The 55,434-nt window shown below is 64.8% G+C and carries 56 protein-coding genes and 1 tRNA gene (1 of these 57 only partly in view); 14 read left to right on the top strand and 43 right to left on the bottom strand.

Features of this window, described 5'->3' with window-relative positions:
• Positions 1-1,135, top strand: partial view of a membrane-bound lytic murein transglycosylase MltF gene (mltF, locus tag ACNFIA_RS22550; protein WP_416788817.1) — the 3' portion only. Its footprint begins 341 nt before the window's first position; only the last 1,135 of its 1,476 coding nucleotides appear in the window; the start codon falls outside the window, past its left edge; its stop codon occupies positions 1,133-1,135.
• A gap of 463 nt (positions 1,136-1,598) precedes the next feature.
• On the opposite strand, the gene tadA is transcribed toward mltF, so the two are convergent.
• The 4 genes from tadA to guaB form a co-directional block, all read right to left on the bottom strand.
• Positions 1,599-2,117 (bottom strand): tRNA adenosine(34) deaminase TadA, encoded by a 519-nt coding sequence (tadA, locus tag ACNFIA_RS22545; RefSeq protein ID WP_416788813.1) that lies wholly within the window; start codon positions 2,115-2,117, stop codon positions 1,599-1,601.
• Positions 2,105-3,508 carry a multicopper oxidase family protein gene (locus tag ACNFIA_RS22540; RefSeq protein WP_416788810.1) on the bottom strand — a complete coding sequence of 468 codons (1,404 nt, stop codon included), beginning with the start codon at positions 3,506-3,508 and terminating at the stop codon, positions 2,105-2,107. Before ACNFIA_RS22540 ends, tadA begins: the two co-directional genes overlap by 13 nt.
• A gap of 239 nt (positions 3,509-3,747) precedes the next feature.
• Positions 3,748-5,325, bottom strand: a complete 1,578-nt coding sequence (guaA, locus tag ACNFIA_RS22535) for a glutamine-hydrolyzing GMP synthase (protein ID WP_259756897.1) — start codon at positions 5,323-5,325, stop codon at positions 3,748-3,750.
• Between the two features lie 82 nt (positions 5,326-5,407).
• Positions 5,408-6,877 (bottom strand): IMP dehydrogenase, encoded by a 1,470-nt coding sequence (gene guaB / locus ACNFIA_RS22530; RefSeq protein WP_259756898.1) that lies wholly within the window; start codon positions 6,875-6,877, stop codon positions 5,408-5,410.
• Positions 6,878-7,025: 148 nt separating this feature from the next.
• Between guaB and xseA the strand changes: the two genes are divergently transcribed.
• The 4 genes from xseA (at position 7,026) to ACNFIA_RS22510 (ending at position 10,915) form a co-directional block, all read left to right on the top strand.
• The gene (xseA, locus tag ACNFIA_RS22525) at positions 7,026-8,405 is read left to right on the top strand and encodes an exodeoxyribonuclease VII large subunit (protein WP_416788806.1); all 1,380 of its coding nucleotides are present in this window, start codon (positions 7,026-7,028) and stop codon (positions 8,403-8,405) included.
• 6 nt (positions 8,406-8,411) lie between these two features.
• Positions 8,412-9,167, top strand: a complete 756-nt coding sequence (locus ACNFIA_RS22520) for a M15 family metallopeptidase (protein WP_416788803.1) — start codon at positions 8,412-8,414, stop codon at positions 9,165-9,167.
• Positions 9,168-9,680: 513 nt separating this feature from the next.
• Positions 9,681-10,517: a peptidoglycan DD-metalloendopeptidase family protein gene (locus ACNFIA_RS22515; protein ID WP_416788800.1), complete on the top strand. Its 837-nt coding sequence runs from the start codon at positions 9,681-9,683 to the stop codon at positions 10,515-10,517.
• Entirely contained in the window at positions 10,517-10,915 is a 399-nt protein-coding gene (locus ACNFIA_RS22510) for a DUF2809 domain-containing protein (protein WP_416788796.1), read from the top strand. The genes ACNFIA_RS22515 and ACNFIA_RS22510 overlap by 1 nt, the downstream gene beginning before the upstream one ends.
• A 104-nt stretch (positions 10,916-11,019) precedes the next feature.
• Here the strand turns inward: ACNFIA_RS22510 and ACNFIA_RS22505 are convergent, their stop codons facing one another.
• From ACNFIA_RS22505 to ACNFIA_RS22485, 5 genes are all read right to left on the bottom strand, one after another.
• Positions 11,020-11,562, bottom strand: a complete 543-nt coding sequence (locus ACNFIA_RS22505) for a GNAT family N-acetyltransferase (RefSeq protein ID WP_416788793.1) — start codon at positions 11,560-11,562, stop codon at positions 11,020-11,022.
• Positions 11,562-12,068: a copper chaperone PCu(A)C gene (locus tag ACNFIA_RS22500; protein ID WP_416788790.1), complete on the bottom strand. Its 507-nt coding sequence runs from the start codon at positions 12,066-12,068 to the stop codon at positions 11,562-11,564. Before ACNFIA_RS22500 ends, ACNFIA_RS22505 begins: the two co-directional genes overlap by 1 nt.
• A 129-nt stretch (positions 12,069-12,197) precedes the next feature.
• The gene (locus tag ACNFIA_RS22495; RefSeq protein ID WP_416788787.1) at positions 12,198-13,568 is read right to left on the bottom strand and encodes a PepSY-associated TM helix domain-containing protein; all 1,371 of its coding nucleotides are present in this window, start codon (positions 13,566-13,568) and stop codon (positions 12,198-12,200) included.
• Positions 13,569-13,888: 320 nt separating this feature from the next.
• Complete coding sequence (locus ACNFIA_RS22490) at positions 13,889-15,997, bottom strand: TonB-dependent copper receptor (protein WP_416788784.1); 2,109 nt, start codon at positions 15,995-15,997, stop codon at positions 13,889-13,891.
• A 105-nt stretch (positions 15,998-16,102) separates the two neighbouring features.
• Entirely contained in the window at positions 16,103-16,573 is a 471-nt protein-coding gene (locus ACNFIA_RS22485) for a DUF2946 domain-containing protein (protein ID WP_416788781.1), read from the bottom strand.
• A gap of 397 nt (positions 16,574-16,970) precedes the next feature.
• Between ACNFIA_RS22485 and leuA the strand changes: the two genes are divergently transcribed.
• The 4 genes from leuA to ACNFIA_RS22465 all read left to right on the top strand — a co-directional run bounded on the left by leuA (position 16,971) and on the right by ACNFIA_RS22465 (position 22,150).
• Positions 16,971-18,641 carry a 2-isopropylmalate synthase gene (leuA, locus tag ACNFIA_RS22480; protein WP_416788778.1) on the top strand — a complete coding sequence of 557 codons (1,671 nt, stop codon included), beginning with the start codon at positions 16,971-16,973 and terminating at the stop codon, positions 18,639-18,641.
• 72 nt (positions 18,642-18,713) lie between these two features.
• Positions 18,714-19,211: a hypothetical protein gene (locus tag ACNFIA_RS22475; RefSeq protein ID WP_416788776.1), complete on the top strand. Its 498-nt coding sequence runs from the start codon at positions 18,714-18,716 to the stop codon at positions 19,209-19,211.
• A gap of 249 nt (positions 19,212-19,460) precedes the next feature.
• Positions 19,461-20,831: a spinster family MFS transporter gene (locus ACNFIA_RS22470; RefSeq protein ID WP_416788773.1), complete on the top strand. Its 1,371-nt coding sequence runs from the start codon at positions 19,461-19,463 to the stop codon at positions 20,829-20,831.
• A gap of 80 nt (positions 20,832-20,911) precedes the next feature.
• A complete protein-coding gene (locus tag ACNFIA_RS22465) occupies positions 20,912-22,150 on the top strand; it encodes an OprD family porin (protein ID WP_416788770.1) in 1,239 nt (412 codons plus the stop codon).
• Positions 22,151-22,185: 35 nt separating this feature from the next.
• Here the strand turns inward: ACNFIA_RS22465 and ACNFIA_RS22460 are convergent, their stop codons facing one another.
• Positions 22,186-22,518, bottom strand: a complete 333-nt coding sequence (locus ACNFIA_RS22460; protein ID WP_259756918.1) for a DUF5629 family protein — start codon at positions 22,516-22,518, stop codon at positions 22,186-22,188.
• A gap of 130 nt (positions 22,519-22,648) precedes the next feature.
• Between ACNFIA_RS22460 and ACNFIA_RS22455 the strand changes: the two genes are divergently transcribed.
• A complete protein-coding gene (locus ACNFIA_RS22455) occupies positions 22,649-23,602 on the top strand; it encodes an aldo/keto reductase (RefSeq protein WP_416788767.1) in 954 nt (317 codons plus the stop codon).
• 170 nt (positions 23,603-23,772) lie between these two features.
• Here ACNFIA_RS22455 and ACNFIA_RS22450 read toward each other — a convergent pair whose 3' ends face one another.
• The 21 genes from ACNFIA_RS22450 to trmJ all read right to left on the bottom strand — a co-directional run bounded on the left by ACNFIA_RS22450 (position 23,773) and on the right by trmJ (position 42,426).
• The gene (locus tag ACNFIA_RS22450) at positions 23,773-24,567 is read right to left on the bottom strand and encodes an amidohydrolase (protein WP_416788765.1); all 795 of its coding nucleotides are present in this window, start codon (positions 24,565-24,567) and stop codon (positions 23,773-23,775) included.
• A complete protein-coding gene (locus ACNFIA_RS22445; RefSeq protein WP_416788762.1) occupies positions 24,555-25,703 on the bottom strand; it encodes a pyridoxal phosphate-dependent aminotransferase in 1,149 nt (382 codons plus the stop codon). The genes ACNFIA_RS22450 and ACNFIA_RS22445 overlap by 13 nt, the downstream gene beginning before the upstream one ends.
• A gap of 82 nt (positions 25,704-25,785) precedes the next feature.
• A complete protein-coding gene (gene der / locus ACNFIA_RS22440) occupies positions 25,786-27,273 on the bottom strand; it encodes a ribosome biogenesis GTPase Der (protein WP_017522279.1) in 1,488 nt (495 codons plus the stop codon).
• Positions 27,274-27,358: 85 nt separating this feature from the next.
• Positions 27,359-28,501, bottom strand: coding sequence for an outer membrane protein assembly factor BamB (bamB, locus tag ACNFIA_RS22435; RefSeq protein WP_259756925.1), 1,143 nt, complete (start codon positions 28,499-28,501; stop codon positions 27,359-27,361).
• A 1-nt stretch (position 28,502) separates the two neighbouring features.
• Positions 28,503-29,147: a YfgM family protein gene (locus tag ACNFIA_RS22430; RefSeq protein WP_416788758.1), complete on the bottom strand. Its 645-nt coding sequence runs from the start codon at positions 29,145-29,147 to the stop codon at positions 28,503-28,505.
• A gap of 23 nt (positions 29,148-29,170) precedes the next feature.
• Entirely contained in the window at positions 29,171-30,460 is a 1,290-nt protein-coding gene (gene hisS, locus ACNFIA_RS22425; protein ID WP_259756927.1) for a histidine--tRNA ligase, read from the bottom strand.
• 18 nt (positions 30,461-30,478) lie between these two features.
• Entirely contained in the window at positions 30,479-31,591 is a 1,113-nt protein-coding gene (gene ispG / locus ACNFIA_RS22420; protein ID WP_259756928.1) for a flavodoxin-dependent (E)-4-hydroxy-3-methylbut-2-enyl-diphosphate synthase, read from the bottom strand.
• Between the two features lies 1 nt (position 31,592).
• A complete protein-coding gene (locus ACNFIA_RS22415) occupies positions 31,593-32,609 on the bottom strand; it encodes a helix-turn-helix domain-containing protein (RefSeq protein ID WP_416788756.1) in 1,017 nt (338 codons plus the stop codon).
• On the bottom strand, positions 32,606-33,364 hold the full coding sequence (gene pilW / locus ACNFIA_RS22410) for a type IV pilus biogenesis/stability protein PilW (protein WP_259756931.1): 759 nt from the start codon (positions 33,362-33,364) through the stop codon (positions 32,606-32,608). Before pilW ends, ACNFIA_RS22415 begins: the two co-directional genes overlap by 4 nt.
• A gap of 16 nt (positions 33,365-33,380) precedes the next feature.
• Complete coding sequence (gene rlmN / locus ACNFIA_RS22405; protein WP_259756933.1) at positions 33,381-34,529, bottom strand: 23S rRNA (adenine(2503)-C(2))-methyltransferase RlmN; 1,149 nt, start codon at positions 34,527-34,529, stop codon at positions 33,381-33,383.
• Between the two features lie 27 nt (positions 34,530-34,556).
• Positions 34,557-34,988, bottom strand: coding sequence for a nucleoside-diphosphate kinase (ndk, locus tag ACNFIA_RS22400; protein ID WP_017522287.1), 432 nt, complete (start codon positions 34,986-34,988; stop codon positions 34,557-34,559).
• Positions 34,989-35,238: 250 nt separating this feature from the next.
• Positions 35,239-35,439: a Fe-S cluster assembly protein IscX gene (gene iscX, locus ACNFIA_RS22395; protein WP_416788753.1), complete on the bottom strand. Its 201-nt coding sequence runs from the start codon at positions 35,437-35,439 to the stop codon at positions 35,239-35,241.
• 15 nt (positions 35,440-35,454) lie between these two features.
• Complete coding sequence (gene fdx, locus ACNFIA_RS22390; protein WP_017522289.1) at positions 35,455-35,793, bottom strand: ISC system 2Fe-2S type ferredoxin; 339 nt, start codon at positions 35,791-35,793, stop codon at positions 35,455-35,457.
• A gap of 6 nt (positions 35,794-35,799) precedes the next feature.
• The gene (gene hscA / locus ACNFIA_RS22385; RefSeq protein ID WP_416788751.1) at positions 35,800-37,659 is read right to left on the bottom strand and encodes a Fe-S protein assembly chaperone HscA; all 1,860 of its coding nucleotides are present in this window, start codon (positions 37,657-37,659) and stop codon (positions 35,800-35,802) included.
• 44 nt (positions 37,660-37,703) lie between these two features.
• Positions 37,704-38,225 (bottom strand): co-chaperone HscB, encoded by a 522-nt coding sequence (gene hscB, locus ACNFIA_RS22380; RefSeq protein ID WP_259756935.1) that lies wholly within the window; start codon positions 38,223-38,225, stop codon positions 37,704-37,706.
• Between the two features lie 8 nt (positions 38,226-38,233).
• Entirely contained in the window at positions 38,234-38,557 is a 324-nt protein-coding gene (gene iscA, locus ACNFIA_RS22375) for an iron-sulfur cluster assembly protein IscA (protein WP_207887490.1), read from the bottom strand.
• A 26-nt stretch (positions 38,558-38,583) separates the two neighbouring features.
• A complete protein-coding gene (gene iscU / locus ACNFIA_RS22370; RefSeq protein ID WP_015478505.1) occupies positions 38,584-38,970 on the bottom strand; it encodes a Fe-S cluster assembly scaffold IscU in 387 nt (128 codons plus the stop codon).
• 27 nt (positions 38,971-38,997) lie between these two features.
• Entirely contained in the window at positions 38,998-40,212 is a 1,215-nt protein-coding gene (locus ACNFIA_RS22365) for an IscS subfamily cysteine desulfurase (RefSeq protein ID WP_259756937.1), read from the bottom strand.
• Between the two features lie 28 nt (positions 40,213-40,240).
• Entirely contained in the window at positions 40,241-40,735 is a 495-nt protein-coding gene (gene iscR, locus ACNFIA_RS22360; RefSeq protein WP_259756938.1) for a Fe-S cluster assembly transcriptional regulator IscR, read from the bottom strand.
• Positions 40,736-40,874: 139 nt separating this feature from the next.
• Positions 40,875-41,654 carry a serine O-acetyltransferase gene (gene cysE, locus ACNFIA_RS22355; RefSeq protein WP_259756939.1) on the bottom strand — a complete coding sequence of 260 codons (780 nt, stop codon included), beginning with the start codon at positions 41,652-41,654 and terminating at the stop codon, positions 40,875-40,877.
• Positions 41,647-42,426 (bottom strand): tRNA (cytosine(32)/uridine(32)-2'-O)-methyltransferase TrmJ, encoded by a 780-nt coding sequence (gene trmJ, locus ACNFIA_RS22350; RefSeq protein ID WP_416788747.1) that lies wholly within the window; start codon positions 42,424-42,426, stop codon positions 41,647-41,649. Before trmJ ends, cysE begins: the two co-directional genes overlap by 8 nt.
• A 146-nt stretch (positions 42,427-42,572) precedes the next feature.
• Here trmJ and suhB point away from each other — a divergent pair, with 146 nt between their 5' ends.
• Positions 42,573-43,388, top strand: a complete 816-nt coding sequence (suhB, locus tag ACNFIA_RS22345) for an inositol-phosphate phosphatase (protein ID WP_024762950.1) — start codon at positions 42,573-42,575, stop codon at positions 43,386-43,388.
• Between the two features lie 202 nt (positions 43,389-43,590).
• Here suhB and ACNFIA_RS22340 read toward each other — a convergent pair whose 3' ends face one another.
• The 6 genes from ACNFIA_RS22340 to queA all read right to left on the bottom strand — a co-directional run bounded on the left by ACNFIA_RS22340 (position 43,591) and on the right by queA (position 49,687).
• Positions 43,591-44,127: a glycine zipper 2TM domain-containing protein gene (locus tag ACNFIA_RS22340; protein WP_416788745.1), complete on the bottom strand. Its 537-nt coding sequence runs from the start codon at positions 44,125-44,127 to the stop codon at positions 43,591-43,593.
• 158 nt (positions 44,128-44,285) lie between these two features.
• On the bottom strand, positions 44,286-45,203 hold the full coding sequence (gene secF, locus ACNFIA_RS22335) for a protein translocase subunit SecF (RefSeq protein ID WP_259756945.1): 918 nt from the start codon (positions 45,201-45,203) through the stop codon (positions 44,286-44,288).
• 10 nt (positions 45,204-45,213) lie between these two features.
• The gene (secD, locus tag ACNFIA_RS22330) at positions 45,214-47,076 is read right to left on the bottom strand and encodes a protein translocase subunit SecD (protein WP_259756946.1); all 1,863 of its coding nucleotides are present in this window, start codon (positions 47,074-47,076) and stop codon (positions 45,214-45,216) included.
• Between the two features lie 64 nt (positions 47,077-47,140).
• A complete protein-coding gene (yajC, locus tag ACNFIA_RS22325) occupies positions 47,141-47,482 on the bottom strand; it encodes a preprotein translocase subunit YajC (protein ID WP_259756948.1) in 342 nt (113 codons plus the stop codon).
• Between the two features lie 30 nt (positions 47,483-47,512).
• Positions 47,513-48,631 carry a tRNA guanosine(34) transglycosylase Tgt gene (tgt, locus tag ACNFIA_RS22320; protein ID WP_259759715.1) on the bottom strand — a complete coding sequence of 373 codons (1,119 nt, stop codon included), beginning with the start codon at positions 48,629-48,631 and terminating at the stop codon, positions 47,513-47,515.
• A gap of 12 nt (positions 48,632-48,643) precedes the next feature.
• Complete coding sequence (gene queA / locus ACNFIA_RS22315; protein WP_416788742.1) at positions 48,644-49,687, bottom strand: tRNA preQ1(34) S-adenosylmethionine ribosyltransferase-isomerase QueA; 1,044 nt, start codon at positions 49,685-49,687, stop codon at positions 48,644-48,646.
• Between the two features lie 106 nt (positions 49,688-49,793).
• Between queA and ACNFIA_RS22310 the strand changes: the two genes are divergently transcribed.
• A tRNA-Leu gene (locus ACNFIA_RS22310) sits at positions 49,794-49,879 on the top strand.
• Positions 49,880-50,832: 953 nt separating this feature from the next.
• Here ACNFIA_RS22310 and ACNFIA_RS22305 read toward each other — a convergent pair.
• The 4 genes from ACNFIA_RS22305 to ACNFIA_RS22290 all read right to left on the bottom strand — a co-directional run bounded on the left by ACNFIA_RS22305 (position 50,833) and on the right by ACNFIA_RS22290 (position 52,669).
• On the bottom strand, positions 50,833-51,390 hold the full coding sequence (locus ACNFIA_RS22305) for a DUF4124 domain-containing protein (RefSeq protein WP_416788740.1): 558 nt from the start codon (positions 51,388-51,390) through the stop codon (positions 50,833-50,835).
• A gap of 141 nt (positions 51,391-51,531) precedes the next feature.
• Positions 51,532-51,789, bottom strand: a complete 258-nt coding sequence (locus ACNFIA_RS22300; protein ID WP_416788738.1) for a hypothetical protein — start codon at positions 51,787-51,789, stop codon at positions 51,532-51,534.
• Entirely contained in the window at positions 51,786-52,157 is a 372-nt protein-coding gene (locus ACNFIA_RS22295) for a hypothetical protein (protein ID WP_416788736.1), read from the bottom strand. The genes ACNFIA_RS22300 and ACNFIA_RS22295 overlap by 4 nt, the downstream gene beginning before the upstream one ends.
• Entirely contained in the window at positions 52,154-52,669 is a 516-nt protein-coding gene (locus ACNFIA_RS22290) for a hypothetical protein (protein WP_416788734.1), read from the bottom strand. The genes ACNFIA_RS22295 and ACNFIA_RS22290 overlap by 4 nt, the downstream gene beginning before the upstream one ends.
• Before the next feature lie 79 nt (positions 52,670-52,748).
• Here ACNFIA_RS22290 and ACNFIA_RS22285 point away from each other — a divergent pair, with 79 nt between their 5' ends.
• Positions 52,749-52,898, top strand: a complete 150-nt coding sequence (locus ACNFIA_RS22285; protein WP_416788732.1) for a hypothetical protein — start codon at positions 52,749-52,751, stop codon at positions 52,896-52,898.
• Between the two features lie 228 nt (positions 52,899-53,126).
• Positions 53,127-53,426: an Arc family DNA-binding protein gene (locus ACNFIA_RS22280; RefSeq protein ID WP_416788730.1), complete on the top strand. Its 300-nt coding sequence runs from the start codon at positions 53,127-53,129 to the stop codon at positions 53,424-53,426.
• A gap of 471 nt (positions 53,427-53,897) precedes the next feature.
• On the opposite strand, the gene ACNFIA_RS22275 is transcribed toward ACNFIA_RS22280, so the two are convergent.
• Positions 53,898-54,149, bottom strand: coding sequence for a helix-turn-helix transcriptional regulator (locus ACNFIA_RS22275; protein ID WP_416788727.1), 252 nt, complete (start codon positions 54,147-54,149; stop codon positions 53,898-53,900).
• 189 nt (positions 54,150-54,338) lie between these two features.
• On the bottom strand, positions 54,339-54,587 hold the full coding sequence (locus tag ACNFIA_RS22270; RefSeq protein ID WP_416788724.1) for a hypothetical protein: 249 nt from the start codon (positions 54,585-54,587) through the stop codon (positions 54,339-54,341).
• Between the last annotated feature and the right edge of the window lie 847 nt (positions 54,588-55,434).

Genomic DNA, 55,434 nt, shown 5'->3' with positions numbered 1-55,434 from the left:
CGATCGCGATGCCCAGGTGCGCTACTCGCACTCCTACCTCGACGTCACCCCGCAGGTCGTCTACCGCAACGGCGCCCAGCGCCCTACCCGCCCCGAAGACCTGGTCGGCAAGCGCATCGTCGTGCTGAAAGGCAGCAGCCACGCCTCGCAACTGGCGGAGCTGAAGAAGCAATTCCCCGCGCTGGAATACCGCGAGTCCGACGCCGACGAGATGGTCGACCTGCTGCGCATGGTGGACGTGGGCGAAATCGACCTGACCCTGGTCGATTCCAACGAACTGGCGATGAACCAGGTGTACTTCCCCAACGTGCGCGTCGCCTTCGATCTGGGCGATGCCAAGGGCCTGGCCTGGGCGCTGCCGGCGGGAGACGACAACAGCCTGCTGGAGAAGGTCAACGCCTTCCTCGACAAGGCCAAGCAGGACGGCCTGCTGCAACGCCTGAAGGACCGTTACTACGGCCACGTGGATGTACTGGGCTACGTCGGTGCCTACACCTTCGCCCAGCACCTGCAGCAGCGTCTGCCCAAGTACGAGCAGCATTTCCGTCAGAGCGGCACCAAGCTCGAGGCAGACTGGCGCCTGCTGGCCGCCATCGGCTACCAGGAATCCATGTGGCAGCCCGACGCGACCTCCAAGACCGGCGTGCGTGGCCTGATGATGCTGACCAACCGCACCGCCCAGGCCATGGGCGTGGCCAACCGCCTGGACCCGAAGCAGAGCATCCAGGGTGGCAGCAAGTATTACGTGCAGATCAAGGACGAGTTGCCCGACAGCATCAAGGACCCGGACCGCATGTGGTTCGCCCTGGCCGCCTACAACATCGGCGGCGCGCACCTGGACGACGCGCGCAAGATGGCCGAGCAGGAAGGCCTGAACCCGAACAAGTGGCTCGACGTAAAGAAGATGCTGCCGCGCCTGGCGCAGAAGCAGTACTACCGCAAGACGCGCTACGGCTACGCGCGCGGCGGCGAGACCGTGCACTTCGTGCAGAACGTGCGCCGCTACTACGACATCCTCACCTGGGTGACCCAGCCGCAGATGGAAGGCGGCCAGCTCGCCGAAAGCGGCCTGCACCTGCCGGGCGTGAACAAGACCAAGCCCGATGACGACGACGAGCGCGACCAGAAGCTCTGAGGCCCAGCGCGGATCGAAATCGGTGATCCCCTTGTAGGAGCGGACTTCGTCCGCGATAGGCCTGGCGCTGCGCCGTTCGCGAGCAAGCTCGCTCCTACGAAAGGCCCCAATCCCGACCGTTTCCAGCCTTGGTTTTTAAAGACTTCCAGAGAAATATCCAGGCGCTCCGAATGCCCCGTTCAGGAGGCCGAGTGGAAGCGGAGTTTCAGGGGTTGAGCGACATGGATGTCGCGAGAGCGCTGTCGGGCCAGGGATGGCCCGTCAGCGCGGGCCCCTGAAACTTCGCTTCCACGAGGGAATTTTTCGCCTAAGCGAAAAACCGGATGTCCGGGGCAAGCCTTTTGGTTACTTTTCGGCGTTTGGAAAAGTAACTCGCCCGAGGGGGCGAAACCAGAGGCCCGCGCGCACACCGAAGCGACGCAGCACCCCCATCAAGACGCCCAGTATCACAACGGGAAAATGCTCAGCCCTTGCGCCGCGCCTTGAAGAAGGCAGAAAGCATCGCGCTGCACTCCTCCCCCAGCACTCCGCCCTCCACCAGCACCCGGTGGTTGAGGAAGTCCTGTTCGAAGAAGTTGCCCCGGCTGACCACCACGCCGGATTTCGGCTCCGTGGCGCCGAACACCACACGCTGGATGCGCGAATGCACCAGCAGGCCGGCGCACATGCTGCAGGGTTCGAGGGTGACGTAGAGGGTGCTGCCAGGCAGGCGGTAGTTCTGCGCCGCGGCGGCGGCTTCGCGGATGGCGACCATCTCCGCGTGGGCACTGGGATCGTGGGAGGTGATCGGCCGGTTGAAACCACGGCCGATGACCTGGCCGTCCAGCACCAGCACGGCGCCCACCGGCACTTCGCCCAGCGCCGCGCCCTGCTCGGCCAGCGACAGGGCCTCGCGCATGAAGGGGATGTCCAGGCTGCGGTCGATGACCGGCACCAGCCCCTTCACCGTCGGGTGCCCCTTGCTGTTGGTCAGCCGCACCATGCCTCACCCACTGCGATGGTTCCCATCAAGCCGGTCTCCATGTGATCGATCACGTGGCAGTGGAACATCCACAGGCCGGGGTTATCCGCCACCAGCGCCACGCGTGCCGTCTCATTCTTGCCCAGCAGGTAGGTATCGGTGAAATACGGAATGATCTCCCGACGATCGGAGTCCAGCACCTTGAACGTCATGCCGTGCAGGTGGATCGGGTGCTGGTACTGCGTCATGTTGCGCAGCACGAAGATGTAGCTGTTGCCTTCCTTGAGTTTGGCCAGCGGAGGCGCGTTGTGCTTGTGCTCCTCGCCACCCTGCCAGGCCACGCCGTTGATCTGCCACAGCGAGGGGGCCGACTGGCCCTTGGAATAGTCGGACATGGCGCCGACCCATTCGAACTTGAAGTTGATGGTCTCGGCGTTCTTCAGGTCCGGCTCGGCCACCGGGTTATGCGGCAGCGCAGCCGGCCACCGGGCGGTCGGGGCCTTGGAGTTGGCCACGCCACGAATGGTCGCCAGGCGCACCGGGCCATTGCGCAGCGACAGCTCGGTGCCTTCCGCCGGGCCACGGATGCCCAGCTCCAGGCGCATGCCGGGGCCGATCCAGTATTGGTCGTTGGGGCCCTTGCCGAAGTCGCGCGGCGCCACCGGGTGGCCATCGATGGCGTAGATCTTCGCCTCGGCGTCCGGCAGGTTGAGGCGGTAGGTCACGGTGTTGTCGACGTTGAGCAGACGCACCCGGACGATCTCGCCGGCCGGCAGCTCGATCACCGGCGCGCGTTCGCCGTTGATGGTCGACAGGCGCCCGCGGGTGCCTTCGCGCGCGGCCTCGCGGGGCACGCTGAAGGCGGTGAAATTGCCCTCCTCGTCCACGTGCCAGGTTTTCAGGCAGAGGATCTTCTCGCTGCTGAACTCGCTCGGCTCGCGCTCGTCGATGATCAGCGGCCCGACCAGGCCACGGCCCAGCTGCTCGCTGCTCATCAGGTGCGGGTGGTACCAGTAGCTGCCGGCATCCGGCGTCTTGAATTGGTAAACGAAGCTCTCGCCCGGCTGCACCGGCGGTTGCGAGATGTAGGGCACGCCGTCCATCTCGATGGGCAGGCGGATGCCGTGCCAGTGAATGGTGGTGGGCTCGTCCAGCTTGTTGGTGAAGCGCACCCGCAGCCAGTCGCCCTGGCGCGCGCGGATTTCCACGCCGGGAGCCTGGCCGCCATAGCCCAGGCCAGGAGTCTTGTGGCCAGGCACCAGCTCCAGGTCCAGGGGAGCGGCGATCAGCTCGTAATCATGTTCGGCGGCCACTTCCGGGCGCGCCAGCCAGAGGCGCGCGCCACCGGCGCCCAGGCCGAGCACGGCCAGGCCGGCGATGCCGCCGAGTACTTGTCTACGGGTAAACGACATGGGTCCAGATCCTCGAACAAGGGACTCAAGGGACTTGCGACCCCATCGGCTTTCACGGAGGTTGGCGCGTTTCGCGCCCGGCGCCAGGCTCTTGCGGCCGGCTGCACGGAGGTGACTCTGCACGAGGACGGCGGCGCCGCTCATGCCTCAGGTCAAGGACGGGCATCGCCCGCCCTCACCTGCAAAGAAGGCGGCGAGCATGCCGCCTTCTTCGTTAAGAGGATGTTAAATCCCCTCGATCATTCCCACTCGATGGTGGCCGGCGGCTTGCTCGACACGTCGTAGGTGACGCGGGAGATGCCTTCGATCTCGTTGATGATGCGGTTCGAGACCTTCTCCAGCAGCTCGTACGGCAGGTGCGCCCAGCGAGCAGTCATGAAGTCGATGGTTTCCACGGCGCGCAGGGCCACGACCCAGGCGTAGCGACGGCCATCGCCGACCACGCCGACGGACTTCACCGGCTGGAACACCACGAAGGCCTGGCTGGTCTTGTGGTACCAGTCGAAGTTGCGCAGCTCTTCGATGAAGATGTGGTCCGCGCGACGCAGCAGGTCGGCGTACTCCTTCTTCACCTCGCCGAGGATGCGCACGCCCAGGCCCGGGCCCGGGAACGGGTGGCGGTAGACCATGTCGTAGGGCAGGCCCAGTTCCAGGCCGATCTTGCGGACTTCGTCCTTGAACAGCTCGCGCAGCGGCTCGACCAGTTCGAACTGCATGTCTTCGGGCAGACCGCCGACGTTGTGGTGCGACTTGATCACGTGGGCCTTGCCGGTCTTGGCGCCGGCCGACTCGATCACGTCGGGGTAGATGGTGCCCTGGGCCAGGAACTTCACGTCCTGCAGCTTGGTGGCTTCGTCGTCGAAGACCTCGATGAAGGTCTTGCCGATGATCTTGCGCTTCTGCTCCGGGTCGCTGACGCCAGCCAGGCGGCCGAGGAACAGCTCTTCGGCGTTGGCGCGAATCACCTTGACGCCCATGTTCTCGGCGAACATGGCCATCACCTGGTCGCCCTCGTGCAGGCGCAGCAGGCCGTTGTCGACGAAGACGCAGGTCAGCTGGTCGCCGATGGCCTTGTGCAGCAGGGCCGCGACCACGGAGGAATCCACGCCGCCGGACAGGCCCAGCAGCACCTTGGAGTTGCCCACCTGGGCGCGCACGGTGGCGATGGCGTCGTTGACGATGTTGGACGGGGTCCAGAGGGCTTCGCAGCCGCAGATGTCCAGCACGAAGCGGGAGAGGATGCGACCGCCCTGCTTGGTGTGGGTCACTTCCGGGTGGAACTGCACGCCGTAGTAGCCGCGGGCATCGTCAGCCATGGCGGCGATCGGGCAGCTCGGGGTGCTGGCGAGGATGTGGAAGCCCGCCGGAATCTCGGTGACCTTGTCGCCGTGGCTCATCCAGACGTCGAGGCCGAACACGCCGTCGCCGTCCACGTGGTCTTCGATGCCGTCCAGCAGGCGCGCCTTACCGACCACGTCGACACGGGCGTAGCCGAATTCGCGCAGGTCCGAACCCAGCACTTTGCCGCCCATCTGCTCGGCCATGGTCTGCATGCCGTAGCAGATGCCGAACAGCGGCACCTTCAGGTCGAACACCGCCTGCGGCGCACGCGGGCTGTTGGCTTCGTGCACCGACTCCGGGCCGCCGGCCAGGATGATGCCGCGCGGGGCGAAGGCGCGAACCTCGTCGTCGCTCATGTCGAACGGATGGATCTCGCAGTACACGCCGATCTCGCGCACGCGGCGGGCGATCAGCTGGGTGTACTGGGAGCCGAAGTCGAGGATCAGGATCCGGTGAGCGTGAATGTCTTGGGCCATGGCCATCTCTCGTAGCGAAATTCTCAAACGACACGGGGCTGTATCAACCAGCCCCGTGTCCGACTCATTTACCTTGAAGCCCTCAACCTACGCGGTAGTTCGGCGCTTCCTTGGTGATCTGCACATCGTGGACGTGGGATTCGGCCATGCCGGCGCCAGTGATGCGCACGAACTGCGGCTTGGTGCGCATGTCCTGGATGTCGGCGCTGCCGGTGTAGCCCATGGCGGCACGCAGGCCACCCATCAGCTGGTGGACGATGGCGGTCAGTTGGCCTTTATAGGGCACGCGGCCTTCGATGCCTTCGGGTACCAGCTTCTCGGCGCCGGCGGAGGCGTCCTGGAAGTAGCGGTCGGAGGAACCGGTGGAACCGGCCATGGCGCCCAGGGAGCCCATGCCACGGTAGGACTTGTAGGAACGGCCCTGGAACAGCTCGATCTCGCCCGGCGCTTCTTCGGTACCGGCGAACATCGAACCCATCATCACGCAGTAGGCGCCAGCCACCATGGCCTTGGCCAGGTCGCCGGAGAAGCGGATGCCGCCGTCGGCGATCAGCGGAACGCCGGTGCCCTCCAGGGCAGCAGCGACGTTGGCGATGGCGGAGATCTGCGGCACGCCGACACCCGCGACGATACGGGTGGTGCAGATGGAGCCCGGGCCGATGCCGACCTTCACGGCGTCGGCGCCGGCGTCAGCCAGTGCCTTGGCGGCCTCGCCGGTGGCGATGTTGCCACCGATGACCTGTACCTGCGGGAAGGTTTCCTTCACCCAGCGCACGCGGTCGATCACGCCCTTGGAGTGGCCGTGTGCGGTATCGACGACCACGACGTCAACGCCAGCGGCGACCAGGGCTGCCACACGCTCGCCGGTGTCGGCGCCGGTGCCGACGGCTGCGCCGACGCGCAGGCGGCCTTCGTCGTCCTTGGAAGCCAGCGGGTAGGTCTTGGCCTTCTCGATGTCACGGAAGGTCACGAGGCCAGTCAGGCGGAACTTCTCGTCGACGATCAGCATCTTCTCGATGCGGTTCTCGTACAGAGCGGCCTTGATCTCTTCCAGGGCGGTGCCTTCGCGGGCGGTGACCAGCTTGTCCTTGGGGGTCATGATCGCGGAGACGCTGTCGCCGACGTTCGGCTTCACGCGCAGGTCGCGGCCGGTGACGATGCCGACCAGCTCGCCCTCTTCCACCACCGGGAAGCCGGAGAAACCGTACTCGCGGGCGATCTGCAGCAGCTCGATGATCTTGGTCGACGGGGTCACGGTGACCGGGTCGCGAACGATGGCGGTCTCGTGCTTCTTGACCTTGCGAACCTCGGCAGCCTGCTGCTCGATGCTCATGTTCTTGTGGATGATGCCGATGCCGCCTTCCTGCGCCATGGCGATCGCCAGGCGGGATTCGGTGACGGTGTCCATCGCGGCGGACACCAGCGGAATGTTCAGCTCGATGCCTCGGGTCAGGCGGGTCTTCAGGCTCACGTCCTTGGGTAGAACTTCCGAATAACCCGGAATCAGGAGGACGTCGTCGAAAGTGAGGGCTTCTTGGCTGATGCGCAGCATGGCGGGGGCTCCCGATCGGGAAAAATGGAAGCGCGGCATTATATCTCAGCTCGGGGGCGCGGCTCAACGTAACCGGACGATCTGAACGACACCTTCGTTAACCTTGTGTGCTGGCCCCGGTCCGCAGGCCCGCTTATCATCCTTCGCCATGCAGAAAGATCCCTTCCAACGGCTGGGCCTCGATCGCGAGGTTCTGACCGTCAGCCAGCTCAACCAGCGCGCCCGCCACCTGCTGGAGGACGTATTCCCGCAGGTCTGGGTCGAGGGCGAGATCTCCAACCTCGCCCGCCCCGCATCCGGGCATCTGTATTTCACCTTGAAGGACAGCAACGCCCAGGTGCGCTGCGCGCTGTTCCGGCAGAACGCCCTGCGCGTGCGCCAGGCCCTGCGCGACGGCCTCGCCGTGCGGGTGCGCGGCAAGGTTTCGCTGTTCGAGGGGCGTGGCGACTATCAATTGATCGCCGATGCCGTCGAACCGGCCGGTGACGGTGCGCTGCGCCTGGCGTTCGAGGCCCTGAAGGAAAAGCTCGCCGCCGAAGGCCTGTTCGCCGCCGAGCGCAAGCGCGAGCTGCCCGCCCACCCCCGGCGCATCGGCATCGTCAGCTCCCCCACCGGCGCGGTGATCCGCGACATCATCAGCGTGTTCCGCCGCCGCGCGCCGCAGGTCGAACTGACCCTGATCCCCACTGCCGTGCAAGGCCGCGAGGCCATCGGGCAGATCGTCCGCGCGCTCAAGCTGGCCGACGCCCAGGGCTTCGACGCGCTGATCCTGGCCCGCGGTGGCGGCTCGCTGGAAGACCTCTGGTGCTTCAACGAGGAACCGGTGGCACGCGCCATCGCCGCCTGCGTGACGCCCATCGTCAGCGCCGTGGGCCATGAGACGGACGTTTCCATCAGCGACTTCGTCGCCGACGTGCGCGCGCCCACGCCCTCGGCCGCCGCCGAGCTGCTGGCGCCCCACAGCGGCGACCTGCAGCAACGCCTGGACGGCCTGCGTCGCCGGCTGATCCTGCGCATCCAGGACCGCCTGACCCGCGAGCGCCTGCGCCTGGAAGGCTGCGCCCGGCGTCTGCGCCACCCCGGCGAACGCCTGCGCCAGCAGTCCCAGCGCCTGGACGACCTGGACATGCGCCTGCGCCGGGCCTTCGAGCGCCAGCTGCACATCCGCCAGGAACGCGTGGCGCGGCTCGATACCCGCCTCGCCGCGCAACACCCCGGCCGCAACCTGGCCCTGCTGCGCCAGCGCCTGGAGAACCTCAGCACCCGCCTGCCCCGCGCCACCCACGCGATCCTGCGCGAACAGCGCCAGCGCCTGGACGGCCTGATGCAGACCCTGCACATCGTCAGCCCGCTGGCGACCCTCGGCCGTGGCTACAGCATCCTGCTCGACGACAAGGGCCAGGCCATCCGCAGCGCCGCGCAAACCCGCAACGGCCAGCGCCTCAAGGCCCGGCTGGGCGATGGCGAGCTGGAGGTGCGCGTGGAGGACAACCACCAGGCGCCCGTCACCCTTTCCCTGCTGGACTGACCGCCGATGACCGACCTGCTCGCGCCGATCCTGCCGCAACCCGATCCCGACTGGGCCGAGGCCTTCCGCGTGCCCATCGTCGAGTGCGACCAGCCGTTGCAGGCCCTGGGCATCGCCACCGCCTTTGCGGTATGGCCGGCCTATCACCGCCTGGGCGTGCCGAACGCGCAGCCGGAATGCTACGCCCGCACGGACGTCTTCGAGCGCCTGCTGCATGCCGCCAGCCTGCTGCCCGATGGCATCCGCCTGGTGATCCTCGATGCCTGGCGACCGTTCACGGTACAGCAGCACCTGTATGACACGCTCTACGACATCCTCCGCCAGCACGAGCCGGACGCCGATCCGCGCGAGCTGACCCGACGCACCCGCGAGTTCGTCGCACCGCCCAGCACCCGCGCCGAATCCCCCAGCCCGCACCTGACCGGCGGCGCCATCGACCTGACCCTGTGCGACAGCCAGGGCCGCTGGCTGGACATGGGCAGCCTGTTCGACGAGGCGACGCCGCGCTCCTACACCCGCCATTACGAAGAGATCGCCCAGCCCGACGGCGCCCAGCGGCGCGTACGGGACAACCGCCGGATGCTGTTCAACGCCATGCTGGCGGCGGGCTTCAGCAACCTTTCCAGCGAGTGGTGGCACTACGACTACGGCGACCAGCTGTGGGCCGCGCACCTGGGCAAGCCGCACGCCATCTATGGGCCGGCGCAGGTGCTGGGGCTGGAACAGCTGTGGCGCCAGCAGCTCGAAGGGCTGCGTCGGTAGCTTGCAACGGGCGCCGTCCGGGACCGTCCTTGCGTGATGCGGGCCCATCGCGGACGGAGTCCGCTCCTACGCTGGCGGAATGCCCGCGGGCAGGACTGCCTGTAGGAGCGGACCTTGTCCGCGAAAAGGGTGGATCCACGCCGGGTCGTTCCGGGCGCGCCGGATGGATTTCGCGGACAAGGTCCGCTCCTACGGGATATATCTGCGCTCGGCTTGGCCCTAGCCCCTCTCCCAAGGGGAGAGGGGACCGTTCGGCGCAGGATGAAACCTTGGCGTCAATCGGCTCGGACTGCTCCCTCTCCCTGAGGGAGAGGGCTGGGGTGAGGGGGATGCATCGGCACGGACTCCCCAGAAGAAGACCATTGCTCCGACGAAAGCGCGCCGGGAGCTCGCTCCTAAGAAGAGCAATAGCAGCTCGCCAAGCCGTTCCGCTTTCGACGAAATCGCCCCGCCCAGTCGAAAGGCCCGTGTAGACTGCCCGCTTCGTCCGCCGCCAAGTCCACGGATAGCGCCATGTTCCGATTCTGTTGCCTGCTCCTCGCCTCCCTTGTCACCCTCTCCGCCCACGCCGAAGGCTTCATCAGCCGCACGCTGAACAAGCCGGTGCCCGGCGGTGTCGCCGTGGTGCAATTGGGCCAGGATGCCGCCGTCCCCACCGCCACCTTCCAGGGCAAACCGGTGCTGGTGGTGCGCGAGGAGGGCCGCGACTGGATCGCCATCGTCGGCATCCCGCTGACCGCCAAGGCCGGCAGCCAGCAGATCGTCGTGAAGCAGGCCGGCGCCGGCCGCAACCTCGGCTTCAGCGTGGGCAGCAAGCACTATAAAGAGCAGCGCATCCGACTTTCGAACACCCGCCAGGTAAACCCGCTGCCCGAAGACCTCAAGCGCATCAACCGCGAACTGGCCGAGCAGACCGCCGCCTACCGCAGCTTCAGCCCTGGCACGCCGAGCAACCTGGTGCTGGACAAGCCGGTCAACGGCCCGCTCTCCAGCCCCTTCGGCCTGCGCCGCTTCTTCAACGGCGAAGAGCGCAACCCGCACTCCGGGCTGGACTTCGCCGTGCCCGCCGGCACCCCGATCAAGACGCCGGCCGCCGGCAAGGTGATCCTGATCGGCAACTACTTCTTCAATGGCAACACCGTGTTCGTCGATCACGGCCAGGGTTTCATCAGCATGTTCTGCCACATGTCGAAGATCGACGTGAAACTCGGCGATCAGCTCGCCCGCGGCGACGTGGTCGGCCGGGTCGGCGCCACCGGCCGCGCGACCGGGCCGCACATGCACTGGAACGTCAGCCTCAACGACACCCGCGTCGATCCGGCAATCTTCATCGGCGCGTTCAAGCCCTGATGCGGATCCGTTTCGATGGGCGCGGTGCGCTCTTCGCGCTGCTCTGGTTCGCCGTGCTCATCTCTCTGGCCACGGCCGGGGCGAACCTTGGCTGGCTGCGCGGCTTCGGCGGCGACGTGCTGGCGGTGATCTGGCTGTACTGCCTGCTGCGCGCAGCTATCGATACTCCTGCCCACTGGCTGGCCGCTGCGGCGCTGGGCTGTGGATTGATCATCGAGTTCGGCCAGTACCTCGCCTCAATCTTTCACTGGCAGATCGGCAACCGCGCGCTGCGCATCGTGCTCGGCGCGACGCCCGACTGGCTGGACGTGCTGGCCTACGGCATCGGCTTCGCGCTCATCCTCGCGGCGCGCCTGGCCCTCAGGGCCCGCTTACACGCTCGTGAGCTAGAGCCGTAGTAGGCGGAGAGTGCCCGAAGAGCGGTATTTACGCGCTGTAAATGGGCATCCGAGGGTGCTATCCAACGCCCTACGGCCGACGCGCAGCAGCGTGTAAACGGCCCTCAGGCCAGCGGGTAGCTGAAATACAGCGCCATCTCCCCGGGCAGCACCTGCGCCGGGTCGTAGAGGTCGGTGGACAGCCCGCTCAAGGCAAAACCACGGGAGCGGTAGAAGCCCACCGCCGGCACGTTGAGGTTCTGGGTTTCCAGCCACAGGTGGCGCGCCTCGGTGCCGCGCGCCCACGCCAGGCAGCCTTCCAGCAGTTGCACGCCGACGCCCTGGCCGCGTGCGTCGGCGAGGACGAAGAGGTCGTCCAGCACCGCGCGGCGATTCCAGATTTCATAGTGGGCGATGGCGAACCCCAAGCGCTCGCCCTCCTCGTCGACAACCACGGCGGTCCAGTCCGCCGCCGTCACATCGTCCTCGAGGTCGGCGAAGGGATAGCGCTTGGTCTGCGTCTCTGCCAGGCGTTCCTCGCGCAGGATGAAGCCATCGGCGGCGCTCTCGATGCGCAGCATCGAGTCGCTGGAGTAGCTGCCGTCGAACCCCAGCAGCCACTCGCCGTCTTGCGCCCACACCAGCGGGCGCAGGAGCCGGTCGCTCATCAGTTGTGGTTCATGCCGTGCATGTCGTGGCCCATGTCGGTGCCCCCCTCTGTTCCTTTAGAGAGCGGTGCGTCTTTCTGCACCGCGACCTCGACCTTCACATCGCCGGCCTTCTGGAAGTGCAGGGTCAGCGGGAAGCGCTCGCCATCGGCCAGCGGCTTCTTCAGCCCGAACAGCATCAGGTGGTACTGGCCGGGCGCGAAGACGATCTTGCCGCCGGCGGGGATATCCACGCCCTCGACCTTCCGCATCTTCATCATGCCGTCCTTCTCCACGTGCTGGTGCACCTCGGCGCTGGCAGCGCGCTCGGTGTCGGCGCCGAGCAGGCGGTCAGCTTCCTTGCCGTGGTTCTGCACGATGAAGTAGGCGGCGCCGTTCTCCGAGTTGGCCGGCAGCAACAGCGACCATGGGTGGTCGATGTGCAGGTTGCCGGCCTCGTATTCGTGGGCCATGGCGGCGCCGGAAAAGCCCAGCAGCACAGCGAAAGCGAGCAGGGATTTACGCATGTTCGAGACTCCAGTTGGCTTGTGATCGGGTCCGCCGGGATGGCGGGAATCCATCGGGCCGCGGGCGCAACGATCGCGCCGCAGCATAGCCTGCCTCGCGGCAGGCGTCAGGTTGAAACACCACAGGCATCAGCCCAGGGCCGGGCGGCGCGGCTTGATCCGCGACAGCACCGCCCAGTCGAGCGCCCATACCAGCAACAGCGACGCGCCCACCAGCGGGAAGGCGATGCCGAGGATGACCATGATCGCCACCCCACCCTTCCACACCGGCAGCGCATGGGGCATCGGCGGCACGCCCAGCCGCCCCTGCGGGCGGCGCTTCCACCAGATCCACAGGCCACTGACCGCGCTGAGCAGGATCATCAGGCAGACGGCGAGCATCAGCAGTTGGTTGAACAGGCCGAACATCTTCCCTTCGTGCAGCATCACGCCGGACTCAACGCCCTTGGCCACCAGCCCGTAGTCCTTCCAGCGCACGTCGGCGAGCACCTTGCCGGTGTACTGGTCGATGTGCAGGGTGGCGTCGTTGCGCGAGTCGTCGGCGAACACCGAAACGGTGAACACACCCTGCTCGCCCTTGGGCAGGGCGATGGCATAGCCCTGCGTCACGCCGGCCCGGTCGGCGGTATCGACCACCTGCTGCAGGCTGATCTGCGGCATCGCCATGCCGCCCGAACCATGGGCCATGTGCTCGGCGTGGGCACCACCGGACATCGGCATCGGCGTGTTTTCCATGGCCCAGGGGATGGTCTGGCGGTGGGCCTGGTTGAGCGTGCGTGCTTCCAGGTCGGACTTGGGCACCTCGTTCCACATGGGCGCCGGGAAGCGGTTCCACACGTCGGCGAAGGTCTTGCCCCAGAAGCCGGTCCAGGTCATGCCGGTGAGCAGCATGAAGAGCATCAGCAACGAGCCCCAGAAGCCGACCACCACGTGCACCTCGCGCCACAGCGCGCGGCCCCGGCGCGATAGGTCCGGCCACAGCAGCACGCGCAGCGAACGCTGGCGCGGCCACCACAGGTACAGGCCGGACACCACCAGGACGATACCCCAGCCGGCGGCCAGCTCGATCAGCCGGTCACCGACGGTGCCGATCATCAGCTCGCCGTGCAGCGCGCGGGCCATGGCCTGCAGGTTGGACTTGCCGTCCTGCACGCCGAGCAGCTTGCCGCTGTAGGGATCGACGAAGGCGTTCACCTCGCGCCCCTCCAGCTGCGCCACGAATTGCGCACTGCGGTCGGCGGCCGACGCCGGCAGGTACTGGCTGACCTGCAATTGCGGGTTCTGGTGGTGCAGGTGCATCAGTTGCTCGTCGGCGGACAGCCGCACCTCGCCCGGTGTCACCTGCAGCAGGTCGCGGTACATCAGCGGGTCGAGCTGCGGCTTGAACAGGTAGATGATCCCGGTGATCGACAGCAGGATCATGAACGGCGCGACGAACAGCCCGGCATAGAAGTGCCAGCGCCAGGCCAGGTTGTAGAAATCGAATGTCTTCTTCTGCATTCGTTGATCTCCTCACGCAAGGAGGCCCCCGTCCGGCGGGGGCCGGTATCAGGGTCTGATGGTGCTTCGACGTGAGCCGCGTTGCCGCGTCAAATCACGCCAGGCTAGGCACGGGGCGCAGGAAATGGTCATTCCCTTTTCAAGTCCCGTAACAACGCATGGCGTGATTTGACGCGCAACCCGAAGGGACGGGCCGAACATTGCGCAGCGCTGCGTTACTCGTCGTTCATTTGGAATGACCAAACCACTCTCCTCGCGCCTTGTCCTGCGCAAAACTCGGCTCCGTCGCGGCCACGGCGAAGCACCATCAGACCCTGCGCTTAGAACGCGAAGTCCACTTTGGTCCAGAACGTACGTCCCGGCTCATGGATCGATTCGGGGTCGTTGGCCGGGTAGCCGAAGCCGGCGTTGCCCGCCAGGTTCAGGTGCTCGGCGTAGTCCTTGTCGAACAGGTTGTCGACGCCGGTGCTGACTTTGAGGTGCTTGCTCAGCTTGTACGCGCCGTTGAGCGAGAACACCGCGAAGCCGGGGCTTTCGTCGAAGTCGTAACCGACCACGTTGCCCTGGTTCTCGGCGATCCGCCCCTGGTGCGCGACCACGCGCCAGAGTCCGCCGGCGCTCCAGTCGCCTTCCACGTAGGTCAGGCCGAAACGCGCTTCCAGCGGCGGCATCTGCGGCAGCGCAGTCCCGTCGGTGGTGTTCTTGCCCCAGGCGTAGGCCAGGGTGCCGTCGGCGGTCCAGTTGCTGGTCAGCGCGTAGGCCGCGCCCAGTTCGCCACCCAGGATGCGGGCGTCGACGTTCCGCGCCTGGGAGGTACGGCCCATCATGCCGCCGGGCAGGTAGTCGAACAGGATGTAGTCGCGGATCACACCGACGTAACCCGAGGCCCAGGCCTTGAGCTTCTCGTCTTCGTACTGCGCGCCGAAGTCCAGCTGGGTGGTCTTCTCCGGCTTGATGCTGTCGAAGGCGTTGACCGAGCCGCTCGGGCCCTTGTCCGGGGAGAACAGCTCCCAGTAGTCGGGGAAGCGCTGCACGTGGCCGAGGCCGACATAGAGGGTGGTTGGCGTGTCGGCCAGGTCGTGCTCGTAGCGGGCGAAGCCGCTGGGCAGGGTGTCGGCGCGGGTATCGTTGGCGGTGGGGTTGGGCATCGCCATCATTCCCGAGCCACTGCTCTGCCGGTAGTCCTTGACCGAGGCGCGGTCCAGGCGGGCGCCGCTGATCACCCGGTCGCGGTCGGCGGCGTACCAGGTCAGCTCGCCGAACGCGCCGTAGTTGTGGAACACGGCATCCTTGTCCCAGGGCACTTCGTCGTAGGTGCCGATGCCCATGCCGCTGCGTTCGCGGTGTTCGTTGGTCTGCGCGTCGACCCCGGTGATCAGCTTGAAGTCGTCCCAGCGCCAAGTCGCGGCCAGGCGTCCACCGAGGGTGCGGCGGTCGACGTTGGAGGCCATGGGGCCGGCCATCATGCCGGTGCCCGAGGGCGTGCGTAGGCTGTAGTTGTCCATCACGTGGTCGGCGTAGTTGTAGTAGACCTGCGCCTCCAGCTTGTCGAGCACCTCGCCGATGTGGGACTTCTCGAAGCGCAGGCCGAGGCTTTCGCGCTTGAACTGCGAGCCGTCCATGCCGCGCCCGGCGTAGCGCGCCTCGCCATCGCCCTTGCCGGCGGTGAGTTCGACCAGGGTGTCGGCGTCCGGCGTCCAGCCCACGGCCACGTCGCCGTTCCACTTGTTCCAGCGCGAGGGCACGGTATTGCCGCCGCCGTCCTCATAGTCGTCGGACTGCGACCGGTTGCCGGTGAAGCGCAGGTAGCCCTCGGGACCACCGGCGGCGGCGTCCAGCACGCGGTCGAAGCGGCCATTGGAGCCGGCGGTGAGGCTGCCGTTGACGCGCATGCCCAGTTCGCCGAAGCGCTCCGGTTCGCGGTCGAAGCGGATGGTCCCGGCCGAGGCGCCGGGGCCCCAGATCACCGTCTCCGGGCCTTTGACCACGGTGAGCTTGTCGTAGGTTTCCGGGGAGATATAGGAGGTGGGCGCGTCCATCCGCGCCGGGCAGGCGCCAAGCATGGTGCTGCCGTTGGTGAGGATGTTCAGGCGCGAGCCGAACATGCCGCGCAACACCGGGTCACCGTTGGTGCCGCCGTTGCGAATGGCGGAAAAGCCCGGGATGGTCTTGAGGTAGTCGGCGCCATCGCTGGCGGGGATCGGCTGGCGCGGCTGCTTCGGGTCGGTGACCACGGTCAGCGGCGAACTCTGCGCCACGGCGGTGATGATGCTGGGCGACAGCTCGGTTACCGCGGCATCGCTGAGGTGCGCCGAGTGATCGTCGTCGGCCAGCACGGGAACGGCAGTAAAACCGCCAAGGGCGGTCAGCGCGCACAGGGCGCGCAGGCCGACGGCAGGTTGCCGACGGCGCATGGGCATGCGGGACATTCCATGAATTCCATGATCGATGATGACGCCCGCTCCACACGTACTCGCACGGCGCACGAGCCATTGCAGGCAGGCGCGCCGGGGGCGGGGAGTCGGGATTGCAGGTCAGCCGATCAGGAACGGGGGGGCGCGGGAACGGGCGCCGGGGAAGACCGGCGAAGCGGGAATACGCGACGAGACGAGCTGGGCGAGCGGCGCGCCAATGCCGGGCAGACCGTGGGCGAGCACCACCGGCGGCGGTGTCAGCGGCGGGCTGTGGATCAGCAGGCTGCAGTAGCCGCACTTCTCCATGAAGGCATCGGCAGTAAGCGGCTGCTCACCGTGGGAAACCGGGGCGGCATGGTGCCCACCGGCGCGCTGGCCGTCGGAGCAGGCCATCTCGTCCATGCCGGCCATGTCGTGGGACATGGCCTTGCCGTGCTGCATGGCGGCGCCATGCTCCATTGGCATGGGGTGATCCATGGGCATGGCGTGATCCATCGGCAGCGACTGGGAGACCAGCGGGCCGACATAGATCATCAGCATGGCGAACAACGCCAGCCAGGTGCCTACGCCTTGTCGTGTACGACGGATCACGAAATGTCCTTGGGGATGGAAGGTCCCCGCCTGAGGCGGGTGCGCCATGATCGCACGGAGTAACCACGCTCCGCTGCGGCACGTGGACGCAGAATCAGTTAAGCACAGCGATAAGCTTCAGGAATAATTGCTGAAAACGAAGTATTTCGACAATTTCCTATCACCCAAATGGGAATATCGACTTTTCCTACCAAATTTTTCCAAATGCTTGCCATCTGTCTCCCGGGCCATTAGCGTGGACCTCATGAAAACCGCACACACCCTCATTCTGCTTCGCCAACACGCCTGCCTGCGCCTGGTCAGCCCGCGACTGCGTGGCTGAGCCCCCCTTCCCGATTCGCCTCATTCAGATTTTTTGCGCAGGCCCGACAGGCCGCAGAGAACAAGGATTCCGCTCATGAGCATGTTGAAAGACCCGTCGAAGAAATACCGCGCCTTCACCCCGATCACCCTGCCCGACCGCACCTGGCCGGACAAGATCATCGACAAGGCGCCGATCTGGCTGTCCACCGACCTGCGCGACGGCAACCAGTCCCTGATCGAGCCGATGGACGCCGAGAAGAAGATGCGCTTCTTCAAGTGCCTGGTTCAGGTTGGCCTGAAGGAAATCGAAGTGGGCTTCCCGTCCGCCTCGCAGACCGACTTCGACTTCGTTCGCGAGCTGATCGAGGGCGGCCACATTCCCGATGACGTCACCATCCAGGTGCTGACCCAGGCCCGCGACGACCTTATCGAGCGCACCTTCGAATCCCTCAAGGGCGCGAAGAAGGCCATCGTCCACTACTACAACGCCTGCGCCCCGAGCTTCCGCAAGATCGTCTTCAACCAGGACAAGGCGGGCGTGAAAGCCATCGCCGTGGCCGCCGGCCAGACCATCAAGCGCCTGGCTGCCGCCGCACCGGAAACCCAGTGGGGCTTCGAGTACTCGCCGGAAGTGTTCAGCTCCACCGAGACCGACTTCGCCGTCGAGGTGTGCAACGCGGTGATCGACGTGTTCCAGCCGACCCCGGCGAACCGCCTGATCCTCAACCTGCCCGCCACCATCGAGTGCTCCACCCCGAACAACTACGCCGACCAGATCGAGTGGTTCGGCCGCCAGATCAACAAGCGCGACAGCGTGCTGATCAGCCTGCACACCCACAACGACCGCGGCACCGGCGTAGCCGCCTCGGAACTGGCCCTGATGGCCGGCGCCGACCGCGTCGAAGGCTGCCTGTTCGGCAACGGCGAGCGCACCGGCAACCTCTGCCTGGTGACCATGGCGCTGAACATGTACACCCAGGGCGTCGACCCTGAGCTGGACTTCTCCGACATCGACGCCGTGCGCAAGGTGGTGGAAGAGTGCAACCAGATTCCGGTGCACCCGCGTCACCCGTACGTTGGCGACCTGGTCCACACTGCTTTCTCCGGCTCCCACCAGGACGCCATCCGCAAGGGCTTCGCCCAGCAGAAGGACGACGCCGTGTGGGAAGTGCCGTACCTGCCGATCGACCCGGCGGACATCGGCCGCAGCTACGAAGCGGTGATCCGTGTGAACAGCCAGTCCGGCAAGGGCGGCATCACCTTCCTGCTCGAACAGGAATACGGCATCAGCCTGCCGCGCCGCATGCAGATCGAGTTCAGCCAGGTGGTACAGAACGAGACCGACCGTCTCGGCCTGGAGATGACCGCCGAGCAGATCTATACCCTGCTGCAGACCGAGTACCTGCAGGCCGTGTCCCCGTTCGGCCTGAAGAACTACCGCCTGCAGGAAGAGAACGGCATCTGCGCCATCGACATCGACGTGACCCACAAGGGCGAGCAGCACCGCTGGCACGGCAAGGGCAAGGGCACCCTGGAAGCCCTGGTCGCCGCGCTGCCGGTGGACGTCGAGATCATGGACTACAACGAGCACGCCATCGGCGCCGGCACCAACGCCCGCGCGGCCGCCTACATCGAACTGCGCGTTGAGGGTGGCCGTTCGCTGCACGGCATCGGCATCGATGAAAACATCACCACCGCCAGCTTCCATGCGCTGTTCAGCGCTTTGAACCGCGCGGTGACGCTGGGCCACGCGAAAGCCGCGTAAGCCTGGTAATCTGGAAGTCCCTTTGCCCCGGACGCCTCGCGCGTCCGGGGCTGTTTTCGATGGAGCGAAAACATGTCGGACACCCCGCAGGACAATCCTTTCCAGACGCCTACTGCCACTCTCGATAGTCCTTCGACCGCCATAACCAGAGAACCTGTTTATCGGGTAAACGCCGTTGGCATTGCTTCCTTTTTTGGAACGCCAATCGCTGGAGCCTGGATCATGGCGCAGAACCTTCGCCGCCTGGGAATGCCTGAGCGAACGCGCCAGGTCTGGTACGTCGGAACAGGGCTGCTTATCGGCCTCGTGGTGCTCACACTGATCCCGGCAAGTTTTCCAGTCGCCCCATTCAATATCGTCGCAGTACTGACGATGCATGAGTATGCGAAGCAAGTGACCAGCACAGCACTGGCAGATCATGCAGCGCAAGGCGGTGCCTTTTCATCCAACTGGCGTGCGTTTGGCGTAAGCCTCCTCTTCCTGATTGTTATCTTCGCCATCTTCTATGGCGTCCCCTTGGGTCTTGCGCTGGCCAAGGGTTCGTTGTTCTTCCGCGCCGTCCCCGCCTAAAGATTCCCCCTATTCCCCTAGGGGGAAGTCTCCGCAATGCTGGTACTCGCCCCGATTACCGCCGCCCCGGCCCTTCCCTAGTCTTGCGTGCACTGCCGTGAAAGCGGCAGGCAAACAAAAAACCGTGTCACGCAATCAGACACCTTCGGCCGCCCCTGCCTTGCGTACAGTGGCGCCCGGTTACCTACAACAACAACGAGCTCGACGTGCTTGGCCATCTGCCTTCACCCGCTTCAGGAGCCAGTAACCGTGAACCCGCAATCCCCACACCCGCAATCCGTCCGTGCTTCGCGCTATTCCTGGTATGTCGTCGTGCTGTGCATGGTGGCGTACATCTTTTCCTTCGTTGACCGGCAGATCCTCTCGTTGATGATCGAGCCGATCAAAGCCGACCTGCAGATCAGCGATACCCAGTTCAGCCTGCTCAGCGGGCTGGCGTTCTCGCTGTTCTACGCCTTCATGGGCCTGCCCATCGCGTACCTCGCCGACCGCTCCTCGCGGGTGAAGATCATCGCCATCGGCGTGGCCTTCTGGAGCATCGCCACCGCCGCGTGCGGGCTGTCGAAGAACTTCCTGCAGATGTTCCTCGCGCGCATGAGCGTGGGCGTCGGCGAGGCCGCCCTGACGCCGGCGACCTACTCGATGCTCAGCGACCTGTTCCCCAAGGAGAAGCTCGGCCGCGCGCTGGGCCTGTACTCCATGGGCGCCTTCCTCGGCGGCGGGCTAGCCTTCCTCGTGGGCGGCTACGTCATCGAGGCGCTGCGTGATGTGCCGGCCATCGAACTGGGCTGGCTGGGCCAGGTGCGCTCCTGGCAGATCGCCTTCTTCATCGTCGGCCTGCCCGGCGTGCTGGTGGCGCTGCTGATTGCGCTGACCATCCGCGATCCGGCGCGCAAGGAGACGAACCCGCAGCACAAGGCAACCATCGGCGACGGCCTGCGCTTCCTGCGCCGCCACCGCGCCACCTTCACCTGCCACTGCCTGGGCTTCTCCTTCTTCGCCATGTGCCAGTACGCGCTCATGGGCTGGGCGCCGGCCATGTACATCCGCCAGTACGGCCTGACGCCGCTGGAGGTGGGCTACGTCCTCGGCGGCATCCTGCTGGTGCTCAACACCGCCGGGGTGTTCTGCGCCGGCTGGCTGGTGGACGTGCTGCAGAAACGCGGGCGCAGCGACGCCGCGATGATCAGCGGCATGCTCGGCGCGGCCTGCACCATCCCCTTCGTCATCGGCTCGGTGACCGCCAGCAGCCTGCAGCTCTCCGTGCTGCTGATGGGCCCGGCGATGTTCTTCTGCGCCTTCTGCATCTCCACCTCCGCGGCCGCCATGCAGGTGCTCACACCCAACCGCCTGCGGGCGCAGGTGTCGGCGCTGTTCCTGCTGGTGTCCAACCTGATCGGCCTGGGCGTGGGCACCACCCTGGTGGCGCTGCTCACCGACCAGTACTTCAAGGACCCGAAGGCCGTCGGCTCGTCCATCGGCATCATCGTCACCCTCGCCGGGCTGCTCTGCCTGTGGCTGCTGGGCAGCGGCCGCAAGCACTTCCGCCGCAGCCTGGGCCAGGAACAGACGCCCCCGCCCGGCGCCATGCCGCTGGCCAGCACCGCCACCGCGAACTGATCGCGCCCGCCTCGACACGACGTACGCCCGCTCGCCGGCGTGGCGCCCTGCGCCCCGGCGAGCGGCTCCAGGAGATGACGATGTCCCGTAATCGCTTTACCGGTGCGCTGCTGTGCGGCGCGCTGATGCCCCTCTGTGCCCAGGCCGACCTGATCGACGACAGCCGCCTGGATACCACCCTGCGCAACTTCTACATGCTGCGCGACTACCGCCAGGACAATGCGCCGCAATCCCAGGCCGGTAGCTGGTCCCAGGCCGTGCTGGCCCGGTTCAGCTCGGGCTTCACCGAAGGCACCATCGGCGTCGGCGTGGACTTCACCGGTTTCTATGCCCTCAAGCTCGACGGCGGCGCCGGTACCAGCAACGACAGCAACCTGCCCTACGACCGCAGCACCGGCGAGCCGGTGGATGACTTCAGCCGTGGCGGCGCCACGCTCAAGCTGCGCTATTCGAAGACCACGCTGAAGGTCGGCCTGCTGGAACCGCGCCTGCCGGTGATCTTCCAGGACGACGTGCGCGTGCTGCCGCAGACCTTCCAGGGCGTGATGCTGGAATCGAAGGAGTCGGATCGCTTCAAGTTCACCGCCGCGCAACTGTGGAACACCAGCACCCGCGCTTCCTCCGACCGCGAGTCGTTCTACCTCGCCACCCGCCCTGCCAGCCAGGACAGCAACAAGCTGAACCTGGGCGGCGTCGATGCGCAGTGGGCGCCCGGATTGTCCACCAGCTACTACTTCGCCCAGCTCGAAGACATCTATGACCAGCACTATGTCGGCGCCAACTTCAAGCAACCACTGGGGGATAACACCGCGCTGCTCGGCACCCTGAGCTACTTCCACAACGAGGAATCCGGGCAGGCGCTGTCCGGGCGCATCGACAACCGCGCCTATGGTGCACGCCTGGGCGTGAAGCACGGCGGCCACACGCTTTCGGCGACCTACCAGCGCATGCTCGGCGAGGACATGTTCCCCATGCTGCTGGGCAACACGCCGCAGCCGTACCTGGTCAACTGGGTCACCAACGGCGGCTTCTTCTGGGCGCAGGAGCGCTCCTACCAGCTGCGCTACGACTACGACCTCGCCAGCCTCGGCGTGCCGGGCCTGACGCTGATGACGCGCTACACCAAGGGCACGGACATCGCGCGGCCAGGCAAGAGCGACGGCCACGAGTACGAGCGCGATACCGATGTCGGCTACACCCTCCAGAGCGGGCCGCTGAAGACGCTGTCGTTCCTCCTGCGGACCTCCACGGTGCGCAGCAGCTACGCCAGCGACTATGACGAGGTGCGCTTCATCACCAGCTATCCACTGGCGTTCTGACCCATGAAAAAGGCCCCTCGCGGGGCCTTTTGCAGTTACTCGTCGTCGCCGCTGGCGGCGACTGCGCCGAGGCAGCAGAGTCGGTGCTGCTGGTCACCGGAACGCAGCAGCCAGGATTCGTCTTCGGCCTGGTAACTGGCCTCCATCACCTGGTTGTAGCTGAAGCGCCATTCGCGGCGGTCGCGGCCGTCGATGGACTCGATCTGCAGCACCACGTCTTCGCTGGCGAAGGGCTGGTCGGCATGGGCAGCAGCGTCGGCCTGGTCCAGCAATGCCTCGTTGAGCTCGAACTGCCAGGCATGCAGACCGTCGATCAACAGCATGTCGGCGGTTTCCAGCTGGTCCAGCAGGTAGGGAGTCGTGGTCATGGCGGGCACTCGGCAATAGGGCAGGCCGCCATGATAGACCAGCTGGCGTGGCGCTGCCGGCCAATCCGCCCCGCGGCGCGCGGGCGCGTCTACACTGAGGGTTCCCGCACAGCCTCAGGAGCCCAAGCAGATGCGTACACGCGAACTCGGCCAATCGGGCCTGAAGATTCCCGCGCTGGTGTTCGGCGGCAACGTGTTCGGCTGGTCCGCCGACGAGGCGACCTCGTTTCGCTTGCTGGATGCGCTGGTCGACGCCGGGCTCACCTGCATCGACACCGCCGACGTCTACTCGCGCTGGGTCCCTGGCCATGAAGGCGGCGAATCGGAGGCGCTGATCGGCAAATGGCTGAAGAAGACCGGCAAGCGCAACCAGGTGCAGATCGCCACCAAGGTCGGCATGGACATGGGCAACGGCCACAAGGGTCTGTCGGCGGTGTACATCGAGCAGGCGCTGGGGCGTTCGCTCAAGCGCCTGCAGACCGACTACATCGATCTCTACCAGTCCCACTGCGACGACCCGCACACCTCCATGGAGGAAACCATGGGCGCCTTTGCCGAAGCGGTGGAGAGCGGCAAGGTGCGGGTGATCGGCGCATCGAACCTGGAGGCCAGGCGCCTGCGCGAGGCCTGCGAGGTGTGCGAGCGCCTGAAGCTGCCGAATTACCAGAGCCTGCAGCCCAACTACAACCTCTACGACCGCGCCAACTACGAAACCCACCTCGAACCCACGGTGCAGCAGCTGGGGCTGGGGGTGATCAGCTTCTATTCGCTGGCGGCGGGCTTCCTCACCGGCAAGTACCGCAGCGAGGCGGACCTGAGCAAGAGCAGCGTGCGCGGCTACAAGGTGAAGAACTTCATGAACGAGCGCGGCTTCGCCATCATCGATGCGCTGGAAGACGTCGCCGGCGAACTGAACGCCACGCCGACCCAGGTCGCCCTGGCCTGGCTGATGGCCCGCCCCAGCATCACCGCGCCGATTGCCAGCGCGTCCCGCTTGGAGCAACTGCCGGACCTGATCGCAGCGGTCGACCTGAAGCTCGGTGACGAGGCGATCCAGCGGTTGAATACCGCCAGCGCGTATTGAATCAACACCCTGTAGGAGCGCGCCATGCGCGCGATCGCGGGCATGGCCCGCTCCTACAAGAGTGCTCCGTTGCGGGGTCTCGAGCGGGGCGAAACCATCGCGGACGGAGTCCGCTCCTACACGGTTCCAGGCTTACGTAGGAGCGGACTTCGTCCGCGATTGCCACCCGGTCAACGTCGGATCTCGAACTCGTCCGCATCGAGATAGGCCGGGAAACGCTCGCGGTAGGCCGCCAGCTCCGCCGCGCTCAGGGTGATCTGGAACACCCCATCGGCATTGCCGGCCGCCAGCAGGCTGTCGCCCTGGAAGTCGAGCACCTGGCTGTCACCGGAATAGGCGTGGCCCTTGCCGTCCTCCCCGACGCGATTGACCGCCGCCACATAGCAGAGGTTTTCAATCGCCCGAGCCGGCAGCAGCCGGTTCCAGTGCTGGCGGCGCGCGGCCGGCCAGTTGGCGGTGTAGAGCAACAGGTCGGTGCCCTGCGCATCGCGGCTCCACACCGGGAAGCGCAGGTCGTAGCAGACCAGCGGGCGAATTCGCCACCCCTTCCATTCCAGCAGCACCTGCTGCTCGCCCGCCGTGTAGTGCTGGTGCTCGCCGGCCATGCGGAACAGGTGGCGCTTGTCGTAGTGCTGCACCTCGCCATCCGGGCGCGCCCAGAGCAGGCGGTTGCGATGGCTGCCGTCGGCAGCGCGGATGATCAGGCTGCCGCAGACCACGGCGTCGAGCCTCGACGCCTGCGCGCGCAGCCAGGCGTAGGTCGCGCCCTCCTCCGCTTCGGCCAGCGTCTCGGAGTCCATGGAGAAACCAGTGGTGAACATCTCCGGCAGGATCACCACGTCCGCGCCGCGGGCGCTCTCCAGCAGCGCCTCGAAGCGTTCGCGATTGGCCTTAGCGTCGTGCCAGATCAGGGTCGTCTGCACCAGCGCCAGTTTCAGGTCGGGCAGTTGAGTCAGATCGCGCATAGTCGTTCCGCTGCCTGGCGCAGCGTCTCCTCTTTCTTGGCGAAGCAGAAGCGCACCAGGCGCATGTTCGCCGGCGCCTGCTGGTAGAACACGGAAACCGGGATCGCGGCCACGCCGTGCTCGGTGGTCAGCCATTCGGACATGGCGACGTCATCGAGGTCCGGGCGGATCGCCGAGTAATCCACCACCTGGAAGTAGGTGCCGGCAGCACGCTGGAAGCGGAAGCGCGAGCCTTCCAGCAGGTCGCAGAACAGGTCGCGCTTGGCCTGGTAGAAGCCCGGCAGTTCGTGCAGGTGCTCGGGGTGCGCGGCCATGAAATCGGCCAGGGCGTGCTGCAGCGGCGTCACGCCACAGAAGTTCACGTACTGGTGGATCTTGCGCATCTCCGCCGACAGCGCCGGCGGCGCCACCACGTAGCCGGTCTTCCACCCGGTGACGTGATAGGTCTTGCCGAAGGAGCTGACGACGAAGGCGCGCGGGTACAGCTCGTCATGGGCCAGCACGCTGGCGTGCTGCACGCCGTCGTAGATCAGGTGCTCGTAGACCTCATCGCTGATCACGTAGATCTCGCGGTCGCGGATCAGCTCGGCGAGGCGATCCAGGTCCGCGCGGTCGATCAGCGCGCCGCTGGGGTTGTGCGGGCTGTTGAGGAAGATCAGGCGCGTGCGCGGGGTGATGGCATCGGCCAGGCGCTGCCAGTCGATGCGGAAATCCGGCTGGCTCAGCGCAACGTGCACGCAGCGGCCGCCGGCCAGCTCTACCGAAGGCTCGTAGCTGTCGTAGCAAGGGTCGAGGACGATGGCTTCGTCACCGGCGCGGATCAGCGCCTGTACCGCACAGAAGATGCCTTCGGTGGCGCCGGGGACGATGGTGACCTCGGCGTCGGCACTGACCTGGCGGCCATAGAACGCGGCAACCTTGGCCGCCACCTGTTCGCGCAGCGCCGGCAGGCCGGTCATCGGGCTGTACTGGTTGTGCCCGGCCAGCACATGGCTGGCTACCGCTTCGAGCAGCGGTGCGGGTGCGGGAAAGTCCGGGAAACCCTGGGAGAGGTTCAGCGCTCCGCTTTGCGCGGCGAGCTGGGACATGCGGGTGAAGATGGTGGTGCCGACATTCGGCAGTTTGCTGGTGAGCATGGCGTGACTACAGGCCGCAGGCAATTGAGAGGGAGGCCCCTACTCTATCGCCTGCGGCGTGCCGCCTGAAGACCGACAGACGTTATTTACGCTTGTCTTTCTTCTTCTTCTCCGCCTTCTTGTGGTGCGACATCAGGCGGCGCTTCTTGTTGACCTGGCGATCGGTGAGCTGGGTCTTCTTGCCCTCGAACGGGTTGTCACCGCCCTTGTACTCGATGCGGATCGGCGTACCGACCAGCTTCAGCACGCGGCGGAAGGTCTTCTCCAGGTAGCGCGTGTACGCCTTGGGCACCGCATCGACCTGGTTGCCGTGGATCACGATCAGCGGCGGGTTGGCGCCGCCCAGGTGGGCATAGCGCAGCTTGATGCGACGGCCGTTGACCATCGGCGGCTGGTGGACCTGGATGGCGTCTTCGAGGATCTGCGTGAGCTTGCTGGTGGGCCAGCGGGTCACGGCGGAACGGAACGAGTCCTGCACCGACTTGTACAGGTGGCCAACGCCGGTGCCGTGCAAGGCGGAGATGAAGTGGATGTCGGCGAAATCGGCGAACATCAGCCGGCGCTCCAGCTCGGTCTTCACGTACTCGCGCTCGGCCGATTCCATGCCGTCCCACTTGTTCAGCGCGATGACCAGCGCGCGGCCGGTCTCCAGCACGAAGCCGAGCAGGTTGAGGTCGTGTTCGACCACGCCTTCGCGGGCGTCCATGACGAAGATGACCACGTTGGCGTCCTGGATCGCCTGCAGCGTCTTCACCACCGAGAACTTTTCCACCGCCTCGAAGATCTTGCCGCGACGGCGCACGCCGGCGGTGTCGATCAGGGTGTACTTCTCTTCGTTGCGCTCGAAGGGGATGTAGATGCTGTCGCGCGTGGTGCCTGCCTGGTCGTAGACGATCACCCGCTCTTCACCGAGCATGCGGTTCACGAGCGTGGACTTGCCGACGTTGGGACGACCGATGATGGCGATCTTGATGCCATCCTTCTCGCTCGGGCCGGGGATGCGCTTGGCTTCCTCGCCCTCGGCAACCTCTTCCAGTTCGCCTGGCAGGTCGTTGTCTTCCGGCGCCTCGGGCTCGGGAGCGAACATTTCGCCCAGGGCTTCCTGGAGCATCTGGGTGATGCCACGGCCGTGGGCGGCAGCGATCGGGATCGCGTGGCCCAGGGCCAGGGGGCTGAACTCGGCGCGGGCGATGTCCGGGTCGACGGTGTCGACCTTGTTCGCCACCAGGTAGGTGCGCTTGTTCTTCTTGCGCAGGTGGTCGGCGATCATCTCGTCGGCGGCGGTGAGGCCGGCGCGGGAATCCACCATGAACAGGACGGCGTCGGCCTCTTCGATGGCCTGCAGCGACTGCTCGGCCATCTTGGCATCGATACCCTCTTCGTCACCGGAAATACCACCGGTATCGATGACGATGAATTTCTTGCCCTGCCACTTGGCCTCGCCGTACTGGCGGTCGCGGGTCAGCCCTGCGTACTCGGCGACGATGGCGTCACGGGTGCGGGTCAGGCGGTTGAACAGGGTGGACTTGCCGACGTTCGGGCGGCCCACCAGGGCTATTACGGGAACCATGCGGCTCTCCAGGAAATTTCAGATTTTCAGAAAACACGACGGCCGCTGCCGTTTTTCACGGCAGCGGCCGGCCGTAACACACAGCTTAGCGAATCGTGTAGGCGACCAGCTTGCCGCTGTTGCCGAACACGTACATCCAGCTGCCGACTACCAGCGGGCGAACCCGCACGCCGTCACCATCGACCTTCTCGCGGCCGACGAAACGACCGTCCACCTGGCTGAGCAGGTGCACGTAACCTTCCAGGTCGCCGACGACCACGTTGCTCGACAGCACGGCCGGAGCGGACAGCTGGCGGCGAGCCAGCGCGTCGTTGCTCCACAGCGAGGACGAGCCACGGGAGTCGAGGCTTTCCACGGTGCCGCTGGCCTGGCTGATGAACACGCTGCCGGTACCTTCGGCGACGCCGACGTAGCTGGACGCTTCACGCTGCCAGAGGACGCGGCCGGTGCCGACGTCCAGCGCCGCGGCGCGGCCCTGGTAGCTGGCGACATAGAGAACGTTGTCCACCAGCAGCAGGCCACCGTCGATATCGACGACGCGGTCCAGTTCGGAACGGCCTTGCGGAATGGCGATGCGCTGCTCCCAGACCGGCAGGCCGCGCTCCACATCCACGGCGACGACCTTGCCGCTGGCCAGGCCCGCCAGGGCCAGACGGCCGGCGATCAGCGGAGCGCCAGTGCCGCGCAGGGTCAGCACCGGCACGGTGCCTTCGTAGATCCAGCGCTGGTTGCCAGTGGACGCGTCGAAGCCGATCAGCTTGTCGTCCTGGGTCTGCACCACCACCACGTCACCGTTGGTGGCCGGGGCTGCCAGCACTTCGCTGGTGACCTTGGCGCGCCACTTCTGTTCGCCCGAACCGGAATCCAGAGCAATCACGTCACCGCGCAGGGTGCCCAGCAGGACCATGCCGTTGCCCACGCCGACGGCGCCGGAGATCGGCAGATCGAGATCTTTCTTCCACAGCACTTCGCCGCTCTCGCGCTGCATGGCCATGACGCGGCCTTCGGCAGACGCGGCGTAGATGGTCTGGCCATCCACGGCGGGTTCGAGCAGGTTGTACAGGTCGCCCTGGCCGTCACCGACGGAGCGGCTCCACTGTTTCTCCAGGCGAACCTCTTCCTTGAAATCGGTCAGTTCGGCCGGCGGCAGTTCTTTCTTGCTATTGCTGCTGCAACCCACAGCCATCAGGGTCAGTGCCAGCAGTGCAACGTGTTTCCAACGCAACATCTCAGGCGTCTCCCTTGGCCAGGTCGTCGAGTTTCATCTGCAGGGCGCCAACGGCGGCGTCTTCAGGCAGCGCGGCCTTGGCCTTCTCGTAGGCGACGCGGGCGTCGTCATTGCGCTTGAGCTGCAGCAGCAGGTCGCCGCGCAGTTCTTCGCGGGTGGCGACGTAAGCTTTGTCGACAGTGCCGTCGAGCAGCTTCAGCCCTTCCTCGGCCTTGCCCTGGGCAGCCAGGACACGGGCCAGGCGCTGGCGGGCCAGCTCGCCGAGGGTGGCGTCCACCGGCTTGTCGACCACGGCCTTGAGCTCAAGGGCGGCGTCGTCCAGCTTGCCGTTGTCCACCGCGACCTTGGCGACGAACAGGCGGCCGTACTGGGCGTACGGGGTGCCGGGGAAGTCGGTGGTCAGCTTGCCGGCCAGTTCGGCGACCTTGGCGGTGTCGGGCTTGCCGCTCGGGTTCAGCGCGGTTTCCAGCAGGGCCTGGTAAATGATGGAAGCGCCCTGGGACTGGTTGGTCTGGTACTTTTTCCAGGCCTGCCAGCCGAACACCACGATCAGCGCCAGCGCGGCGCCGGTCAGCAGGGGCATGCCGTTGCGCTGCCACCAGTCCTTGATGTCAGCCAGTTGTTCTTCTTCGGTACGGTTACTCACCCCAATACTCCTATCCGCTCGATTCAGGCCTGCTGGAGGCAGGCAGCCAGGTGCTCGGGCAGAGCATCCCAGGCGATATTCTGTTGTTCGCCCTCGCCACGCAGGGGCTTGAAACCTACCACGCGGTTGGCCAGTTCGTCGTCACCCAGAATCATGGCGAACTGTGCGCCACTCTTGTCGGCCTTCTTGAACTGGCTCTTGAAGCTGCCCGCGCCGGCGTTGACCAGCAGGCGCAAGCCGGGAATGGCATCACGCAGCTTTTCGGCCAGGGTCAGCGCAGCCAGCTCCGCCGGCTCGCCGAAGGCGCAGACGTAGAGATCCGCCGGGCGGTTCAGCTCGGCAGGCACCACGCCCAGGGTTTCCAGCAGCAGCACCAGGCGCTCCACGCCCATGGCGAAGCCCACGCCCGGCGTCGGCTTGCCGCCGAACTGGCTGACCAGGCCATCGTAGCGGCCCCCGCCGCAGACGGTGCCCTGGGCGCCGAGCTTGTCGGTGACCCATTCGAAGGCGGTGCGGCAGTAGTAATCCAGGCCGCGCACCAGCTTCTGGTTGATCTCGTAGCGCAGGCCGACCGCATCCAGACGGGCCTTCAGGCCCTCGAAGTGGGCGATCGACTCGTCGTCCAGGTAGTCGTGCAGGCTCGGCGCTCCGACCAGCAGGGCCTGGGTGCTTTCCACCTTGCTGTCGAGGATGCGCAGCGGGTTGGTGGTCATGCGGCGCTGGCTGTCTTCGTCCAGCTGCTCGAAGCGCTCCTGCAGGTAGGCCACCAGGTCGTCGCGGTAACGTGCGCGAGCCTCGCTGGAACCCAGGGTGTTCAGCTGCAGGGTCACGGCGTCGGCCATGCCCAGCTTCTGCCACAGGCGCCAGGTGAGGATGATCAGCTCGGCATCGATGTCCGGGCCGGGCAGGTTGAAGACTTCCACGCCGATCTGGTGGAACTGGCGGTAGCGGCCTTTCTGCGGCTTTTCGTAGCGGAACATCGGGCCGGTGTACCACAGTTTCTGTACCTGGCCGCCGCCGGACAGGCCGTGCTCGAGCACAGCGCGCACGCAACCCGCGGTGCCTTCCGGACGCATGGTCAGGGATTCGCCGTTGCGGTCGAGGAAGGTGTACATCTCCTTGTCGACCACGTCGGTGCCTTCACCGATGCCGCGGGCGAAGAGTTCGGTGAACTCGAGGATCGGGAGGCGGATCTCGCTGTAGCCGTAGCTGTCCAGCAGACCGGCGAAGGTGCGTTCCAGATAGCGCCAGGCCGGGGTCTGGTCCGGCAGGATGTCGTTCATGCCACGGATGGCTTGCAGGGACTTGCTCACGTAGGGTCCTTGTTGCGGTCAGCCGCGCACGATGAGTGCGGCGTCGGCCTCGGCCTTCTCGGCCGCTTTTTCGCGGATCAGCCGTTCCAGCTCATCCACCAGGTTATCGTTCTGCAGCTTCTGCGCCGGCTTGCCGTCGATGTAGATCAGGTTGCTCGGGGTGCCGCCGGTGAGGCCGATGTGCGCCTCCTTGGCTTCGCCCGGGCCGTTGACCACGCAGCCGATCACGGCGACATCCAGCGGCACCAGCAGGTCTTCCAGGCGGCCTTCCAGCTCGTTCATGGTCTTGACCACATCGAAGTTCTGCCGTGAGCAGCTCGGGCAGGCGATGAAGTTGATGCCACGGGAGCGCAGGCGCAGCGACTTGAGGATGTCAAAGCCGACCTTGATCTCTTCCACCGGGTCGGCGGCCAGCGAGATGCGGATGGTGTCGCCGATGCCTTCGGCGAGCAGCATGCCCAGGCCGACGGCGGACTTCACGGTGCCCGAACGCAGGCCACCGGCTTCGGTGATGCCCAGGTGCAGGGGTTGTTCGATCTGCTTGGCCAGCAGGCGGTAGGCGGCCACCGCCATGAACACGTCGGAGGCCTTCACGCTGACCTTGAAGTTCTGGAAATCCAGGCGGTCGAGGTGATCGACGTGGCGCATGGCCGATTCCAGCAGCGCCTCGGGGGTCGGCTCGCCGTACTTCTTCTGCAGGTCCTTCTCCAGGGAACCGGCGTTGACGCCGATGCGGATCGGGATGTTGCGCTCGCGGGCGGCATCCACCACGGCTTTGACGCGGTCTTCGCGGCCGATGTTGCCGGGGTTGATGCGCAGGCAGTCGACGCCCAGTTCGGCCACGCGCAGGGCAATCTTGTAGTCGAAGTGGATATCGGCAACCAGCGGTACCTTGACCTGCTGCTTGATCTTGCCGAACGCCTCGGCAGCGTCCATGTCCGGCACCGAGACGCGGACGATGTCGGCGCCGGCGTCTTCCAGACGGCGGATCTGGGCCACGGTGGCCGCCACATCCAGGGTGTCGGTGTTGGTCATGCTCTGCACGGCGATGGGGGCATCCCCACCCACCGGCACGTTACCGACCCAGATCTTGCGGGACGGGCGACGTTTGATCGGAGACTCGCAATGCATCTTACTGTCCACCCAACTTCAGGCGAGCGGTGCCGCCGCGCGCCGGCGTGACTTCGACCGGCTGGCCGTTGTAACTGACCTGGGCGCCCTGGGCAAAGCCCAGACGCAGCTGAACCGGCGCCTTGGCGGCGACTTCCAGCGAATCGCCCTTGCGCTTGAGGCCCTCGAGGACGACCTTGCCATCGGCATCGGTCACCTGGGTCCAGCAGTCGGCGTTGAATTGAACCTTCACCACGCCTTGGCCGGCAGCGGCGACCACGGGCGCGGCAGGCGCCTCGGTCGGGGCGGCCGGGGCCGCCGGTGCGGTCGGAGCGGTAGGCTGCACCGCCGGTTGCTGCGCCGGCACGGCCGGGGCCTGGGCCGGAGCGCTATCGGCGACAGCCGGAGCGCCCGGGGCAGCGGGAGTCGACGGCGCGGCCTCGGCCGGCGCCTCGTTGCTGCCGTTATCGCCGGCCGGCTCGCTCGGAACCGCTGGCGTATTGGCCTGATCCTCGGCGACAGCCTGGTCTTCCGGCTCGTCGAGGGTATGGATCTCGGTGGTGCCGTCGGCGCTCTCGACCTCCACGTGCTCCATGTTCAGGGCGCCGGTTTCGGCCGGGCGCGCGGAGCGTTCCTGCCACCAGAAGTAGCCGAAGGCGATCAGCACGGCCAGCAGGGCCAGGCTGAACAGGCGCAGCAGGTTGCGCGACAGGCGCACCGGCTCCACGACGCGGCCGAGGCTGTGCACGCTGCTGCCGGTGGCATCGGTGCCGGTGTACTGGTCGAAGGCCTGGACCATCTGGGCCTGGTCCATGCCCAGCAGCTTGGCGTAGGCGCGCACGTAGCCGCGCGCGAAGGTGTGACCCGGCAACTGGTCGAAAGAGCCCTGTTCGAGCTGGCGCAGGGCGCTCTCGGTCAGGTTCAGCTGGCCCGCGACCTGCGCGGTGCTCCAGCCCTTGTTCTCGCGCGCCTGGCGCAGTGCTTCGCCAGGGTTGGCGCGGGTCGTGCCGATGACATCGGCCTGCGACGTATTCATCATTTATCCGCCTGGTATGCCTGGTATTCAGGAGAAGCGGGATACAGGCGCTTGAGTTGCAGCCCGTAGCTGGCAGCGGTATCCCGGTCGTCGTAGATCTTTGCCAGTCGAATCCCCAGCAGCAGGCTGCGCGCGGTCTGCGGGCCCCGCTTGAGGTATTCCTCGTAGAACGCGCGAGCGGGTACGTACTCGCGGTCCTGGTAGTTCAGGTCGGCCAATTCGAGCAGAGCGCCCGTGGAATTGCGATTCAGGCGGATGGCCTTTTCGAAGAATTCCTTGGCTTGTGCGCGATTGTTGAGTTTCAGGCTGACCAGGCCGAGGTTCTCGAAGATGCGCGAGCGCTCGGAATAGAGCCCGTCCTCGGTGGCCTTCATGTAGGTGTCGTAGGCTTCCTGGTAGCGTTTCTGCTCGAACAGGAAACCTGCGTAGTTGTTGAGGATGCGCGCATCGCCCGAGCGCGAGGACAGCGCCTTGCGGAACTCGCTCTCGGCCAGCTTGGGCTCTTTCTCCACCTGGTAGACCACGGCCAGCGCGGCGTGGGCGTCGGCGCTGGAGGAATCGATGTCCAGCGCCTGGCGCAGCGGCACCTTGGCCTGTTCGGTATTGCCCATCTGCAGGTAGCCGATACCGAGCTGGATGTACGCGTCCCGGGCCTCGTCGCGGCCCTTCTCGGTTTTCAGAGGATCCTGTTTACCAGTCGTCACGCAACCCGTCAGCACGGTTGCCAACAGTAAGCACAGCGCGGCGCGCAGGGTCATCGGAATCCTCCCTCGTTCAGTTTCGATTGGCGTTGGTCGGAGCCTGTTCGGCATCCGCGGCCAGCTGTCGTACGGCGATATAGCGTTCGCTGCGGCGGGTGCGGTCCATCACCTGGCCCACCAACTGGCCACAGGCGGCGTCGATGTCGTCGCCGCGGGTGGTGCGAACGGTCACGTTGAAGCCGCTCTTGTGCAGCATGTCCTGGAAACGGCGGATGGCGTTGTTGCTCGGCCGCTCGTAGCCCGAATGCGGGAACGGATTAAACGGAATCAGGTTGATCTTGCAAGGGAAATCCTTGAGCAGTGCGATCAGCTGCTCAGCATGCTCGGGCTGGTCGTTGACGCCGGCCAGCAGGGTGTACTCCACGGTCAGCACGCGCTCCTTGCCCAGGCGCGTGATGTAGCGGTAACAGGAGTCGAGGAGCATTTCGAGCGGGTACTTCTTGTTGATCGGTACCAGCTTGTTGCGCAGTTCGTCGTTGGGGGCGTGCAGCGACAAGGCCAGGGACACGTCGGTCACCTCGGCGAGCTTGTCGATCATCGGCACCACGCCGGAGGTGGACAGGGTCACCTTGCGCTTGGAAATACCGTAGCCGAGGTCTTCCATCATGATGCTCATGGCGCTCACGACGTTGTCGAAGTTCAGCAGCGGCTCGCCCATGCCCATCATCACCACGTTGGTGATGGCACGGTCGATCTTGCCCGGGATGGTCCCGAACGATTGGTTGGCGATCCAGACCTGGCCGATGATCTCGGCGGAAGTCAGGTCGCTGTTGAAGCCTTGCTTGCCGGTGGAGCAGAAGCTGCAGTCCAGCGCGCAACCGGCCTGGGACGACACGCACAGGGTGCCGCGGCCGCCTTGCGGGATGTACACGGTCTCGACGCAACTGCCCGAGGCCACGCGCACCACCCACTTGCGGGTACCGTCAGCGGAAATGTCCTGGCTGACGATCTCCGGAGGACGAATTTCGGCAACGGCCTCGAGCTTTTCGCGCAAGGCCTTGCCGACGTTCGTCATGGCGCTGAATTCCAGGGCGCCAAAGTGGTGAATCCATTGCATCACCTGGCCGGCGCGGAAGCGCTTTTCACCGATGGACTCGAAGAATTCCTCGAGCTGGGGCTTGGTCATGCCCAGCAGGTTGGCCTTTACAGCGGTATCAGTCATGGATTCACCCTCGCTCATTCGCCTGGATCAGCGAATGCGCTCGCACACCTCGGTGCTGGAGAAGAAGTAAGCGATTTCGCGAGCAGCGGAAGCTTCCGAGTCGGAACCGTGTACGGCGTTCTCGTCGATGGAAACGGCGAAGTCGGCGCGGATGGTGCCGGCGTCGGCTTTCTTCGGATCGGTGGCGCCCATCAGCTCACGGTTGCGCAGGATGGCGTCTTCGCCTTCCAGAACCTGAACGACGACCGGGCCGGAGGTCATGAAGGCAACCAGGTCCTTGAAGAAGGGACGCTCTTTGTGCTCGGCGTAGAAGCCGCCAGCTTCGCGCTCGGACAGCTGAACCATCTTGGAAGCGACAACGCGCAGGCCGGCTTTCTCGAAGCGGGTCAGGATTTCGCCGATGACGTTCTTGGAAACGGCGTCGGGCTTGATGATGGAGAAGGTACGTTGCAGGGCCATGGAAATAACTCCGAAAAGCAAGGTTGGTAATGCCAAGAAGCCCCTGGCGTGGCCAGGAGCTCCTGCGATTCTAGGGTTCGTCGCGCGCCACGCCCGTGGGGCGGCAGCCGCGAAACCGGCCCGACTGCGACAGGGCCGGCGACTGGAAAATTCCCTCTGGGAAATTTTCGACAGCTCACCTAAAGATAAAACCCGCGAATTATACGCGGGTTCATGACAAATGGGTACGCGGCTCTGGCGAGCCGCACCCTCATTCGGCTTCTTCGATCCAGGCGGCCTGGATGGCTTCCAGGACCTTTTCCCCACCGCGGGAAGGATCGTCGCTGAACTCCGGCAATGCCAGCACCCAGCGGTGCAGATCGACGAAATTCACGTAGCGCGGATCGACGTCCGGCTTGGACTCGGCCAGCTGGATGGCGATTTCGAGCACATCAACCCATTTCAGACTCATGTGGACGCTCCGCCTTTAGTGACCTTCGGACACCTGGTTGATGGTGTATTTGGGGATTTCCACCACCAGATCGGTCTCGCCGACCACGGCCTGGCAGGACAGGCGCGAATCCGGCTCCAGACCCCAGGCCTTGTCGAGCATGTCATCTTCCAGCTCGTCGGAGGCCTCCATCGAATTGAAGCCCTCGCGCACGATCACGTGGCAGGTGGTGCAGGCACAGGACATCTCGCAGGCGTGCTCGATCTCGATGCCATTGCGCAGCGCTGCCTTCATGATGGTTTCGCCCGGCTGGGCTTCGATCACCGCACCTTCGGGGCAGTGTTCGGCGTGGGGCAGAAAGACAATCTGCGGCATCTTCGCTTATTCCTCGATTTCGTTGAGCCGGCGACCGGCCAATGCGGCTTTGACGGTAGCGTCCATACGGCGCGCGGCAAAGGCGTCGGTCAGCTGGGACAGACGCTTGATCTGGTGTTCGATGGCAGCGGCGTCGCTGCCGGTGGCCAGCTCGCGCAGCGAGTCCATCCCGGCATCGATGACCAGGCGCTCGTCGGCGTCGAGCAGGCGCTCGCCGTCGGCGTCCAGCGCGGACTGCACGGCCTCCAGCAGGCGCTGGCCCTCGACCTGCTGCTCGCGCAGGGCGCGGGCGGCCATGTCGTCGCCGGCATACTGGAAGGAATCCTGCAGCATGCGGGCGATTTCGCCATCGGTCAGGCCGTAGGACGGCTTGACCTGGATACTCGCCTCGACGCCGGAGGACAACTCGCGGGCGGACACGCCCAGCAGGCCGTCGGCATCGACCTGGAAGCTGACGCGGATCTTCGCCGCACCAGCCACCATCGGCGGAATGCCGCGCAGCTCGAAGCGCGCCAAGGACCGGCAGTCCTTGACCAGCTCACGCTCGCCTTGCAGCACGTGGATCATCATGGCCGTCTGGCCATCCTTGTAGGTGGTGAACTCCTGGGCGCGCGCCACGGGGATGGTGGTGTTGCGCGGAATCACCTTCTCCATCAGCCCGCCCATGGTTTCCAGGCCGAGCGACAGGGGAATCACGTCCAGCAGCAGCAGTTCTTCGCCGCGTTTGTTGCCAGCCAGGGCATCGGCCTGGAGGGCGGCGCCAATGGCGACGACCTGGTCCGGGTCGATATCGGTCAGCGGCTCGCGGCCGAACAGCTCGCCCACCAACTCGCGCACGCGCGGCACGCGGGTGGAACCACCGACCATGACCACGGCGCTGACTTCTTCCAGCTCGACACCCGAGTCACGCACGGCGCGGCGGCAGGCCTTGAGGCTGCGCTGGATCAGCGGGTCGATCAGCGACTCCAGCTGCGCGCGGGTCAGCTCGCCGGACCAGCCTTCGTAGGCAACGGTTGCGCTGGCGCTGTCGGTCAGGGCTTCCTTGGCCGCGCAGGCGGTCTGGAGCAGGCGACGCTGGGCGCCGGGATCGAGGTCGGGCGAAATGCCCGCCTGCTCGATGATCCAGCCAGCGATGGCATGGTCGAAATCATCGCCGCCCAGGGCAGTATCGCCACCGGTGGCGAGGACTTCGAAGACGCCACGGGTCAGGCGCAGGATCGAAATATCGAAGGTACCGCCGCCCAGGTCATAGATGGCGACCAGGCCTTCGGCGTTCTTGTCCAGGCCATAGGCGACGGCCGCGGCGGTCGGCTCGTTGAGCAGGCGCAGCACGTGCAGGCCGGCCAGACGCGCGGCGTCCTTGGTGGCCTGGCGCTGGGCGTCGTCGAAATAGGCAGGAACGGTAATGACCGCGCCCACCAGCTCGCCACCCAGGGTGGATTCGGCGCGCTGACGGAGGACACGAAGGATTTCAGCCGAGACTTCCACCGGGCTCTTGGCGCCCTGGACAGTCTCGATGAAGGGCATGTGCGATTCGCCCTGGGTGAAGCGGTACGGCAATTGCCCGCCCAGCTGCTTCACATCTTCCAGGCCGCGCCCCATGAAGCGCTTGACCGAGATGATGGAGTTCAGCGGGTCTTGCGACGCATTGGCGCGCACGCTTTCGCCCACTTCGATGCGGTCGGCGAGATAGCGCACCGCCGAGGGCAGGATCACGGCGCCGCGATCATCCGGCAACGGGGCTGCAACGCCGCTGCGCACGGCAGCGACCAGGGAATTCGTGGTGCCCAGGTCAATCCCCACGGCCAGTCGACGCTGGTGTGGCTGGGGGCTTTGTCCGGGCTCGGCGATCTGCAGTAGGGCCATGCGGTTTCTAATCAGGCTATCGGGCGCGGCGCGAGCCGCGCGGATTAATCGTCGAGTCGCTCTTCGAGTTGACGCACTTCCTGCGCCAGCTTGTCGAGGAACTGCATGCGCCGCACCAGGCGTTCGGCCAGGTCGCGGCGGGCGGCGTCATCCCAGCAATCGGCGAAGTCCGCTTCCAGCTGTTGCTGGGCGGACTTCAGCTGACGCTTGAACTGCGCCACGCCATCGAGATCGGCGCTGTCCTGAAGGTCTTCCAGATCCTCGCGCAGCTGCATCTGCTGCAGAAGGAACTCCGGGTCCTGCACCGTGGCTTCCAGCGGCAACGCATCGCCGCGCAGGGCCAACAGGTACAGGGCACGACGCGGAGCACTCTTCAGCGTCTGGTAGGCATCATTGAGCTCGGCGGCCTTGGACTGCGCCAGTCGCTGCTCGCGCTCGGAAGCATCGGCGAAACGGTCCGGATGGACGCTGCGCACCAGCTCACGGTAGCGATTGCCCAGGGCTTCCAGGTCGATCCGGAAGCCCGGCTGCAGGTCGAACAGCGCGAAGTGACAGGGACTACCCACACCCGGCCTCAGACGTTGAAGCTTTCGCCGCAGCCACACTCACCGCGTACGTTCGGGTTGTTGAACTTGAAGCCCTCGTTGAGGCCTTCCTTGGTGAAGTCCAACTCGGTGCCGTCGAGGTAGACCAGGCTTTTCGGGTCGATGATGACCTTCACGCCGTGGCTCTCGAAGACCTGGTCCTCGGCTGCCAGTTCGTCGACGAACTCCAGCACGTAGGCCAGCCCGGAACACCCGGTGGTACGCACGCCAAGACGAATGCCCTCGCCCTTGCCGCGCCCTTCAAGGGAGCGGCGAACGTGATTGGCGGCGGCTTCGGTCATGCTGATGGCCATGGGAACTCCTTAACTTGCGAATCGCTTCAGAGCAGACCTTTCTTCTGCTTGTAGTCGCGCACGGCCGCCTTGATGGCGTCCTCGGCGAGCACCGAGCAGTGGATCTTCACCGGCGGCAGGGCCAGTTCTTCGGCGATGGTGGTGTTCTTGATGGATTCGGCTTCGTCCAGGGTCTTGCCCTTCATCCACTCGGTGGCGAGGGAGCTGGAGGCGATGGCCGAACCGCAGCCGTAGGTCTTGAACTTGGCGTCTTCGATGACGCCCTGCTCGTTGACCTTGATCTGCAGGCGCATCACGTCGCCGCAGGCCGGCGCGCCGACCATGCCGGTGCCGACGTCCGGATCTTCGGCGTTGAGCTTGCCGACGTTGCGCGGGTTTTCGTAGTGGTCGATGACCTTGTCACTGTAAGCCATGGCTAATCCTCACTTCTATGGGGCGGGTCAGTGGGCCTGCCATTCGACCTTGGACAGGTCGACACCCTCTTTGAACATATCCCACAGCGGCGAGAGTTCACGCAGCTTGGAAACGGCTTCCACCACCTTCTTGGCGGCGTAATCGACCTCTTCTTCCGTGGTGAAGCGGCCGAAGCTGAAACGGATGGAGCTGTGCGCCAGTTCGTCGTTGCGACCCAGGGCGCGGAGCACGTAGGACGGCTCCAGCGAGGCCGAGGTGCAGGCGGAACCGGACGAAACGGCCAGGTCCTTGAGCGACATCATCAGCGACTCGCCCTCGACGTAGTTGAAGCTGACGTTGAGGATGTTCGGCGCGTAGGAAGTCGGGCTGCCGTTGAGGTACAGCTCTTCCAGGTCCTGCACCTGATCGAAGAAGCGCTTGCGCAGGCCTTCGATGCGGGCCATTTCCTGGTGCATTTCTTCCTTGGCGATGCGGAAGGCTTCGCCCATGCCGACGATCTGGTGGGTCGCCAGGGTGCCCGAACGCATGCCGCGCTCGTGGCCGCCACCGTGCATCTGGGCTTCCAGGCGCACGCGCGGCTTGCGGCGTACGTACAGCGCCCCCATGCCTTTGGGGCCGTAGACCTTGTGCGCGGAGAAGGACATCAGGTCGACCTTGAGTTTCTCCAGGTCGATGTCCACCTTGCCAGCGGACTGGGCGGCGTCGACGTGCAGCAGGATGCCACGGGAGCGGGTCAGCTCGCCGATGGCGGCGATATCGTTGATGCTGCCGACTTCGTTGTTCACGTGCATGACCGAGACCAGGATGGTGTCGTCACGCAGCACGGCCTCGACCATCGCCGGGGTGATGATGCCCTCGGGGGTCGGTTCCAGGTAGGTTACTTCGAAACCTTCGCGCTCCAGCTGGCGGCAGGTATCCAGGACCGCCTTGTGCTCGATCTTCGAGGTGACGATGTGCTTGCCCTTGGTCGCGTAGAAGTGCGCGACACCCTTGATGGCGAGGTTGTCGGACTCGGTGGCACCGGACGTCCAGACGATCTCGCGGGGGTCGGCATTGACCAGTTCGGCGACCTGGCGACGGGCGTTCTCAGCCGCTTCCTCGGCCTTCCAGCCGAAGACGTGGGAGCGCGAGGCCGGGTTGCCGAAATTGCCGTCAACCAGCAGGCAGTCGGCCATTTTCTGAGCGACACGCGGATCCACCGGGGTGGTGGCGGAGTAGTCGAGGTAAATCGGCAATTTCATCAGGTAACTCCTACAGGCGGGCGTTCGCTCAATCGATGGCGGACGCTTCAATCTTGTCGAGGCGCGGCGGCTTGCTGCCCGAGCAGCGACGCTCGTCCTGGCGCTGGGCGACCTCTTGAACTTCGCGGCGCTCGACCAGGTCGGCCAGGCTGATGCCGCTGAGGAACTCATGAATCTGCTGGCTGAGGTCGCACCACAGATGGTGGGTCAGGCAGGTATCACCGGAGTGGCAGTCGCCCTGACCCTGACAGCGGGTGGCGTCGACCGACTCGTTGACGGCATCGATCACCTGGGCGACATGGATGCCGGTCATGTCGCGGGACAGCTGGTAACCGCCGCCCGGACCGCGCACGCTGACCACCAGGTTGCCACGGCGCAACTTGGCGAACAGCTGTTCCAGGTAGGACAGAGAAATACCCTGGCGCTCGGAGATATCTGCGAGAGAAACCGGGCCACGCTGGGCGTGCAACGCCAGGTCGAGCATGGCGGTGACGGCATAGCGGCCTTTGGTGGTCAATCGCATGGGAAAATCCGGAAGAATCGCTGGTATGGCGGGAGTATGCTATTTTCCGACTATTTAAGTCAACTATAAGACCTATTACTTTAGTCGGAATTAGCCAGCGAACGGCGGCATATTGTAGCAGGCCACCGGTGTCGGCGCATCACTGCGCCGACTGACTGGTCTCTTCGCCCTTCACACCGGCGAAGTCCTCTTCCCGCAAAGCCGGAAGATCTTTCGCACAGTAATCGCTACCCAAGGCTGTCAGCGCCTTGCACATGCCTTCCAGGCGCCCATCGACGGCCTGCAGGTGGTCGAGCAATTGGCCGATGGCGCGGGCCACCGGGTCGGGCATGTCCTGGCTGACACCATAGGCATCGAACCCGAGCTTTTCTGCCATGGCCTGGCGCTTGGCGGCCTGATCCGCGTCATCCTTGACGATGATGCGGCCCGGAATCCCCACCACGGTGGCCCCCGGCGGCACCTCCTTGGTGACCACGGCATTGGACCCGACCTTGGCGCCAGCACCGACGGTGAACGGGCCGAGCACCTTGGCGCCCGCCCCCACCACCACGCCGTCAGCCAGGGTCGGGTGGCGCTTGCCCTTGTTCCAGCTGGTGCCGCCCAGGGTCACGCCCTGGTAAAGGGTCACGTCGTCGCCGATCTCGGCGGTTTCGCCGATGACGATGCCCAGGCCGTGGTCGATGAAGAAGCGGCGACCGATCTTGGCGCCCGGATGAATCTCGATGCCGGTCATCCAGCGACCGAAGTTCGACACCATGCGCGCCAGCCACTTCCAGCCGGACCGCCACAGACCATGGGCCAGGCGGTGCAGCCAGACGGCATGCAGGCCCGGGTAGCAGGTGAGCACCTCGAAGGCGTTGCGCGCCGCCGGATCTCGATGGAATACGCTCTGGATATCTTCGCGTACACGCTCAAACATCTTCATCACTCCGCTTGGAAAGCTCCCCGCGGGCAGCTTTCTGGGTCTCGGTGAGAATACCCCGCAGGATATTCATCTCCAGCTTGCTGACACCGGCGCGACCGTACAGACGGCGCAGGCGCGACATCAGGTGACGCGGCTTCTGCGGGTCGAGGAACTGGATATCCACCAGGGTCGACTCCAGGTGCGCATAGAAGCGCTCCAGCTCGTCCGACGTTACCGGGATACTGTTGAGCATCGCGGTGGACTCGACCTTCTCCTGCTTGGTCGGCTGCCCCTGAACGGCCAGCCAGGCCATGCGCACCTCGTAGACCAGCACCTGCACCGCGGTCGCCAGGTTCAGCGAGCTGAACTCGGGATTGGCCGGGATGTGCACGTGGAACTGACATCGCTGCAGCTCTTCATTGGTCAGGCCGGCGTATTCGCGGCCAAACACCAGCGCAACCTCCCCACCCTGCTGGACATGCTCCAGGCTGGTGGTGGCGCACTCGCGGGGGTCGAGCAGCGGCCAGGGGATGCGGCGATCGCGCGCGCTGGTGCCGAGCACCAGGCTGCAACCGGCCAGGGCATCTTCCAGGGTGGGCACGACCACGGCCGCATCGAGGATGTTATCGGCGCCGGAGGCGCGGGCGCGAGCCTCGCCACTGGGGAAATCCATCGGATCGACCAGCACCAGGCGCGACAGGCCCATGTTCTTCATCGCACGGGCCGTACCGCCGATATTGCCGGGATGGCTGGTGTTGACCAGCACCACGCGAATTTTGTCGAGCAACGCGCGACTCCACACAAAAGCGAAAAAGGGAGGGAATCCTACCGCAGCAGTGGGTCTTGCGCCACGCAGGCGACAGGTCGCTCTATGAACGCCGGCGCTTTCTGCTAGAATGTCCGGCTTTCTTTAACGACCCAGGTGACCTCTCCATGCAGCCTATGCTGAATATCGCCCTGCGCGCCGCTCGCAGCGCCGGTGAACTGATCTTCCGCTCCATCGAACGCCTGGACACCCTGTCGGTCAACGAGAAAGAAGCCAAGGACTACGTCACCGAAGTCGATCGCGCGGCCGAACTGTCCATCGTCACCGCCCTGCGCAAGGCCTACCCGAACCACGGGATCATGGGCGAAGAAGGCGGCATGCTCGAGGGCAGCGGCGAAGGCGCCGACTACCTGTGGATCATCGATCCACTGGACGGCACCACCAACTTCATCCACGGCGTTCCGCACTACGCCGTCAGCATCGCCTGCAAATACCGCGGCCGCCTGGAGCATGCCGTAGTCCTCGACCCGGTCCGCCAGGAAGAATTCACCGCCAGCCGTGGCCGTGGCGCCGCCCTGAACGGCCGCCGCCTGCGCGTGAGCAACCGCAAGAGCCTGGAAGGCGCCCTGCTGGGCACCGGCTTCCCGTTCCGCGACAGCCAGATGGACAACCTGGACGCCTACCTGGGCATGTTCCGCAGCCTGGTCGGCCAGACCGCCGGCATCCGCCGCGCCGGCGCCGCCAGCCTGGACCTGGCCTACGTCGCCGCCGGCCGTTACGACGCCTTCTGGGAGTTCGGCCTGTCCGAGTGGGACATGGCTGCCGGCGCCCTGCTGATCCAGGAAGCAGGCGGCCTGGTGAGCGACTTCACCGGCGGTCACGAATTCCTCGAAAAAGGCCAGATCGTTGCCGGTAACACCAAGTGCTTCAAGGCACTGCTGACCAGCATCCAGCCGCACCTGCCGGCGTCGCTCAAGCGCTGAGCCCGAGCGGATGAAAAAGCCCGGCAATGCCGGGCTTTTTTGTGCCTGCAAGAACACGCCACCTGTAGGAGCGAGCTTGCTCGCGAAGCTCTTTATCCTGAAACCAGGCGCCTAGGCGGTTCGCGAGCAAGCTCGCTCCTACAAAGAGCCAAAGAAAAAGGCGCCCATCGGGCGCCCTTTTCGTTCCACACCTGGCGACTGCTTATTGCTGACCCAGGATCAATCGGCCGCTCTTGTCGACCGGAATCTGCGAGCCCGGGTCACGGTCCATGCGAACTTGGCCGGCCTTGCCATCGAGCAGGTACTTCACGTCATAGCCGACAACCTTCTCGCTGGTGTCGTTGACGGTGCTGCAGCGGGTTTCGGTGGTGGTGTAGGTGTCACGCTCCTGCATGCCTTCCTGCACCTTGTTGCCCGCGTAGCCGCCGCCAATGGCGCCCGCCACGGTGGCGATCTTCTTGCCGTTGCCGCCGCCGATCTGGCTGCCCAGCAGGCCACCGGCGATGGCGCCAATCGCCGTGCCGGCGATCTGGTGGGTGTCCTTGACCGGGCGCTGGTGCGTCACTGCCACGTCCTTGCAGACCTGGCGCGGATTCTTGATGGTTTCCTTGACCGGTTGAACGGCGAGCACCTCGGCGTATTGCGGCGCGCGGTCCACCAGACTGTAGGTAGCCACGGCGCCACCGGCAGTCACGCCTACAGCGCCCAGCACGGTACCGATTAGCAACGACTTGTTCATAGGGTTCTCCTGGTCTTTCTTCTCGTTCGGGCCTAGCCCTTTACCTTGCCTTGGAGCAGCTTTTTTGTCAGAAAGTTCCGGCCGTTTCGTGACATAACCCCTACAAATGAAAACTCCCGCCGAAGCGGGAGTTTTCTCTGCAGCCAGCAAGCGCTCTATCACGGGCGCTCGTCGACTTCCTTGCTCGGCGGAGGGATCAGGTCCTCGCTGGACAGGTTCAGCCAGATCAGCACCACGTTGGCGATGTAGATCGACGAATAGGTACCCGCCATCACACCGACGAACAGGGCGATGGAGAAGCCGAACAGGTTGTCGCCGCCGAAGAACAGCAGGGCAGCAATCGCCAGCAGGGTCGACACCGAGGTGGCAATGGTCCGCAGCAGGGTCTGGCTGGTCGAGATGTTGATGTTCTCGATCAGGTTGGCCTTGCGCAACACGCGGAAGTTCTCCCGCACCCGGTCGAAGATCACGATGGTGTCGTTGAGCGAGTAGCCCACCACCGCCAGCACCGCCGCGAGCACGGTCAGGTCGAAGGTGATCTGGAAGAACGACAGCACGCCCATCACGATGATGGCGTCGTGGATCAGCGAGAGGATCGCGCCCAGGGCGAACTTCCACTGGAAGCGGAAGCCCACGTACAGCAGGATGCCGCCCAGCGCCAGGAGCATGCCGAGGCCGCCCTGGTCACGCAGCTCTTCACCCACCTGCGGGCCGACGTACTCGACGCCGTTGACCTTGGCCGGGTTGGACGCGTCGGCCTTCTGCAGCGCGGCAGCGACCTTCTTGCCCAGCTCCGGGTCTTCGCTGGGCATGCGCACCAGCACGTCGCGGGTATCACCGAAGCTCTGAACCACGGCTTCGCTGTAGCCGGCGGCGACGAGTTCTTCGCGCACCTTGGACAGGTCGGCCGGCTGCTCGTAGGTCAGCTTGATCGACGTACCGCCGGTGAAGTCCAGGCCGAAGTTGATGCCTTTGAAGACCCAGCTGCCAAGGGCGATCAGGGTGAGGATCAGGGTGGCGGCGAACGCAATGTTGCGCACGCCCATGAAGTTGATAGTACCGATCTTGATATTCATCTCTGGCCCCTTAGATCCACAGCTTCTTCACGTCGCGGCCGCCGTAGATCAGGTTCACCATTGCGCGGGTGACCAGAATGGCAGTGAACATCGAGGTGAGGATACCCAGGGACATGGTCACGGCGAAGCCCTTCACCGGGCCGGTGCCCATGGCGTAGAGGATGCCGCCGACCAGCAGCGAGGTCAGGTTGGCGTCGATGATCGCGGTGAAGGCACGGTTGAAGCCCTCGTGGATTGCCCGCTGTGTCGACATGCCTGCCGCCAGTTCCTCGCGTATCCGCGAGAAGATCAGCACGTTGGCGTCCACCGCCATGCCCATGGTCAGCACGATACCCGCGATACCCGGCAGGGTCAGGGTCGCGCCGAGAATCGACATCAGCGCCACCAGCATGACCATGTTGAAGCCCAGGGCCACCGTGGCGATCACACCGAAGAAGCGGTAGATGACGATGATGAACAGGGACACGAAGACCATGCCCCACAGGGAGGCGTCGATGCCCTTGGCGATGTTGTCCGCACCCAGGCTCGGGCCGATGGTGCGTTCTTCGGCGAAGTACATCGGCGCGGCCAGGCCACCGGCACGCAGCAGCAAGGCCAGTTCCGAGGACTCGCCCGGAGCGTCCAGGCCGGTGATGCGGAACTGGTTGCCCAGCGGCGACTGGATGGTCGCCAGGCTGATGATCTGCTTCTCTTCCTTGAACGCCGGAACCGCGACGTCCTGCTCGACGCCATCGACGACCTGCTTGGTGTAGCGGGTAACCGGCTTCTGCTCGATGAACACCACCGCCATGCTGCGGCCGACGTTGTTGCGGGTCGCGCGGTTCATCAGCTCGCCGCCGTGGCCATCCAGGCGGATGTTCACCTGCGGGCGGCCGTTCTCGTCGAAGCTGGCGCTGGCGTCGGTGACCTGGTCACCGGTGATGATTACGCCACGCTCCAGGGTCGCCGGCGGTCGACGCGGCTCGCGGAACTCGAAGGTCTCGGTGGAGGATTTGATCGCATCCGGCTCGGCGGCCAGGCGGAACTCCAGGTTGGCGGTCTTGCCGAGGATGCGCTTGGCTTCGGCGGTGTCCTGCACGCCCGGCAGCTCGACGACGATGCGGTTGGCGCCCTGGCGCTGTACCAGCGGTTCGGACACGCCCAGCTCGTTCACGCGGTTGCGGACGGTGGTGAGGTTCTGCTTGATGGAGTATTCGCGGATTTCAGCCAGCTTGGTGGCGGTCATGGTCAGGCGCAGGACCTGCAGGCCATTGCGCTCGCTCTGGGTGGCTTCGAAATCGCGGAAGTCCTTGGCGACGATCGCCTTGGCCTTGTCCAGGTCGGCGTCTTCGCTGAAGCCCAGCTGGATGCCACCATCCTGCACGGGCAGGCTGCGGTAGCGCACGCGCTCTTTGCGCAGGGCACTCTTGACCTCGTTCTCGTAGACCTTCAGGCGCGCGTCCACGGCCTTGTCCATGTCCACTTCCAGCAGGAAGTGCACACCACCGGACAGGTCCAGGCCCAGCTTCATCGGGTGGGCGGCGATGTTGCGCAGCCAGTTCGGGGTGGTCTGGGCGAGGTTCAGCGCGACGACGTAGTCGTCACCCAGCGCGCGGCGGACGATGTCCTTGGCCGGCAGCTGGTCTTCCTGCTTGACCAGGCGGATCAGGCCGCTGTTCTTGCCCAGCGAGCCCGCCTTGACGGCGATGCCCGCGTCGGCGAGCGCCTTGCTGGCCTTGTCGACGTCGGCCTGGGTGACCTGCAGCGCGGTGCTCGCGCCGCTGATCTGCACGGCCGGATCGTCCGGATAGAGGTTGGGTGCGGAATAGATGAAACCGACGGCCAGGACCGCCAGGATCAGCAGATACTTCCACAGGGGATACTTGTTGAGCATGACACCGCCCGTTATGACGCGGGGCGCATCTTGCGCCCCGTCGGTTGGGTTTCTATGGGGTGGATCAGATCGCCTTCAGGGTGCCTTTCGGCAGGGTCGCGGCGATCGCGGCCTTCTGGAACTTCAGCTCGACGTTGTCGGAAACCTCGACGACGACGAAGTCCTCGGCGACCTTGGTGACCTTGCCGGCGATACCGGCGGAGGTGACGACTTCATCGCCCTTCTGCAGGCCGGACAGCAGGTTCTTGTGCTCCTTGGAGCGCTTGGCCTGGGGACGCCAGATCATCAGGTAGAAGATGACCAGGAAACCGACCAGGAAGACCCACTCGAAGCCGGTGCCGGCCGGGCCGGCGGCAGCGGCGGGGGCTGCGGCGTCAGCGTAGGCAGCGGGGATCAGAAAACTCATTGGAAACTCCTGTCTCAAAAGCTGGAAAGGTCAGTCCGCCAGCGGCGGCACGGGTAGGCCGCGCTTGGCATAGAAGGCGTCGACAAAGTTCGCCAATGTACCCTGTTGGATTGCCTCGCGCAAACCAGCCATAAGCCGCTGATAATGCCGCAAGTTGTGGATGGTATTGAGCATGCTGCCGAGCATTTCGCCGCACTTGTCCAGGTGGTAGAGGTAGGCGCGGGAGAAGTGCTTGCAGGTGTAGCAATCGCAGGTCGGGTCCAGCGGAGACTCGTCGTGTTTGTGCACCGCGTTGCGAATCTTGATCACCCCGGTGTCAACGAAAAGGTGGCCATTGCGCGCGTTGCGGGTGGGCATGACGCAGTCGAACATGTCGACGCCCCGGCGCACACCTTCCACGAGGTCTTCGGGTTTGCCCACACCCATCAGGTAACGAGGTTTGTCCGCCGGCATGTGCTGGGGCAGGAAGTCCAGCACGCGGATCATTTCCTCCTTGGGCTCGCCCACCGACAGCCCGCCGATGGCCAGGCCGTCGAAGCCGATCTCCTGCAGGCCGTCGAGCGAGCGCATGCGCAGTTCCTCGTGCATGCCGCCCTGGACGATGCCGAAGAGCGCCGAGGGGCTGTCGCCGTGGGCGACTTTCGAGCGTTTGGCCCAGCGCAGCGAGAGCTCCATGGAGCGCTTGGCCACGTCGAACTCGGCCGGGTACGGAGTGCATTCGTCGAAGATCATCACGATGTCCGAGCCCAGCGCGCGCTGCACGGCCATGGACTCTTCCGGCCCCATGAAGACCTTGGCGCCGTCCACGGGCGAGGCGAAGTACACGCCCTCTTCCTTGATCTTGCGCAGCGCGCCCAGGCTGAACACCTGGAAGCCGCCCGAGTCGGTGAGAATCGGCCCCTTCCACTGCATGAAGTCATGCAGGTCGCCGTGCTTCTGGATCACCTCGGTGCCCGGACGCAGCCACAGGTGGAAGGTGTTGCCGAGGATGATCTGCGCGCCGATGCCCTCGATGTCGTGCGGGAGCATGCCCTTCACGGTGCCGTAGGTGCCCACCGGCATGAACGCCGGGGTTTCCACCACGCCGCGGGGGAAGGTCAGGCGGCCGCGGCGGGCCTTGCCCTCGGTGGCCAGCAGTTCGAATGTCATGAAGCTCATGGATCAGTCCTCGGGGCCGCGCGGTGCCGGGTTGCGGGTGATGAACATGGCATCGCCGTAGCTGAAGAAGCGGTAGCCCTGCTCCACTGCCGACGCGTAGGCGGCCATGGTCTCGGGGTAGCCGGCGAAGGCGGAGACCAGCATCAGCAGGGTGGATTCCGGCAGGTGGAAATTGGTCACCAGGGCGTCGACCACATGGAACGGCCGCCCGGGGTAGATGAAGATGTCGGTGTCGCCGCTGAACGGCTTGAGCACCCCATCGCGTGCGGCGCTTTCCAGCGAGCGCACGCTGGTGGTGCCGACGGCCACCACCCGGCCGCCGCGCGCCTTGCAGGCGGCCACGGCGTCGACCACATCCTGGCTGACTTCCAGCCATTCGTTGTGCATGTGGTGGTCTTCGATGCGCTCCACGCGCACCGGCTGGAAGGTGCCGGCACCGACGTGCAGGGTGACGAAGGCGGTCTCCACGCCCTTGGCACGGATCGACTCCAGCAGCGCCTCGTCGAAATGCAGGCCGGCGGTCGGTGCAGCGACGGCACCGGCACGCTCGGCGTAGACGGTCTGGTAGCGCTCGCGGTCGGCGGCGTCGTCCGGGCGGTCGATATAGGGCGGCAGCGGCATGTGGCCAACGCGCTCCAGCAGCGGCAGCACGTCTTCGCTGAAGCCCAGTTCGAACAGCGCGTCGTGGCGCTGCAGCATCTCGGCCTCGCCGCCGCCATCGATGAGGATCTTCGATCCCGGCTTGGGCGACTTGCTGGAGCGCACGTGGGCCAGCACGCGGTGGCTGTCCAGCACGCGCTCCACGAGGATTTCCAGCTTGCCGCCGGAGGCCTTCTGGCCGAACAGGCGGGCAGGAATCACCCGAGTGTTGTTGAACACCATCAGGTCACCCGGCTTGAGGAAGCCGAGGATGTCAGCGAATTGCCGATGGCTGAGCTCGCCGCTCGGGCCGTCCAGCACCAGAAGGCGGCTGGAACGACGCTCAGGGAGCGGGTGGCGGGCGATCAGCGCCTCGGGCAGGTCGAAATGAAAGTCAGCGACGCGCATGGGGAGAGCTATCTCGAAGGGGCGCACATCTTACTGGAATTGCCCATTTCTGACCATGCGAGCCGATTGACCGGCGCAGAGCGCCTCCCTATACTGCCGCGCCATTGCCTCGGTGGCGGAATGGTAGACGCGGCGGATTCAAAATCCGTTTCTGGCGACAGAGTGAGAGTTCGAGTCTCTCCCGGGGCACCAATTAAAGCCCGCAAGATATTGATCTTGCGGGCTTTTTCATTTCCGATGGCGTAATTTTGGCGTAATGGCTACCGGCAGGCCTGCACGGCCGCCTCCAGCTTCATCTCTTAGCCCATGCGCTGCGGCCATAGCCAATGGGCAAAAGAAAGCCGCCTCGGCCATGGAGAGCCGAGCGGCGCAAGGAGTGTCTTGGTCAGAAGACAGCTTCAAAGGTAGCCGTTCTAGCTAGCGGGGCGGGCAATTCCTGCGTAATTTTGACAAACGGCAGATGTAAAAAGGCCGCACCCCAGGATGCGGCCTTGCCATCGAGAAGCCTTCGCGGGGATTCCTATGGCCGAGGGACTGTATCGGAAAATGAAAAAGGCCGCACCTCATCGATACGGCCTTTTGTCATGTGGCTGCTGCTCTTCCAAGCCACACGGTAGATGGAAATTTACCAAAACGGCTATGACTGACAAGCCCTATCGGCAACAAAAAACCCAGGCTATAGCCTCCTCATGCATCCCATGTACTGACAGTTCTGCCCAACTGCCTCCAGTATTGCTGGCCCTCCTATAGGTCATCACAGTCAGAAAAGCTACAATGGAGAGGCACAATCTCCGAGACGGATCGCCATGGACATTCGAATTGAATGCGTGGCCGGAGTTCCGCCCGCATGGAAGGTCTTCCTGGGGGAGTTTTTCTGGTCGTGCTCGTCACGAGAAGAGGCCGAGTCCTGGGCTGCTAAGGCAGCCTCTTTCGTTGCTGCAAACAAAGGGCCTAGCTACCAGCTTCCGGCTCCCTACCCTGCGATTCGTACCGGCAGCCGAAACAATGGCAATGCGTCAGACCAGTGCTACGATGAAGTTGTAGCCGAAGGATCGGCTAAGCCATGAATGTCTCTATAGTGAGAAGATGTCTTGAAGCCCCGCCTCCCCAGCGGGGCTTCTCGTTTAAGCAAAATTGCAGTTCGGTTAGTTGCTGCTGCCGGACTGATAGGTGCTCATAACGCAACCATTGACGTCGTAATTAACGCTGAAGAAGTTCAAGTATTTGTCGTTCCAGTAGGTGTTGGCACCCGCACCATGAGCACCAGGTTGACGGCTCGGCGTGCCGAACATTCTTTCCACCTCTTTGCGGCTCATACCTGGAACGATCTCCTTCCGAACCATGGCCGTTCGAAGGTCCCGCTCAGAAAGACCTGTTGAGCAACTTTGCCGCTCGGCCGAGCCGCCGACCACCGTCGCCTGTCCAGCGCTTGCCGACGTAGCTGGTAAAGATTGTGACGGCTGAGTTTGCTCCGGAACGTAAATAGGTTGAGGTGGCTGCGCCATCACTGCACTTTCACCCTCACCGCTCGGTCGGCTGTTCTGCACATTCAGCTCAACGCCCGCGCTATTTCCACTGTTCGGACACGCCTGCTGGGTGAACGTGACTTTCCCATGTGCATCGACGCACTTATAGACCGTTTCAGCCTGCCCCCATCCAGCAACAAGCATCAACGGCACAGTAATAAACACACCACCTTTCATACAGCCTCCCTGGCTGAATCAATAGCACATTGACACCTCAGACTGCCCAGGTAAGGAAGTTCCGGCGGGCCCGAGATACCTAACTGAATAATCAGGAATCTCCCCCCCTGACGTCTAGATCCACATCATGGCTACCAGGCTCTATCGACATGCGCCACCAGCGGCGAGCAACTGAAGTTCGTAGCCCTTCCGTTGCTCCAGTTCCGCCAGCAGCGCGCGTACCTTGGTCTGGAGGCTGTCGCCTTTCTGCAGCGAAGCCGTCGCCCAGGTCGGCACCTCTACTGCCGGCGTTCGACACGGAACCGCCACCGGCACTTCCACGCGCACCATACGCGGTTCAGGCTCGACCTGGGCTGCGCATCCCGCCAGCGCAACCACAAACACCAGAACCCACTTCATAGACCCAACTCCTTGTCGATCAGCGCCTCGACCACCGCCGCCGGGTCACCGTCGGCGCGCTCCTGCTGCAGACGCTGGGCGGCGGCGTAGTGCTGGCCGGCCTGCTGCTGGGCGCCGGCGATAGCCTGGGCAGCCTTCGCCTGCCGTTGCTCTGCCTGGTTGGCCAACTCACCAAGCTTGGCGCCCTGCTCCGTCACCAGCGCCAGCATGTTGTCGCGCGCCGCGGTGCACGCTGTCAGCTTGTCGCCCTTCTCCTGGAGCTGCGGGGCGTATTGCTCAGAACTGAGCCATGCCCCGCCGGCAGCACCGACTCCGATCAGTAGCGCGGCGGCGAGCACCAGAGCGGCAGCCTTCCACCCGCCAGTCACTGGGCAGCCTCCAAAGCCGCGGCATAGTTCGCCGCCCACTTCTTCCGCAGGGCTGCGCGTTGCGTTGCATCGCCTCGGGCGTAAGCACCTGGCCTCCAGGTGCGGAGGTACAGATCCCAGGCTCCGGCCTCATCGCCCAGTGCGGGCAGGCGTGCCGGGTCGGTGTACAGCAGCAGGCGGGCCAGGCCGGCGGCCAGGATGTCGTCGCGCTCGATGGCGTTCCACACGTCCGGCGCTGCCGGCGCCACTCCGCGCACTGCACACAGACCGGTGGCCAAGTCGCGGATGCCCTCCACGCGGTAGCGGAGCAGGCCTGTCACCATGCCGCCGCCCTGCTCCGCCTGCCAGAACGACTTCGCCGGGCCGTTGCCCATCTGGCGGCGGTACTCGAAGCGCGACTCCTGCAGCCCGATGGCCAGCAGCATGACGACAGCCTGCGGGCTTTCCATCCTTGCAGGCAGCAGCAACAGCGCCGGCTCGATGATCGAGCGGCGCACGGTACGAAGGTCCATGGGTTTCTCCGGGCATGAAAAAGCCCGCGCATCGGCGGGCTGGGTTGGGTGCGACTTTGCCACAACTGGAGGGCTCGCGATGAAGGAACAACGCAAACTGACGGGGCTGCGCGCCCTTGTAGAAGAACTACTGAGCGAGGGCTGGCGGATCAGCGCGCGGGAACCGCTTGCCCTCCGGCGAGGGAAGGAACGCCTTCACTATCGACTCAGCATGCTGGTCAGCGCGTAGGACATGCAGCGTTAGGCGCGGTACCGCCGGCGACCTTGAAGGCGGCAGCTATTTGCCAGAAGCAGCCTCTGTCTGAACCAACAAAATTCTCTGGCCGAGGTGGAGCGGGACGCCTCCCTCAGCTTAACTTTGAGATGCACTGTTCCCAGTGCGCCTATCCCAGTCGGACCGAAGAATAGAGGCCTCATCATGGCTAAAGCGTCCCGGCAAACTCCAGGGGAATTTCTAATGCACCTGGCCAACATCAGAGGCCCGAAGGTGCAGGACGGGAAATCCCGAACCGCTGACAAAATAAACGTTAGGTTACCCGATGGCGTGCGTGACCAAATCATCGAAATATGCAAGGCCGAGCACATAGCCATGAATACATTCGTGGTTCAGGCCCTGGAGGAAAAATTGGCGCGCGATGCTGGCTTGGTTGAGGCTCTCGCGCAACTCACCGCCGAAGTCGCCAGAATCGGAGCACACCTGGGGATTTCCAACGATGCTCACTCCGCTGGTTCGGAGATCGATCCGCGAACGACCTAGTAGCGACAATCAGAGAGAGCTTAAAAAAATAATCTCGCGAGAGGGAGGCGGGACTTCAAGGAAGCCTTGATCGACTACGAACATCCCGCAGTACCGGGGATCCGTTTCTATAGTTGCAGCTCGAAATTTCGCCCCGCCTTTCACCGCTTTTCACAACAGCTGATGGCGGGGCAGGCAGTTTATAGCCCGTGAACGATGCGCCGTGGATATGTGAAGCAGCTTTCGTTGCCCATTCCACTGCCTCGGCTAAGGTTTCGCAGGACCAAAAAACTGTCCCCAGGAAGACCTTCCACCTGGGCGGGTCTCCAGCCACGGCTTCTATTCGTATTTCCATGGCATCCCCTGCCAAAAAACGCCGCCAGGCATGGGGTCCTGAGCGGCGTAAAATGTGCTAGTGCCACCTAAAGCTAGACCTAAATCCGACAACATCCAGAGTGGTGATTCGCGCCCGGATAAGCGGCGTCAGCCTTCCTAATAGGTGTGTTTGCCGGACTCGACTATAGCGCGAGGATTTTCGCGCAAGACCATCTGCCCCTCGCCGCGCTCCAACCAAATCTCGCTCACTCCACAAGCTCTAGCTATTGCAGCGGTGTGTCTAGATGAAGCGCTGTAGCCCCGCTCCAACTCAGAAATGGATGTCTGGTTCATACCAACCATCCGAGCTAGCTCCATTTGTGAAAGATGGGCGTACGCGCGTGCAGCTCGAATGCGATCCTTGTACATCACTGATCACCTCTGGAAACGAGAGACCCCACTTGCATGAGCAAGGGGGGCCTCAAGACATCAGCAACAGGGATTTAACGCGTAATCCAATCCTTGGGTTACGTTTTGAAGATAGTAAACGGAGGTGCTGCCGGGTTGCGGATCAACACTATTTTGCCACCATCGGTTCACTGAGCGGGACAAACGGTCCTAGCACAAAGCACCGTTCTGCTGCTGGTGTACTTCAAGAACCTGTTGTGCAAATTTCAGCGGCTCGAGATTCAATCGCTTGGCGGCCAGGCAGAGTTCTGCCCACCCTTTCTGCTGGAAATGCGCGGCTCGATCTGGCTCCGTCGCATTATCAGGGATGCTGCGCGCTATCTCCTCTGCAAGCGACGGAACAAGGGAAACGAAAGCCGCAGCAGCTGCCGCAATCAGCTCAGGGTCGTATTTTTCCACGGTTCGCTCTCGCCCCTTGAGGCCTGAAAACGTAGACCGGTGATCGAGTTGCAGCAAAGCAGAGCCGAACACTGGTGAGGTAAGTTGGCATGAAAAGCCCCGCCTGACGGGGCGGGGCTTGTTGGAGCAGTGCGATGACGACTGTTAATCTGACCCGTTCCGTCGAGCCAGCATCTAATATAGGACGCCTAAGAAATCGTGCCACGTCTTTCTGCCGCTCAGGTGTGCAGACAAGGCCGCCGGCTGATATTCGCAGGGACCAAGTAGGGGAAGGCTCATTGATGTGGCACAGCACCAGAAAACACTTCGAAATTCCTTTTGAAAGCAGTCGCTCCAAGAAATCGTCCAAAAAGGAAAAGCGGACCTTTCTCGTTTCCCTATCTGTGAAGTGTTCTCGCGGGCTGCGCGAACCCTTCGAATACAGAGCGACTGCTGCGAAGAGGGAGCTAGCAGTTCAAGATGCAATGCAGGCAGCGCGAGAAGTCGGACTTGAGCCTTGGGTGATCCTAGATGTTGTGGAGCTGCATAGAGGTGATGAGCTTATCGGGGCTTAGAGTTAGTCCCCGCAGCCCTGCTCATGACTCAGCCCCCATGCGTTTGAGAGTCCGCTATGGGTCGGTAGCTGCCGTCCCTCCCCTACACCTCTAAGTACTGCGGCAGGCTTGGCGCCTGTCCTTCATCTTGCCGTCTCTGGTGAAGGCGCTCTGGCCGGCCGCCAGGGCGGTGCCACGCGCGGCCACCAACTGCCGCGGTGGGACGAGAGCTATTCGGTTGGCTGAAGCTGCGGAATGATCACCGTGGTGTCGTAGGAGCGAACGAAGCGGAACACACTGACGCTGTCGCCGAT

Source organism: Pseudomonas sp. NY15437, from assembly GCF_048068435.1.
Lineage (GTDB): Bacteria > Pseudomonadota > Gammaproteobacteria > Pseudomonadales > Pseudomonadaceae > Pseudomonas > Pseudomonas nitroreducens_B.
This window is presented reverse-complemented; position numbering and strand designations above follow the sequence as displayed.

Excerpts from the sequence above, each read along its gene's own strand:
- tadA (WP_416788813.1), bottom strand. The coding sequence starts at position 2,117 with ATGGTGCGGCTGACCAACAGCAAGGGGCACCCGACGGTGAAGGGGCTG.
- ACNFIA_RS22540 (WP_416788810.1), bottom strand. The coding sequence starts at position 3,508 with ATGTCGTTTACCCGTAGACAAGTACTCGGCGGCATCGCCGGCCTGGCC.
- guaA (WP_259756897.1), bottom strand. The coding sequence starts at position 5,325 with ATGGCCCAAGACATTCACGCTCACCGGATCCTGATCCTCGACTTCGGC.
- guaB (WP_259756898.1), bottom strand. The coding sequence starts at position 6,877 with ATGCTGCGCATCAGCCAAGAAGCCCTCACTTTCGACGACGTCCTCCTG.
- xseA (WP_416788806.1), top strand. The coding sequence starts at position 7,026 with ATGCAGAAAGATCCCTTCCAACGGCTGGGCCTCGATCGCGAGGTTCTG.
- ACNFIA_RS22520 (WP_416788803.1), top strand. The coding sequence starts at position 8,412 with ATGACCGACCTGCTCGCGCCGATCCTGCCGCAACCCGATCCCGACTGG.
- ACNFIA_RS22515 (WP_416788800.1), top strand. The coding sequence starts at position 9,681 with ATGTTCCGATTCTGTTGCCTGCTCCTCGCCTCCCTTGTCACCCTCTCC.
- ACNFIA_RS22510 (WP_416788796.1), top strand. The coding sequence starts at position 10,517 with ATGCGGATCCGTTTCGATGGGCGCGGTGCGCTCTTCGCGCTGCTCTGG.
- ACNFIA_RS22505 (WP_416788793.1), bottom strand. The coding sequence starts at position 11,562 with ATGAGCGACCGGCTCCTGCGCCCGCTGGTGTGGGCGCAAGACGGCGAG.
- ACNFIA_RS22500 (WP_416788790.1), bottom strand. The coding sequence starts at position 12,068 with ATGCGTAAATCCCTGCTCGCTTTCGCTGTGCTGCTGGGCTTTTCCGGC.
- ACNFIA_RS22495 (WP_416788787.1), bottom strand. The coding sequence starts at position 13,568 with ATGCAGAAGAAGACATTCGATTTCTACAACCTGGCCTGGCGCTGGCAC.
- ACNFIA_RS22490 (WP_416788784.1), bottom strand. The coding sequence starts at position 15,997 with ATGTCCCGCATGCCCATGCGCCGTCGGCAACCTGCCGTCGGCCTGCGC.
- leuA (WP_416788778.1), top strand. The coding sequence starts at position 16,971 with ATGAGCATGTTGAAAGACCCGTCGAAGAAATACCGCGCCTTCACCCCG.
- ACNFIA_RS22475 (WP_416788776.1), top strand. The coding sequence starts at position 18,714 with ATGTCGGACACCCCGCAGGACAATCCTTTCCAGACGCCTACTGCCACT.
- ACNFIA_RS22465 (WP_416788770.1), top strand. The coding sequence starts at position 20,912 with ATGTCCCGTAATCGCTTTACCGGTGCGCTGCTGTGCGGCGCGCTGATG.
- ACNFIA_RS22460 (WP_259756918.1), bottom strand. The coding sequence starts at position 22,518 with ATGACCACGACTCCCTACCTGCTGGACCAGCTGGAAACCGCCGACATG.
- ACNFIA_RS22455 (WP_416788767.1), top strand. The coding sequence starts at position 22,649 with ATGCGTACACGCGAACTCGGCCAATCGGGCCTGAAGATTCCCGCGCTG.
- ACNFIA_RS22450 (WP_416788765.1), bottom strand. The coding sequence starts at position 24,567 with ATGCGCGATCTGACTCAACTGCCCGACCTGAAACTGGCGCTGGTGCAG.
- ACNFIA_RS22445 (WP_416788762.1), bottom strand. The coding sequence starts at position 25,703 with ATGCTCACCAGCAAACTGCCGAATGTCGGCACCACCATCTTCACCCGC.
- der (WP_017522279.1), bottom strand. The coding sequence starts at position 27,273 with ATGGTTCCCGTAATAGCCCTGGTGGGCCGCCCGAACGTCGGCAAGTCC.
- bamB (WP_259756925.1), bottom strand. The coding sequence starts at position 28,501 with ATGTTGCGTTGGAAACACGTTGCACTGCTGGCACTGACCCTGATGGCT.
- ispG (WP_259756928.1), bottom strand. The coding sequence starts at position 31,591 with ATGCATTGCGAGTCTCCGATCAAACGTCGCCCGTCCCGCAAGATCTGG.
- ACNFIA_RS22415 (WP_416788756.1), bottom strand. The coding sequence starts at position 32,609 with ATGATGAATACGTCGCAGGCCGATGTCATCGGCACGACCCGCGCCAAC.
- pilW (WP_259756931.1), bottom strand. The coding sequence starts at position 33,364 with ATGACCCTGCGCGCCGCGCTGTGCTTACTGTTGGCAACCGTGCTGACG.
- rlmN (WP_259756933.1), bottom strand. The coding sequence starts at position 34,529 with ATGACTGATACCGCTGTAAAGGCCAACCTGCTGGGCATGACCAAGCCC.
- ndk (WP_017522287.1), bottom strand. The coding sequence starts at position 34,988 with ATGGCCCTGCAACGTACCTTCTCCATCATCAAGCCCGACGCCGTTTCC.
- iscX (WP_416788753.1), bottom strand. The coding sequence starts at position 35,439 with ATGAGTCTGAAATGGGTTGATGTGCTCGAAATCGCCATCCAGCTGGCC.
- fdx (WP_017522289.1), bottom strand. The coding sequence starts at position 35,793 with ATGCCGCAGATTGTCTTTCTGCCCCACGCCGAACACTGCCCCGAAGGT.
- hscA (WP_416788751.1), bottom strand. The coding sequence starts at position 37,659 with ATGGCCCTACTGCAGATCGCCGAGCCCGGACAAAGCCCCCAGCCACAC.
- iscA (WP_207887490.1), bottom strand. The coding sequence starts at position 38,557 with ATGGCCATCAGCATGACCGAAGCCGCCGCCAATCACGTTCGCCGCTCC.
- iscU (WP_015478505.1), bottom strand. The coding sequence starts at position 38,970 with ATGGCTTACAGTGACAAGGTCATCGACCACTACGAAAACCCGCGCAAC.
- ACNFIA_RS22365 (WP_259756937.1), bottom strand. The coding sequence starts at position 40,212 with ATGAAATTGCCGATTTACCTCGACTACTCCGCCACCACCCCGGTGGAT.
- iscR (WP_259756938.1), bottom strand. The coding sequence starts at position 40,735 with ATGCGATTGACCACCAAAGGCCGCTATGCCGTCACCGCCATGCTCGAC.
- cysE (WP_259756939.1), bottom strand. The coding sequence starts at position 41,654 with ATGTTTGAGCGTGTACGCGAAGATATCCAGAGCGTATTCCATCGAGAT.
- suhB (WP_024762950.1), top strand. The coding sequence starts at position 42,573 with ATGCAGCCTATGCTGAATATCGCCCTGCGCGCCGCTCGCAGCGCCGGT.
- ACNFIA_RS22340 (WP_416788745.1), bottom strand. The coding sequence starts at position 44,127 with ATGAACAAGTCGTTGCTAATCGGTACCGTGCTGGGCGCTGTAGGCGTG.
- secF (WP_259756945.1), bottom strand. The coding sequence starts at position 45,203 with ATGAATATCAAGATCGGTACTATCAACTTCATGGGCGTGCGCAACATT.
- secD (WP_259756946.1), bottom strand. The coding sequence starts at position 47,076 with ATGCTCAACAAGTATCCCCTGTGGAAGTATCTGCTGATCCTGGCGGTC.
- yajC (WP_259756948.1), bottom strand. The coding sequence starts at position 47,482 with ATGAGTTTTCTGATCCCCGCTGCCTACGCTGACGCCGCAGCCCCCGCC.
- tgt (WP_259759715.1), bottom strand. The coding sequence starts at position 48,631 with ATGACATTCGAACTGCTGGCCACCGAGGGCAAGGCCCGCCGCGGCCGC.
- queA (WP_416788742.1), bottom strand. The coding sequence starts at position 49,687 with ATGCGCGTCGCTGACTTTCATTTCGACCTGCCCGAGGCGCTGATCGCC.
- ACNFIA_RS22305 (WP_416788740.1), bottom strand. The coding sequence starts at position 51,390 with ATGAAAGGTGGTGTGTTTATTACTGTGCCGTTGATGCTTGTTGCTGGA.
- ACNFIA_RS22300 (WP_416788738.1), bottom strand. The coding sequence starts at position 51,789 with ATGAAGTGGGTTCTGGTGTTTGTGGTTGCGCTGGCGGGATGCGCAGCC.
- ACNFIA_RS22290 (WP_416788734.1), bottom strand. The coding sequence starts at position 52,669 with ATGGACCTTCGTACCGTGCGCCGCTCGATCATCGAGCCGGCGCTGTTG.
- ACNFIA_RS22285 (WP_416788732.1), top strand. The coding sequence starts at position 52,749 with ATGAAGGAACAACGCAAACTGACGGGGCTGCGCGCCCTTGTAGAAGAA.
- ACNFIA_RS22280 (WP_416788730.1), top strand. The coding sequence starts at position 53,127 with ATGCACCTGGCCAACATCAGAGGCCCGAAGGTGCAGGACGGGAAATCC.
- ACNFIA_RS22275 (WP_416788727.1), bottom strand. The coding sequence starts at position 54,149 with ATGTACAAGGATCGCATTCGAGCTGCACGCGCGTACGCCCATCTTTCA.